Raw genomic sequence first — 56,665 nt, 5'->3', positions numbered from 1 at the left:
ACTCCCCGGCACCGTCACCTCCGTCACCCCCGGTGAGGTGATGGCGACGGTGAAGGTCCGGCTCGACGCCGGACAGGAGATCACCGCGGCCGTCACCCTGGAGGCCGTACGGGAACTCGGCCTGACGCCGGGCTCCGCCGTGCGGGCCCTGATCAAGTCCACCGAGGTATCCCTCGCGACCGGCCCGGTGGACGGGCTGAGCATCCGCAACCAGCTGCCGGGCACGGTCACCGACGTCGTCTCCGGCGGCGCCATGGCCCGCGTCAAGGTCCGGATCGCGGGCGGCGAGCTGACCTCGGCGATCACCGGGGACGCGGTCTCCGACCTGGGCCTCGCGGCCGGCTCCGAGGTCGTCGCGCTCATCAAGTCCACCGAGGTGTCCCTGGCCGGCGCCTGACGCGCCCAGCCCGCTCTTACTGGCCTCACACCGGACTCTTCACGTCCCGTCGCACCTCGCTCACCTGCGACAACTAGCTTATGGCGTCGTGTACTCGGCAGAAATCACGCCGGCGCCCGTCCGCCGGCAGGCCCCCTCGAAGGTCTCGCCCGGCGAGGCGGTCGCGCGATGGAACCCGGACGAGGCGCCCGCGCAGTGGCACCGCGTCCTGACCCTCCTGGCCGACATCAGCCTGTTCATCGGCACGCGCCCGCTGTGGGCGCAGGCCGCGAGCCACCGGCTCCTCGTGGCCGCGATCGTCTCGCTCTGCTACGCCTCGATCCTGGCGACCGGCGTACTGGCCCTCGTCGTGCGCCGGGGCCGCTCGCTGGCGCGGCTCGACCTCGTCGTCCTGGTGACCGCGGTGACGCTCGTCGTGTGCGGACTGGTCATGAACCACCGGGGCAGCGACGAGTCGGTCCTCACCGCCCGGGCCGCCCACGAGTTCCTCGCCGGCCGCCAGGTGTACGGCCGCCCCTGGCCCTGGCTCTTCGGCCACGGCGTCGCCCTCACCGCGACGATGAACGGCGGTTACGACTTCACGTACGGCTATCCGCCGCTCGCCCCGATGCTCACCGCGCCGTTGCTGTGGGTGGGCCACGGTTCGGCCGCCGCCACGCTGGTCGGCACCGGGGCCGTGATCGCGGGCGCGGTCGTCATGTGGCTGATGCTGCCGGTGCCGTGGCGGTCCGCCGCGACCCTGGCCTGTCTCGGTTTCGGTCTGCTGCCGACGTACGCGCGGCTCGGCTACCCGGCGATCCTCGCCTGCGCCCTGCTCATCCCGGTGGTGGTGGGCTGGACACGGACGGACGGCGGCGGACGCGGCGACCTCGCGCGGGCGGCCTGCCTCGGGGCGGCCTGCGCGGCGCAGCAACTCCCCTGGTTCCTCACGCCGTTCCTGCTGGCCGGGGTGTACGCGCTGCGCCGTGGCGACCTGGGCGCGCGGGCGGCGGCGATCGCGGTGGGCCGGATCGCCGGCACCGCCGCCACCACCTGGCTGCTGATCAACTCGTACTTCATCGTCAGCGAGCCGCGCGCCTGGCTCTCCGGGATCGCCCTGCCCCTCACCCAGGACGCGGACATCCACGGACAGGGCCTGGTCGGCATCTCGCTGTACCTCACCGACGGCAGCGACCGCCTCGCCTGGTACGCGCACGCGAGCCTGCTGCTGGCGGCGGGTCTGCTGGCGCTGTTCGTGCTGTTCGTACGGCGGCTGGGGCCGGCGGCGACGGTTCTGCCCTGGTGCGCGTTCTACGCGGCCACCCGCTCGCAGGACGGCTACTACCTGCTGATGACGCCGCTGTGGGTGGCCGCCGCGATCACCGCGCCCTGGCAGTCCTTCCGGACCGCGTGGCAGCCCCGCCCCGCCTTCCTGCGCGGTCCGCACCGGCGCGGGGCCCGGGTGGCCGCGGTCGCCCTGCTGCTGGCCCCGTCGGCGGCGGCGGTGAGCCTGGCGGCCACCGGGTCACCGCCGCTGCGCATGCGGGTCACCGAGGCGCACCGTGCCGCCCGTACCCTGACCGGACTCACGGTCGGCGTCACCAACCTCGGCGCCGCGGCGCTGAGTCCGCATTTCACGCTGACCACGGGCCAGGGCATGAGCCGCTACTGGTCGGTGACCTCCGGCCCCTCCACCCTGGCCGGCCACGCCTTCGGCCGCTACGAACTCCGTCCGCCCGGAGGGAAGTTCACGCTTCCGCGAGCCGGCGTACGCGTGCGTCTGCGAGCCGTCTCGGCAGCGCCGATGACCCTGTCGAGCACGGACCTCCACCTGTCGGCGACCCGCCCCTGAGCACTCCGTCCTGTTCCCTCCCTCTTCTTCCCTCCCTCGCCCCGTCCGCCTTCTGGTGCCGACGACGCGGACGTGCTGGAATGGCCCGTCCCCCGCCTCCCCTGGGACGGTGACACCCATGCCGGAACCGTCGGATCCCTCACACCGCGCGGATCGCTCACACCGAACCGACTTCTCGCACCGGGCGGACTTCTCGCACCGGAAAGGCGTCGCGTTCGTCACGGGCGGCACCGGAGGCATCGGCGCGGAGGTCGTGCGGATCCTCGCCGAGCGAGGCAGTGACGTGGTGTTCACGTATCGCTCCAGCCGGACCGCCGCCGACGCGCTCGCCGCGGAGATCGCGCGGGAGTTCGTGGAGCCGGACCGCCGAGTACGAGCCCTGCGGCTCGACTTGGGCGAGGAGCGGGCCGTGGCCGCCGCCGTCTCCGGGACGGCCGCGGAGCTCGGCGGCCTGCACACCCTCGTCCACGCGGCGGGCCCGCATGTGCCGATGGTGCATCTGAGCAAGGTCACGCCGAGCGAGTTCCGAAGCCAACTCGACGCGGACGCGGGCGCGTTCTTCAACCTGGTGCATCCCGCGCTGCCCCTGCTCAGGGAGAGCCGGGGCAGCGTCGTCGCCGTCACCACGGTGGCCACGCGCCGGTTCCCGGTGCGCGACGGACTCTCCTCGGGGCCGAAAGGAGCGGTCGAGGCGGTCGCCCGCGCCTTGGCCGCCGAGGAAGGGCGCTACGGCGTCCGGGTGAACTGCGTCGGCCCCGGCATGCTGACCGACGGCAACGCGGCCCGTCTCATCGGTTCCGGCGAACTCGACGACACGGCACTGGAGATCACGCGCCGCAACACCCCGCTGCGCCGCTTCGGCACCGCGCGGGACGTCGCCGAGGCCGTCGCGTTCCTGGCCTCGGACCGCGCGGGCTTCATCACCGGGCAGGCGCTGGGGGTGGACGGGGGATACAGCGTCTGAGCACCTGAGGAGGACGTCAGAAACACTCCCCCTGGCCCTGTCCGGTCGATCACGGCGAGGACGCGGGGCCACCGGGCGGCCTCGGCACCAGGGCTCACCCGGCGCCGTCGGCATCGGGACCCGCCAGGTGCCGTCGACGCCGGGCCCCACCAGGAGCCGTCGGTAGTCTCCACCGCGCTCGACCGGACAGGTCCTAGCCGATCTCGACCACGCGGGCCCAGGCCGGCGGCTCGTCCGGTACGTAGTCGGGATCGTCCTCGTCCCAGGAGCCGTCCCCGCGCGGGAAAAGGCCCACGACCGTCCGGCACGGGGGCCGCGATTCCGGCCAGGGAGTCTGTCCGTCGGTCAGGACCACCACGACGTCGGGGCGTGGCCGTGCCTTGAGCGCCGCGGTGAATCCCGAGCGCAGATCCGTACCGCCGCCGCCCAGCAGCGGAATGCCCTCGGCCCGGCACAGGGGTCGCGCGACCCCGGCCGCCGCGTCGCACGAGACCACGGTGACCAGGTCGCGGCGGCCGCCGACGGCACGGGAGATCGCGGAGACCTCCAGAAGGGCGCTGCCCAGTTCCGCGTCGCTGACCGACCCGGAGGTGTCGATGACCACCGAGACCCTCGGCGGCCGGCGGCGCAGGCTCGGCACGACGACACCGGGTACGCAGGCCGAGCGCCGCGACGGCCGGCCGTAGGTGTAGTCCTCGCCCGCGCCGGGCCCCGAGGCCGCGGAGCGGACCGCGGCCCCCAGCAACTCCCGCCACGGCTGCGGCGGATGGAAGGCGTCCTCGGCCCACCGTTCCCATCCCGCCGGGCTCCTCCCGGGGCGGGCCTTGATGCCCTGCGCGACCCGGAACCGGACGGCGTCGCGTTCCTGCGCGCTGAGGCCGTGCGCGCCGTCCGGTCCGAGGTCCCACTCCCGCTCACGTCCGTCGGCGCCGCTGCCGCAGTCCAGCCAGGCCATGGCCGCCGTACGCGGCCCGAGCCGGAACCGGCGCAGATAGTCCTCCATGAGCTGGCCCGACGGCAGGTCCAGGTGCTGCGGCATGACGGCGCCCTCGGGCCGGGCGAGCCCCGTCCCGAACGCGTCGTCGTTGATCTCGCAGTCGGCGGCGATGTTCATCCGCAGCCGCTCCGCGGGGCCGGTGAGTCCGTGTTCGCGGGCGAACCGCTCGCTGCGGCCGTGGTGGTCGCGCAGCAGGTGCGACACCTCGTGCACCCAGACACCGGCCAGGTCCTCCACGGGTGTGCGGTCCACGAACCCGGGCGAGACGTAACACCGCCAGTGCCGGTCGACGGCCATCGTCGGCACCCACCGCGACTCGACGGTGTGCAGGGCGAACAGTGCCGTCGCGAGGTAGGGCCGGGCCCGCGCCGCGTGCAGCCGGGCGGCGTAGAGCTTCTCCCGGTCCAGAGCCCCTGGCGCGGTCGCCGTCATCGTCGCGCCCCGGCGGCGACGGCGACGCGGGCCGCCGCGTCGTCCGCGCGCCGGGATATGGCCACCGCTCCGGCCAGCCGCTCGATGGACTCCGGGACGTCCCAGTCCTCCTGGCGCAGCGTCGCGAGGGTGGTCGCGGGAACGACCACCAGGTCCGGGGCTCCGGTGTCCAGAGCCCGCACGAGCAGTGCCCAGGCGGCGTCCCAGCGCGCCCTGTCGGGCCGCTTGCGGACCGCGGCCACCACGCCGTCGAGGACGGCCTGGCGCAGATCCCCCCGCTCGGGCAGGACGGCGCCCGCCGGGTCGGCGAGCAGGGTCTCGGGGTCGGGCAGGTCCATGCGGTCCACGCTCGCCAGCAGTTCCAGTCCCGGACCGTCGCCCACGGCGCCTCTGACCAGCAGGGAGAGCACTTCCCGCGAGGAACCGGCCGCGTGCGCGAAGGCGACGAGCCGCACGGTCGTCTCCCAGCTCCGGGGCGAGGGCCAGGCGCCGCCCCGGCGGGTCTCGCTACTGGGCAGCCGGTGGACCAGTCCGGGGCGGGCGGCGAGGAGTCCGCACACCGCGCGGCGGGCGAAGTCCACGGCGTCCGGGAGCCGGTGCGGGTCGAGCCGTGGCAGGGTCGCGCGGGGCCAGGTGCCACCGAGCCCGCGTACGACGACGTCGTGGTCGTGGGCCCACTGGAGATGGACGAACCGGTTGGCGAGCGGCGGGCTCAGTTCCCAGCCGTCGGCCGCCGAGGAGCGCGGGTTCGCCGCGGCCACGATCCTTACTCCGGACGGCAGTTGAAGGGATCCGATGCGCCGCTCCAGGACGAGACGGAGCAGGGCGGCCTGAACCGCCGGGGGCGCGGTGGACAGTTCGTCCAGGAACAACAGGCCGCGGCCGGCGCGTACGAGGCGCACCGCCCAGTCCGGCGGGGCCATGGGCACGCCCTGCTCGGCGGGGTCGTCGCCGAGGACGGGCAGCCCCGAGAAGTCCGAGGGCTCGTGGACGCTGGCGATCACCGTGGTCAGGGGCAGGTCCAGGGTCTCGGCGAGCCGGGTCAGGGCCGCGGTCTTGCCGATCCCCGGTTCGCCCCACAGGAGTACGGGCAGGTCGGCGGCGACGGCGAGGGTCAGTGCCTCCAGCTGGCTGTCGGGACGCGGCTCGGTACCGGTGTCGCGGAGCAGGGCCGACAGGGCGTCGGCCACGTCGAGTTGGGTGGCACCGGAAGGATCGACGCGGGCGTCGGGCACGGCGGGTTCGGTGCCGCCGGACGCGTCGACGCGGGCGTCGGGCACGTCGAGGCGGGCGGTGCGGGCCGGGTCGGCGGCGGTGGAGGCTTCGGCGGGGGTGCTGCTCGTGGGCATGTCTGATCACCTTTGGGTTCGAGAACGGGCCGCCTGTGCGCGGGGGTTGTCCCCCGGGGCGGTCAACTGGCTTTGGACGGACGGTCGGCGAGCGGCCGGCGAACGGTCAGCGACCGGGAACGGTCAGCGGCCGGCCGTTTCACGCGGGTGGGAGCGGTGCCAGCGGGGCCGGGCGGGCCCCGGGACGAGGCGTTCGGGTCCGGGACCGGTCAGTCCCGCCCTGAACAGCCCGTAGGTGAGACGCCGCAGCGCGGCGGCCCGGAGTTCGTCGCGCAGGGCGCCACCACGCAGCACCGCCTCGGGGCCCAGCAGCCCCTCGACCACGGCGAGCGCACCGGCGGTGTCGCCGTGGCGCAGCCGTTCGCGGACATCGGAGAGGTCCTGCGGCTGCCGGTGCGTGTCGTCGATGGCCCGGAGGCAGGGAAGGGGTGTGCCGGTCAGGGCGACCAGCAGCTCTTCCCGGCGGATCTCGGCCGGATCGTGGTCGAGCGGCACGAGGACGCCGTCGACCAGGCCGATCCGGTGCCGGGCTCCCCGGCATTCCACCAGGCGTGGCGCTCCCGCCGGGTCCGCGTTCCCACGGGACCCGGCGGGCGTGTGGCCCGGTACGAGCGCCGAGGCGACCAGCGGATGCAGCCGCTCGGGCCCGACGACCCCGGCGCGGATCAGTGCCAGGTCGGGCAGCACCCAGGTCGCGGCGTCGGGCAGGGCCGGCACCGCGAGGTCGACGCCGCCCCCGTCGGCGGGCACGGCGGTGAGCCGCAATGAGGACGGACCGACGCGTGCCGGTTCCGCGGCCAAGTCCAGGAGCAGCCGCCGGCGGGCCCCGAGCCACACGGTGACCGTGCCGGTCGCGCGCCCCTCGTCGCGCAGCAGGATCGCCGCCTCGTCCGCCCACCGGCCGACGGCGCAGCCGGGGTCCCCGGGCACCGGCCCCGGTGGATCCGCGCTTGCCCGACGGGCGTCGTCCGTCGGCAGGTCGGCCCCGGAACGGACCCGCAGCTCATCGGTCCTGCGGGCGTCCCACAGGTGGCGGTGCAGATCCAGGCGGTACCGGCGGCTGGGGCGGGGGTGCGGATGGCGGCGGGCACCGGTGTCGAAGGAGAAGCGGTCGCGGGAACCGCCGGCAGCTCCGTCCCACAGCGCGAGACTGATCCGCTGGCCGCCGTCCGCCCAGGCCGGCGGAGTACGGACCACGAGGTGCACAGGCCGTACGGGATGCACCCCATCACGCGCGGCACGGTCGTACCGGGCCAGCGTGATGGTCAGGCCGGGGCGCAGCAGCCCGTCGGGGGCGACTCTCGGCATGTGCCAGCGCAGCAGGTCGGGAGCCAGATGGCGTAGATCGCGGCGGATCCGGGACGCCAGTTCGCTGCCGTGCGTACGTGCCAGCGAACGCAGATCGAAGTCGATGTCGACGCCGGCGGCGGCGCAGGCCCCCGCCCAGTCCCCGTGGCGGCGGCGGGCGGTCGCGGTCTCGATCATGGTGGGCGGCACGGCGAAGTCACGCACGCGCGGCCAGAAGGAGAGGAGGGAGTCCTCGTACGCGGTCGAAGTGAGCATCAGCACTCACCTTGCGCGGACGGGGCCCCCCATCTGATTGCGGAGGAAGTCATCATCGCGGGGAGCGTAACCCGGCCCCGACGAGCTGTCAGGTGCTTTTCGGCCGCGGCCACCCGGCGCCCGGCACCCCGCCGCCGGACGCCGGACCGGACCCGGGCGCCGGTGGACTCCGCACCGGCCGCAGACGCCGCCGGACGCCCGGACCGGCCATGGGCACGGGCGGACGCCGGCGAACACCGGTGGGTCAGGCCGGGCTCTTGGCCGCGGGTCCCGCCGCGGGCCCGCCGCCGGCGTCGATCAGGTGCGGGGCGCCGTCGTCGTCGAGGAACTCGACCACCGCCAGGGCCAGCAGGGCCAGCACCGCGATCCAGACGGTGACGACGGCCGTGGGGTAGTTCCAGATCAGCAGGACGACGACGGCGACCGCGACCACGGTCCAGTTGAGCCACGACTTGACCCGGTGCACCCACGCGCCGACCGCGCCGAGTTCGACCCCGGTCGCCGTCCGCACGGCACCGATACCGCCGGTCCAGGCGGCGTTGACCCGCTTGGCCGCCCGGCCGCCGCCGGTCAGCCAGGCCGCCAGCGCCACGATGATGCCGAGGGTGATGATCAGGCGTACCGACGTCCGCAGGTAGCGCACCAGGGTGTCGAAGACCGACCCGGCGGCGGGCTGGGAGACCGCCGCCGGGAGACTGTCGAGATAGACCGCCCGGAAGATCCACAGCGCGATGCCGAGGACCGCCGCCCCGCCCGCCACCAGGAGCGCCGCCGTGACGAGGGCACGACGTCTGCGTACGGCGAGCAGCACACCACCGGCCGCCAGCAGCAGGGCCAGGACCGGCAGCCAGAACCCGACGAGCTGGAGCAGTCGGTAGATCTTCTTGGCCTTGCCGATGGAGTCGGAGGTCATCACGGTGAAGTTCGTGTGCACCTGGGGGATCTTCGCGGCGATGGCGAGCCCCTGGTCGACGAGCGCCTGCTTGACCTGGTCGATGACGGGGGCGAGGTCGATGACCACGGCGTCGTCGGTGAGTTTCACCGCTCCGCCGCCGCTTCCGGTCAGCGCCTTGTCCACGGCGGCGTGCGCTCTCCGGTTCAGCTCGGTCCAGAGGGTGGCGAACGCGTCGCTGCTGACGAACCTCAGCGCCACGGTGTGCACGAAGTCGGTGAGGCCGCTGGTGATCGGACCGCTCAGCGGGCCGATCGCCTTGGTCAGTGCGGGCCGGTCGGCGGGGGCGACGGATTCGAGCAGCGACTGGACGTCGACGTGCTGCATCACCGCGTCGGTCACCCGTTTGGCGACGGCGTCCTGGATGTCCGGGTCGGAGGCGAGCGGCTTCATGGTGGACACGTACCGGTCGGTGTTGCCGATCAGATCGCTCGACCAGGCGGCCACGGCACTCAGGGGGGTGAGCAGGGCGGCGAGGAGGACCAGCACGACAGCGAAGGTCGACCGGACGCGGTGGTGCTCGCGTCTCGGCCCGCTCCGCTCCAGTTCGGCGACCCGGGCCCGCAGTTCGGCGATCTCCCGCCCGTGCGCGCCACCGTCGCCGGCACCGCTCGCGCCGCCGCTCACGTCGTCTCCGGTGCTCACGTCGCCTCCGGATCGTCGACGGTGCCCGCGGCGCCGCGAGCGGGCACGCCCGCTCGCGTCCGGTCGATCACGTCGTCCATGGCGTGTCTCGTTCCGCTCGGTCCGGTTCGTGGGTTCGACGGCACTGGGACAGCCCCTTCTCGGCGGCGTTCGCCCGGCGGCGGGCCGGAGAAGAGCGCGTCAGCGCGGGCGGTCTGGCCGGTACGTGGCCAGCGCCCAGATGATGAAGACGTCGATGGCCAGCAGGATGACCGACCAGATCGGCGCGTACGGCAGGAACATGAACTGGAAGAGCATGCTCAGCGAGGCCAGCACGATGCCGGTGATCCGGGCCCACCCGGCGTCCTTGAGGATCCCCCAGCCGGTGACGACGGCGATCGCGCCGAGGATCAGCAGGATCCAGCCCCAGCCGGTGAGATTGATGCGGTAGACGTAGTCGTTCACGCGCGTGTAGACATCGTCCTTGGCGATCGCGGAGATGCCCTGGAGGATGTTGAGGCCGCCGTTCACCAGCAGGAGGACGCCCGCGAAGGTGACTCCACCCGCCGCCCAGCCACTGCTGCCCGAGGGCGGGGGCCCCATGCCTCCCGCGGCGGGAGCGGCTCCGGACCACTGGTCTCCCCACAGCGGCATGTCGCCGCCGCTGGGCTGGGATCCCGTGCCTCCACCGGGCGGGGGGCCCTGAGGTCTCGAAGAATCCTGGCTCATGCTCGACCACCTCGCTGCGCTGTCGACCGCCGGCCGTCCCCGTGCCGGAAGCATCGGGGAGTTCGAGCGTCCGCCCGCCGCTCCCCCGCCGCCACGGGGGCTCCGCCGATCGGGTGACGGTCTCGACGGCCGTCGGGGCCGCGCGGCGCACGACGGCCGGGCCTCGGCCTCGGCGCCGGCCGACCCTGCGCCGAGGCCGAGACAAAGACAGAGGCAGCGGCAGCGGCAGCGGCAGCGGCAGCGGCAGCGGCAGCGGCAGCGAAACTACTGGGCGATCACCGCGTTCTCCTCCGCCACGAGGGCCAGCGCGCGCCCCAGCGTCGTGAGCCGCTGGTCCAGGGTTTCGCCCGCGGGGTAGAGGCGGACGGTGTCGACGCCCGCCGCGCGCCAGACGCGGAGCCGTTCGCGGACCATGTCCTCGGTGCCGATCAGGGTGGTTCCGAGGACCATCTCGTCGGTCACGAGCCCGGCGGCGCCGTCCCGGTCCCCGGCCTGCCAGCGCTCATGGATCTCGGCGGCGATCTCCGCCCAGCCCTGCCTGCTGTAGGCGGCGTTGTAGAAGTTGGTGGTGGCGGAGCCCATGCCGCCCAGGCTGAAGGCGAGTTCCTTCTTCCGGCCCGCGACCATGGCACGCAGCGCGTCCTCGTCCTCCGCGAAGGCGACTTCCGCGCCCTGGCAGATGTCGAGGTCGGCGCGGCCCCGGCCCGCCGCCGCGAGGCCCGCGTCCAAGTGGTCGAAGTACGCCTCCTTGGCACCCTCGGGCACGAAACTGGTGCCCAGCCAGCCGTCGGCGATCTCGCCCGTCAGGTGCAGCATCTTCGGCGAGAGCGTGGCGAGATAGACGGGCAGCTCGTGTTCGGCCTGCACGGACATCCGCATGGGCCGCGCCTCCCCGCCCGGCAGCGGAATGGTGAACTCCCTTCCCTCGTACGAGAGTTTCTCCCCGGCGACCGCCTGCCGGACGATCTCCACGGTTTCCCGCATCCGGGACAGCGGACGCGCGAACGGCACGCCGTGCAGCCCCTCGATCACCTGGGGGCCGGACGGTCCGAGACCGAGGAGGAAGCGTCCGTCGGAGATGTTGGAGAGCGTGATCGCGGCGCGGGCGATGGCCGCCGGGGTGCGGGTCCCGAGCTGGATGATCCCGGAACCGAGCAGCAACCGGTCGGTCCGTGCCGCCAAGTAGCCCAGCGGAGAAGGTGCTTCGGAGCCCCAGGCCTCCGCGACCCAGCAGATGTCCATCCCGAGCTTCTCGGCCTCGACCACGAAGTCGACGGTCTCCCGCCAGTCGCCCGCCGACGCTTCGATCGTCGTGGAGGTACGCATCACGCACCCGCCCCTTCCGCGCTCTCGGCCAGCTTCCTGATCGCCTCGACGGTGTCCGTCATGCTCCGCTCGAACTCCCGCAGCCGTACGAACACGATCTTCTGTTCCTTCTCCGGCATCCGGTCGATCGCGAAGGACAGCCCCGAACGGCCCGGCCCCATCCGCATCCACTGGGTCAGCTCCGTGCCGCCGTCCGCCCCCTCCAGTCCGAACCGCCATACGGCGCTGGGGTGTTCGGGGTCCGCCACGGCCCAGGCGAAGGCCCGGAACGGCTCGCACTCGACCACGTACGAGGTGGTCTCCCACTCCCCCAGCGACTCATGCCTGCTGCGCCCCACGAAGCGGGCGCCGACGCGCGGCTCCGTCACGTCGTCGAGCCACGCGACCGACTGGAGCTCCACGCTCAGGTCCGGCATCAGCCGGATGTCGGAGACGAGGTCCCACACCCGCCGCGGTGGAGCCTCGATCCGTGTCCGCACCTCGACGGTCGGCTGGTCCGCGTAGCGGGCGCCCGTCCACTCCATGAGTCTCCGGCCTTCCTCTCGTCCCCCAGGAAGCTCACCCCTAGGGCTCTGACCTTGAGAGTTGCGTAGATAGACTGTCATGTCAAGGAAAACCCCGCCCGACACAGGGCCCGAAGGGGGCGCGGAAGCGGGCGGGGAATCGGGCGCGGAAGCCGTCGTGCGCTCAGACGGTGAAGCGTCTTTGGATGTCCGGGCGTTCGGCGAGGTGGGGCGGGTAGCCGGGGCCGAGCCGCGGACGGGTGTCCTCGGCCGTCATCGGCTCACCGCAGTCGGCGCACACGACCGCGGCCTCGCTCTCGTGCCCGCAGCGGTCGTGGTGGAAGACGACAGGGGGCCCCTGCTCACCGCTGAGCCAGCGGTTGCCCCAGCTGTTCATGGCGGCCAGCACCCCGAAGAAGTCCCGGCCCATCTCGGTCAGCACGTAGTCGTACCGCACCGGGTCCGTCTGGTAGGCCCGCTTCTCCATGAGCCCCTCGTCGACCAGCCGACGGAGCCGGTCGGTCAGCGTGTTGCGCGCGATGCCGAGCTCCTGCTGGAACGCGTCGAACCGCTTGATCCCGTAGAACGCCTCCCGCAGCACCAGAGGCGTCCACCAGTCGCCGAGCAGGTCCATCGTTCGCGCGATGGAACAGGGCCAGTTCGCAAAAGAAGTCCGCCTCACACGCCCAGCATACGAGGGTCTCGGAAATGAACTCGGCAGCTCGGAACGGAGCGGATTCCGTGGATCGACCGCGGCACCGCGACACTCGAACTCTTCCCCCGCGGGGACTTCGACCGTGATCACCCCCTGCTCTGGTGCCACGTACGGGACGCCGGCCCGCCCGCCGACGGCCTCCCGAGGCCGCGCTACCGCGTCGAGCTCACCACCATGACCAACGTGACCACGGACGTCGAAGAGGCATGCTCCCGCCGGGTTCCGCCGGGTCTCTGGCACGGCAACAAGTGGAACACCGTTTCGGGCGACGGCACTTCATCGAGCTGACCGCGTCGTTCACCGCACCGCCGCGATCCACCGTCCTGCCGGAACGGACCGAAGGTCAGGGCGTCACGCCATGACCGCGTCCCCCTGCAGCCCCAAGCCCGGAGGTTTCGGACTCAGGCGTCCTTCTTCACCGGCTCCAGGATCGCCACGCACTCCACGTGATGCGTCATCGGGAAAAGATCGAACGCCCGCAGCGTCCGCACCTTGTAGCCGCCGTCGCGGAAGTACGCCAGGTCGCGGGCCAGCGCCGCCGGGTCGCAGGCCACGTAGGCGATCTTCCGCGCGCCCAGCGAGGACAGGTGCTCGACCGTCTTCTTGCCGGCGCCCGCGCGGGGCGGGTCCAGGACGATGAGGTCGACCTCGGAGATGCCGGTGCGCGGGAGGATCGCCTCGACCTTGCCCTGTTCGATGCGGACGCGGTCGAAGTTCGCGAGGTTGTGCCGGGCGTCCTCCACCGCGCGCTTGCCGGACTCGATGCCGAGGACCGCGCCCTGGTCGCCGAGGCGGTCGGCGAGGGCGCCGGCGAAGAGGCCGACACCGCAGTAGAGGTCCAGGGCCATGTCGCCCTTGCGCGGCAGCAGGCCCTGCATGACGGCCTTGACCAGCGTGTCGGCGGCCATCGGGTGGACCTGCCAGAAGCCGCCGCTGCCGACCCGGTGGGTACGGCCGTCGGCGCGCTCGCGCACGAACGCGCGGCCGTGGACGCGGTGGATGCCACCGTCCTGTTCGGCGACCCGCATCACGGAGACCGGCTTGTCGAGTTCGACGAGGGGCAGACGGGCGCCGGGCCGGGGCTCCAGGATCACCATGCGGTCCTGGGAGCCCGTCGCGGCGATCGCCTCGACGGCCTCCATGCCGGACCAGTCGCGCTCCTCGATGCCGAGTTCGGTGACACCCGGGGCGGCGATCATGCAGCGCTCGATCGGCTCGACCTCGTGCGAGCGGTGGCGGCGCAGTCCGGCGTTGCCGTCCGGGTCGACGGCGTACTGCACGCGCGTGCGCCACTGCGGCACCTCGCCCGCGGGCAGCTTGTCGCCCTCGGCGGGCATCACCGTGCCGTCCCAGCCGGCCTCCTCGGGCGTGAGGCCCGCGAGGCGCTGCAACTGCTCGGCGATGACCTCGCCCTTGAGACGGCGCTGCGCTCCGGGCTTGGCGTGCTGCCAGTCGCAGCCGCCGCAGCGGCCGGGGCCCGCGTACGGACAGGGCGCCTCGACGCGGTCCTTGGAGGCGTCGATGATCCGCACGGCGTCGGCGCGCAGGAACCGCGCGCCCTCCTCGCCCTCGGTCACCCGGGCGACGACCCGCTCACCGGGCAGCGCGTGCCGGACGAAGAGGACCTGGCCCTCGTCCGTCCGGGCGATGCAGTGCCCGCCGTGTGCCACGGGGCCGATCTCGACCTCGTACTCGTCCCCCACCAGCGAATTCTTCGGTTCTGCCTGCATGGTGGGGTGACTCCAGATGAGAGGGGGGAAACGGTCGGACAACAGCCGTCCAGTCTACGTGCTCACGGCACCGCCCCGCCCCGTCCGCGAGCCCGCGACGCGCTTCCCGCCCCCGTCAGTCCTTCTGGGTGGGCTCCTTGGGCCGCACCTGGGCCGGACCGCGGCGCACCGCGCCCGGAGCGTTCCAGTCCTGCCGCTTGCGGGCGCGCAGCTTCGCGGCCTCGGACGACTCCAGCTGGTAGGGGACGGAGGTCACCATGACGCCCGGGGTGAACAGCAGGCGGCCCTTGAGACGCAGGGCGCTCTGGTTGTGCAGCAGGTGCTCGTACCAGTGGCCGACCACGTACTCGGGGATGATCACGGAGACCGCGTCGCGCGGCGACTCCTTGCGCAGGCCCTTCACGTACTCGATGACGGGACGGGTGATCTCGCGGTAGGGCGAGTCGAGGACCTTCAGCGGTACGTCGATGCCGCGCCGCTCCCACTCGTCGCGCAGGGTCTTGGTCTCGGCCGGGTCCACGTTGACGCTGAGCGCTTCGAGGGTGTCGGAGCGCAGCAGCTTGGCGTAGGCGAGGGCGCGCAGTGCCGGCCGGTGGATCTTGGACACGAGGACGACGGAGTGGACGCGGGAGGGGCGGACGCTGTCGTCGGACGGCCCCTCGGGGGCGGCCAGCTCCTCCGCGACCCGGTCGTAGTGCTTACGGATCGCGGTCATCGTCGCGTAGAAGATCACCATGCCGAGCAGGGCGACCCAGGCGCCGTGCGTGAACTTGGTGACGAGGACGACGACCAGGACCAGCCCGGTGAAGAAGGCGCCGAAGGCGTTGATCGCGCGGGAGCGGATCATGTGGGTGCGCTTGGCCTGGTCGGTCTCACTGGCCAGATGGCGGTTCCAGTGGCGGACCATGCCGGTCTGGCTGAGAGTGAAGGAGACGAAGACGCCGACGATGTAGAGCTGGATCAGGCGCGTCGAGTCGGCCCCGTAGATGACGACGAGCATGCTCGCGGCGCCGGCCAGCAGCACGATGCCGTTCGAGAAGGCCAGGCGGTCGCCGCGGGTGTGGAGCTGACGCGGCAGGTAGCGGTCCTGGGCGAGGATCGAGCCGAGCAGCGGGAAGCCGTTGTACGCGGTGTTCGCGGCCAGGAACAGGACGAGGGCGGTCGCGGCGGCCAGCAGGATGAACAGGAAGCTGTCCTTGCCGAACACGGCCTCGGCGACCTGGGAGATCACCGGGTTCTGGACGTAGTCGGCACCGACCGCGACACCGTTGTGGATCAGGTCCGTGGCGGGGTTCTCGGCCATGCGCACGTTGGTGGCCATGGCCAGGGCGATGATGCCGCAGAACATGGTGACGGCGAGCAGACCCATCGCCGCGAGCGTGCTCGCGGCGTTCTTCGACTTCGGCTTGCGGAACGCGGGGACACCGTTGGAGATCGCCTCGACGCCGGTGAGCGCCGCGCAGCCGGACGAGAAGGCGCGCAGGAGCAGGAAGACGAGGGCGAAGCCCGCGAGCCCCTGGTGCTCGGCCTTGATGTGGTACTCGGCGGTCGGCGCCTGCATGGTGTCGCCGAGCACGAGCCCGCGGAAGGCACCCCAGGCGATCATGATGAAGACACCGGCGACGAAGACGTACGTCGGAATGGCGAAGAGCTTTCCGGACTCCTTGACTCCGCGCAGGTTCATCAGCGTGAGCAGCACGATGACGGCGACCGCGCAGAAGACCTTGTGCTCCACCACGAACGGCACCGCGGAGCCGAGGTTCTCGATGCCGGAGGCGATGGAGACGGCGACGGTGAGGACGTAGTCGACGAGCAGCGCGCTGGCGACGGTGAGACCGGCCCGCGGACCCAGGTTGGTGGTGGCGACCTCGTAGTCGCCGCCGCCGCTCGGGTAGGCGTGCACGTTCTGGCGGTAGGAGGCGACCACCGTGAACATCAGCACGACGACCGCGACCGCGATCCACGGGCTGAAGTGGTAGGCCGACACGCCCGCGATGGAGAGGACCAGCAGCACTTCCCCGGGCGCGTACGCCACGGAGGAGAGCGGGTCGGATGCGAAGACGGGGAGGGCGATGCGCTTCGGCAGAAGCGTTTCCCCCAGTCGGTCGCTGCGCAGTGCGCGCCCGATGAGGATCCGCTTGGGCACGTCGGTCAGTTTGGACACAACAGGGAATCGTAAAGGTTCGAACTGGCTGTCGCCCACCCGCCATCCCAATTCGCCACACCATCTGCTCTCCGGGTGAAAACGGGGCGGGCTCCGGCTGCGGATTCCGCAGCGCCGGAGATCCACGTGCCTATATGACAAAACGCCACTGCCGACCGTCCTGGAGGACCCATGCACCTGACCGCTGAGCTCGTCGGCGCGGCCGTCGCACTGGCCGGCCTCGGAATCCTCACCCTCGCGAGTGTTCGCAGCATCACACGGCGCTGAACTCGCCGCTCCCCGCCGTTCCCCGAACGTTCCGCGAAAAAGGCACAGGCGAACCGCGCAACGATGCCCCCGGCCGACCGTGCGTGTGTAGCTTGGGCGGCGGTCTGAGACCCTGTTTAGCCTGAGCCGTAACCATTCACGCGGAAGGACGGTCGTGCACATCGTCATCATGGGCTGCGGAAGAGTAGGTTCCGCGCTTGCCCAGAACCTGGAGCAACAGGGGCACACGGTCGCCGTGATCGACCAGGACCCCACCGCCTTTAGGCGGCTGGGCTCCGGGTTCGGCGGCCGTCGTGTCACCGGAGTCGGCTTCGACCAGGACACCCTGCGCGAGGCGGGCATCGAGGAGGCCGGCGCCTTCGCGGCGGTCTCCAGCGGTGACAACTCGAACATCATCGCCGCCCGGGTGGCCCGCGAGATGTTCGGCATCGAGAACGTCGCCGCCCGCATCTACGACCCGCGCCGCGCCGAGGTCTACCAGCGCCTCGGCATTCCGACCGTCGCCACCGTCCGCTGGACGGCCGACCAGATGCTCCGCCGGCTGCTGCCCTCGGGTGCCGAGCCGCTGTGGCGCGACCCCACGGGCGGTGTGCAGCTCGCCGAGGTGCACACCTCCGTCGCGTGGGTGGGCCACAAGATCAGCCGTCTCCAGGACGAGACGGGCGTACGCGTCGCTTTCCTCACCCGGCTGGGCGAGGCGGTCCTGCCCAGCTCGCAGACGGTGCTGCAGGAGGGCGACCTGGTGCACGTGATGATGCGCACCGACGAGGTGGACAAGGTCGAGGCGGCGTTCGCCAAGGGCCCTGAAGGGGAGGCGGGGCACTGATGAGAGTCGCCATTGCCGGTGCCGGTGCCGTGGGCCGCTCGATCGCGGGCGAACTGCTGGAGAACGGCCACGAGATCCTGCTGATCGACAAGGCGCCGACCGCCATCTCGGTCGAGCGCGTCCCGCAGGCGGAGTGGCTTCTCGCCGACGCCTGCGAGATCACCTCCCTGGACGAGGCGGCGCTGCAGCGCTGCAACGTGGTCATCGCGGCCACCGGGGACGACAAGGTCAACCTCGTGGTCTCGCTGCTCGCGAAGACCGAGTACGGCGTCCCGCGCGTCGTCGCCCGCGTGAACAACCCCAAGAACGAGTGGCTGTTCAACGAGTCCTGGGGCGTGGACGTCGCCGTCTCCACCCCGCGTCTGATGTCGGCGCTCGTGGAGGAGGCGGTGAGCGTCGGCGACCTCGTACGGCTGCTGCGCTTCAGCCACGGCGACGCCAACCTCGTCGAGCTGACCCTGCCGCCGGAGTCCGCCCTGGCCGGCACGACCGTCGGCGACGTCGCGTGGCCGGAGGACACCTCGCTGGTGACCATCATCCGCGGCACCCGCGTCCTGACCCCCTCCCGGGAGGACTCCCTGGAGGCGGGCGACGAACTGCTCTTCGTGGCCGCCCAGGCCCGCGAGGAACAGCTCGAGGACCTGCTGTCGGTCCGCCGCGACACGAGCACGACGAAGTAGCCGTTCCCCTCCGTCGGCGGTACGGCGATGCGGCCGTCCGCCGACGGGAGGGGTTTCGCGCCGTGGTACGACGATGGGGGCGCCCGGAGATTCTCCGGGCGCCCCCATCGTCGTACCACGGTCAGTCGCCCGGAGGCGTCCGCACGAGCACCCGGCTCACGCCTCGCGGCGGTGGCGGGCCGGAGCCGGGGCGTCGCCGCGCTCCTTGGCGAGGGCGGCCTTGCGCTCCTTCTCCGCCTGCTCCTCGGCCTCCATCTCCGCGAACACGTCGATGGGCGGCGGCGCCTTGGCGAGGAAGACCCAGGTGAGCCAGACGGCGAGCAGGAACGGCGGGATCTTCAGGGCGATCAGGACCCAGCCGAACTGGGCGGTGTCGGCCCACCAGTAGAGCGGGAAGAGCACCGCGCACTTGGCGAGCAGGATCAGGCCCCAGGCCCAACTGGCCTTCGCGTACGCCTTCTTGCGGCCGGGGTTGCGGGTGCGCCAGGAGAGGTTCTCCTTGAAGACCGGGCCGAGGATCAGGCCGATCAGGGGAACGCCCGCGAGGGTGGTCACGATGTAGGCGATGGCGAGACCGAGCGTGTAGATCATGCCCGGCAGGTAGAAGTCCTTCGCGTTGCCCGTCATCATCGCGAAGACCACGCCGAAGGCGACGCCGAAGACACCGCTGAAGGCGTGCTTCACGGTGTCGCGCCGCACCAGGCGGACCACGACGAGCAGCAGGGACACGGCGAGGGCGGCGATCGCCGCCCAGTGCAGGTCCTTGTTGATCGTGAAGATGGTGACGAAGAGCAGGCCCGGCGCCACGGTCTCAACCATGCCGCGCACGCCGCCGAACGCCTCGAAGAGTGCGGCCTCGGTCACCGCCCGTGCATCCTGCTGGGCGTCCTGGGCGTCTTCGGTCGGCTTGTCGAGCGACGTCACCGGCTACTCCCGTCCGAGGGGTCTGAGTTCGTACTTCGGATTGAACAACACCCTACGGCCCCGGCTCATCGCGATACGGCCCGAGGCGATCAGCTTGCGTCCGGGCTCGATGCCGACGATGGAGCGACGACCGAGCCAGACCACGTCCAGGGCTGCCGAGCCGTCGAACAGCTCGGCCTCCAGAGCCGGGACGCCGGCTCTCGGCCGCAGAGTGACCGTGCGCAAGGTACCAGTAACCGTGACGATCTGCCGGTCGTGGCAGTCACCGATACGGGTACAGCCCGCGGTCGCCGTGTCCTCCCGCAGCTCCTCGGACTCCAGGTCCTGCTGGGACGAGGAGAGCCGGTCCATCATGCGCCGGAAGCGGCCCGCCGGCTTTTCGGAACGAGGAACAGCACTCATACCGAAAGCGTACCGGGGGGTGCCGACAGCTTCGTACCCGCGGCGCCGCTCCCCGAACCGGCCGCGGGCTCCGCTCGATCGGGCGACCGGCGCGGCTCGCACGGACGGTCCGCGGGGCGTGATCGCGTCACCGTTCGAACCTGTATCCCATGCCCGGCTCGGTGATGAAGTGCTTCGGGTGCGAGGGGTCCACCTCCAGCTTGCGGCGCAGCTGGGCCATGTAGACCCGCAGATAGTTCGTCTCCGTCCCGTAGGACGGGCCCCAGACCTCCTGGAGCAGCTGTTTCTGGCTGACGAGCCGGCCGGTGTTGCGGACCAGTACGTCCAGCAGATGCCATTCCGTGGGGGTGAGCCGGACGTCCCGCCCGTCGCGGTGCACCTTCTTCGCCGCCAGGTCGACGGTGAACCCCGCGGTCTCCACGATCACGTCGTCCTCACCGCCCCCGGTGGGCTCGGCGCGGCGGACGGCGGCGCGCAGCCGGGCGAGCAGTTCGTCCATGCCGAAGGGCTTGGTGACGTAGTCGTCGGCGCCCGCGTCGAGTGCCTCGACCTTCTCGTCCGAGGAGTGCCGGGCGGACAGCACCAGGATCGGCACCCGGGTCCAGCCGCGCAGCCCCTTGATCACCTCGACGCCGTCCATGTCGGGCAGGCCCAGGTCGAGCACGACGACATCGGGGTGACGCGCGGCGGCGAGCTGGAGCGCGGTGGCTCCGTCGGGGGCCGCGTCGACCTCGTACTTGCGCGCCTTCAGGTTGATGACGAGGGCTCGGGTGATCTGCGGCTCGTCGTCGACCACGAGGACCCGGGTCATGAAGCCTGCCTTTCTGTGACTGCTGATCGGGCGGCCAGGTCGGGCCGGCGGTCCACCGCCCGTACCGTGAGCACCATGGTGAGTCCGCCGCCCGGGGTGTCCTCGGCGTTGAGGGTGCCGCCCATCGCCTCGGCGAAGCCTCGGGCGACCGCTAGGCCCAGACCCACTCCGGTGCCGCGCGGGGCGTCTCCGTAGCGCTGGAAGGGCGCGAATATCCGGTCCTTGGCATCGTCCGGGACACCGGGGCCGCGGTCCACCACGCGGACCTCCACGCGGTCGGCCATGGCGCTCGCGGCGACCAGGACGCGTTCGTCGAGGGGGCTGTACTTGACGGCGTTCTCGACGAGGTTGGCGACGGCACGCTCCAGCAGTCCGGCGTCGACGGCGACCATCGGCAGGCTCTCCGGGATCTCCAGGTCCACGCTGTCCTCGGGGACACCGCCCAGCGCCATCGGGACGACCTCGTCCAGGTCGATCTCCCGGATCAGCGGAGCGACCGTGCCGGTCTGGAGCCGGGACATGTCCAGCAGGTTGCCCACCAGGTGGTCGAGGCGGTCGGCGCCGTCCTCGATGCCCGCGAGGAGCTCGGCCCGGTCCTCCTCGGACCAGGCCACGTCGTCGGAGCGCAGGGACGACACCGCCGCCTTGATCCCGGCGAGCGGGGTGCGCAGGTCGTGGCTCACGGCGGCCAGCAGGGCGGTACGGATGCGGTTGCCCTCGGCCAGCACCTTGGCCTGGTCCGCCTCGTGCTGGAGGCGCTGACGGTCCAGGACCACCACGGCCTGCGCGGCGAAGGCGGCCAGCACCCGGCGGTCGGAGGCGGGCAGCACCCGTCCGGACAGGGCGAGCGCCATGTGGTCGCCGACCGGCATGTCGACGTCGGCGTCCTCGGGGCGGGTCGCGGGCGCCGGTCCGGCGCTGCCCGCGCACGTCCACGGGTCGACGTCACCGGCGCGCTCCAGCAAGGCGACCGATTCCATCCCGAAGGTCTCCCGGACGCGCTCCAGGAGCGCTTCCAGGCTGGTCTCGCCGCGCAGCACGCTGCCCGCCAGGAAGGAGAGGATCTCCGACTCGGCCCGGAGCCGCGCCGCCTGGTGCGTACGGCGGGCCGCCAGGTCCACCACCGACGCCACGGAGACGGCGACGCCCACGAAGATCACGATGGCCACGATGTTCTTCGGGTCGGCGATGGTCAGCCGGTGCAGGGGCGGTGTGTAGAAGTAGTTCAGGAGCAGCGAGCCGAAGGCGGCCGAGGCGAGGGCCGGGAGCAGTCCGCCGAGCAGGGCGGCCGCGACCGTCACCGCCAGGAACAGCAGCATGTCGTTGGCGAGGCCGAGGTCGATGGTGTTCAGCAGCAGGGCCATGACGACGGGGCCGCCGATGCCGATCGCCCAGCCCCAGATGATCCGGGAGCGCCCGAGCCGTGCTCCGCGGGCCACCGGCAGACCGCGCCCCTTGGCGACCTCTTCGTGGGTGACGATGTGGACGTCCAGGTCGGGGCCGGACTCCCGGGCGACCGTGGCGCCGACGCCCGGACCGAAGACGTACTGCCAGGTCTTGCGCCGGGAGGAGCCGAGCACGATCTGGGTGGCGTTGACCCCGCGCGCGAAGTCCAGCAGGGAGGCGGGGATGTCGTCGCCGACCACGTGGTGGAAGGTGCCGCCGAGGTCCTCGACCAGGGTGCGCTGGACGGCCAGCTCCTTCGGCGAGGCGGAGGTGAGGCCGTCGCTGCGGGCGATGTAGACGGCCATGACCTCGCCGCCCGCCCCCTTCTCGGCCAGCCGCGCGGCACGCCGGATCAGCGTCCGGCCCTCCGGACCGCCGGTCAGCCCGACGACGATCCGCTCCCGGGAGCCCCAGATCTTGGAGACCCGGTGTTCGCTGCGGTACTCGGTCAGGTATTCGTCGGCCCGGTCGGCCACCCACAGCAGCGCGAGCTCGCGCAGGGCCGTGAGATTGCCCGGCCGGAAGTAGTTGGACAGGGCCGCGTCGACCTTGTCGGGCTTGTAGATGTTGCCGTGCGCCATCCGGCGGCGCAGCGCGGGCGGCGACATGTCGACCAGCTCGATCTGGTCCGCCCGCCGCACCACCTCGTCCGGCACGGTCTCGCGCTGCCGCACACCCGTTATCGACTCGACGACGTCGCCCAGCGACTCCAGGTGCTGGATGTTGACGGTGGAGACGACGTCGATGCCGGCGGCGAGCAGTTCCTCCACGTCCTGCCAGCGCTTGGCGTTGCGGGAGCCGGGCACGTTCGTGTGCGCCAGTTCGTCCACCAGGGCGACGGCCGGGGCGCGGCGGAGCACGGCGTCGACGTCCATCTCCGTGAAGACGCCGCCCCGGTACTCCAGCTCCTTGCGTGGCACCTGCTCCAGGCCGTGCAGCATCACCTCGGTGCGGGGCCGGTGATGGTGCTCGACGAACGCCACCACGCAGTCCGTCCCGCGTTCGATGCGGCGATGCGCCTCGGACAGCATCGCGTAGGTCTTGCCCACGCCCGGAGCCGCACCGAGGTAGATCCGAAGCTTGCCGCGTCCCATGAGCCTATTGTCTTCCTGTCACCGCTGTGTACGCAGCGTCGACCTTACGGCCAGGATTCCCGGCGAACAGGACGATCGCCCCGCCGGGGAACGTCCTTGACGCAACTCTGATGCCCCGCGCGCGATGGCGGTGGTGACGGTGGTGGTGCCGGTCTCGGTCTGGCTCATGTTCTCTCCCCGTGATCCCCGGTGGACCGGGCGCCGGTGTCCCGGCCGGACGCCCGGTCCCTCATCGCTTCATCGGACGAGACCCCGGATCCGGTTCACGCGGGATTGTCGCCGTGCGTCAGCGTCTCCCACGCGACGAAGAGGTTGTTGCTGCCGGCCGGACGGTTCTGCTGGGTGAGTGCCTGGGTGTTGGTCATCGCGATGCCCAGGCGGTTGTGCAGGGCGTTGTAGCCGACCTCGGTGACCGGGCCGAGCCCGAGGTTCAGCGAGCCGCCGCACAGCCAGCTCGGCACGGCCGTACCCAGCTGGTACTTCGACTGGAAGCCGAGCGCCTGGCGCAGCCGCTCGCCGACGTCGGTGCCGTAGAGGTCCTGCCCCTGGATGCGGCTCGTCTCGGCGATGTGGGAGATGGCCGAGACGCCGTAGCCGGTGTGGGTGAGGTCGCGGCAGGTCTCCTGTGTGAGCCCGGTGACGAACGTGGACTGCCCCTGCCAGTAGCTGACGATCTTCGCGGTGGTGTCGAGGTTCTGGCTCGGCACGGTCCTGGGCACGGCGCCGTCGGTCGAGAGGTAGACGTACGCCGCGGTGCGCGTCCGGAACTTCGCCATGGCCTTGTCGTACGACGTCTTGTCCTCCAGGAAGACGGAGATGCCCACCGCCGCCTCCATCATCGACAGCTCCCAGTTCCCGTTGGAGTTGGAACCGTTGATGATCTGGGGCAGGTAGACGTCGCGCAGCATGCCCGCGAAGCGGCCGGAGTTGGCCCAGGAGCCGGTGTACGTGTACTTGATGATCTCTGCGGCCTTGGGCCAGGAGGAGCCCGCCCAGCCGGTCTGGAGGGGTGCGTTGCTGTTCGTGTGGGACTTGATCACCGCGGACCAGGCGTCCATCAGCTCGATGGCCTTCTTGGCGTACCGGTCGTCGCGCGTGATGTACCAGGCGAGGGCGTCGGTGTACGCGGCGATCGCGTCCTCGCGCTCGTCCGTGCAGCCGTAATTGGGGTTGGAGTACGAGCCGCACTCGACGGTCGCGCGGGGCGTGGGGGTGCGCGTGAGCGAGGCGTACTTGCTCGCCATCATCTGGTCGTAGGCGCCCTTCCAGGGCTGGGCGCCGGCCAGGACCTCGGTGCGGGCGAAGTCCAGCTGTCCCCTGGAGACGGTGACTCCCGGGTGGACGAAGGCGGCGGGTGCCGCCTCGGCCCGATGCGCTCCGGGCCAGGACAGGAGGGTGCCGACGAGTGCGGCGGTCGCGGCGGCGACGGTGACGAGGAAGGCCGGGCGCCGGCTGCGGCGATGCCGAGTGGGGGTGTCGGACATGCAGAGCCATCCATTCTTGTATGTGAACTACACACGGGATGCTGAACATGAGGTGCTGGCCGGTGACCATAGGTACGGACCAGACTTCCGTCAAGACTTGAGGAAAGAGCCCCTGCTCAGCCGTCGTTCACGTACAGGAATGCGGCGAGGCGTGCGCCCCGGAGGGGCCGCGCACGGGAAAGGGCCGCATCCCTGGGGATGCGGCCCTCCTGTCGCCCGGCTCTTCGTCCGTCCCTGATCCGTCTAGCGGACCTCGGTGATCTCCGGTCCGCGCTGGAGCTGTCCCATGCCGCCGGAGAAGCGGGAACCGCTCTGGTCCTCCTGCTGAACACCCTCGGGGACCATCTGCGCGTCGTTCGGCAGCTTCAGGACGATCGGGTCGCGCGGGGCCATCGGCCCCTCACCGCGGACGACGACCGTGTCCCGGAAGATCTGCTCCAGCAGACCCGCGGCCTGCGGCTGCACCGCGCCCTGCCCGGAGATCACTCCGCGCAGGAACCAGCGGGGGCCGTCCACGCCGACGAACCGCACGACCTGGAAACCGCCCGTGCCGTCCGGCAGCTGGACCGGTACCTGCGCCCGCAGCTCCCAGCCGAGCGGGCCCTCGACCTCGTCGATGACACCGCCCTGCTGGGTGATCCCGGAGGCGATCTCCTCGCGCACCTCGCCCCAGATGCCCTCGCGCTTGGGAGCGGCGAAGGCCTGGAGCTGCACGGCGCTGTCGTTGACGACGACGGTCGCCGCGACGATCGCGTCGCCCGCGACCTCGACCCGCAGCTCCATGCCGTCGACTCCGGGCACGAACAGACCTCCGAGGTCCACCCGGCCCTCGGCCGGCTCACGGACCTCCGTGCTGTCCCAGGGCCCGTCGGGGCGCGGCTCGGGTTCGAGCCTCACGCGCTCGCGCTCCGCGTCCTCGTCCGCCTCAGTGTCGACGCCGTCGACGACCTGCTCGGCCTCGCCCGCCGCGTCCTCGGCGGCACTGCCCTTCTTGCGACGTCCGAACACGTCACTGTCCTTCCCGGTCGGATACGACCGAAGCGTATCGATTCCCACCCGTCGTGCTGTCCACGGCGGCATGACCGCCCGTGGACCCGAAGCCCCCTGCGGCCCGCGCAGAATCGGGAAGTTCCGCGACCTCCTGGAAGCGAACCTTCTCGACCTGCTGGACGACCAGTTGAGCAATCCGGTCGAAGCGCTCGAACCGCACCGACTCGCGCGGATCGAGATTCACCACGATCACCTTGATCTCCCCACGGTACCCGGCATCAACCGTCCCCGGGGCATTCACGAGGGCGACGCCGCAGCGGGCGGCCAGGCCGGAGCGCGGGTGCACGAAGGCCGCGTACCCCTCGGGCAGAGCGATGGACACTCCCGTCGGCAGCACGGCCCGTTCACCGGGCTCGAGCTCGCGGCTCTCGGTGGTGCGCAGATCGGCTCCCGCGTCACCGGGGTGCGCGTACTCGGGAAGCGGGACGTCGGGATCGACGCGCCTGATCATCACGGCGACTTCCGGACGGGGCTCACCGGCCCCGGGGCCACGGGTCACGGGTTCACCTCGAAGGCACGGGCTCGCCGGATCTGGTCCGGGTCGCTCATCGCCGCCCGGATCTCCTCCGGGCGGCCGTTGTCGATGAAGTGGTCGACCTTCACCTCGACGAAGAGGGCGTCGGCGCGGACGGCGACGGGCCCGTCGGGGCCGCCGATGCGCCCCGTGGCGGTGCAGTAGATCTTCCGGCCGGCCACCGCGGTGACCTCGGCCTCCAGATACAGCACGGTGTCGACGGGTACGGGGCGGCGGAAGTCGGTCTCCAGGCGTCCTGTCACGGCGATCGTCCGCAGCAGCCAGTTCAGCGAGCCGAGCGTCTCGTCGAGCGCGGTGGCGAGAACACCGCCGTGCGCGAGTCCCGGGGCTCCCTGGTGGACGGGGCGCACGGTGAACTCCGCCGTGATCTTGACACCCTCGCCCGCGCGGGCCTCCAGATGGAGTCCGTGGGGCTGCGCTCCACCGCACCCGAAACAGTGTTCGTAGTGTGCTCCGAGGAGCTCTCCGGGGGCGGGCGCGTCAGGGTGCCGCACCGGCGCGACGGCGTCGGCGGGAGGCGTCAGAGCTGCGGAAGTACCACTCACAGCCGCAGACCTTACCCGCGCGTCCACCGAGTCTTCGCACCGTGCCAAGCTTGACGTCATGCAGCTCTCCGCCTCCCCGTACGAAGAACGCCTCACCGCACCCCGCTCGTGGTGGGTGATCAGCTTTCTGGTCGGGCTCGCGCTGGCCCTGGTGTTCCTCCCGTTCGGCACTCTGCCGATGCTCGGAGCCCTCGTCGGCGGCACCGCGGTCGCGGCGGTGGCGGCCAGCGCGTACGGCTCGATCCGCATCCGCGTGGTCGGTGACGCGCTGATCGCCGGCGACGCCAGGATCCCGGTCTCGGCCCTCGGCGACACGGAGATCATGGACCCGGAGGAAGCGCGCGCCTGGCGCACCTACAAGGCCGACACCCGCGCCTTCATGCTCCTGCGCTCGTACATCCCCACGGCGCTGCGCGTCCAGGTCACGGACCCGGCGGACCCGACCCCCTACCTGTACCTGTCGACACGGGAGCCGGAGCGCCTGGCCGCCGCCCTGGAGACGGCACGGGAGTCGGTCCGTCCCGCGGAGAGCTGAGACAGCCGCGGCCGGCGCCCGGGGCGGCGCGCCGGCGACGGGCGCGGTCCGCCGAACGCGGGTGAACGGTCGCGGTCGGCGTGCGAGAGGTCTTCAGTCCCCCAGGTCCGTGGGAATCTCCCCGATCCGCACCGGATCCGTCGGCTTCTCCAGCGGTGGCAGTTGCGGGAGCGCGTCCCACGGCACCTGCATCCTGCGCAGGTCCTTGCGGATGTGGCCCGCCACACGCTTGGTGTCGCGGCGGTTCATCACCGCGCCCACGGCCGCTCCGACCATGAACGGCATCAGGTTGGGCAGGTCCCGGACCGTTCGCTTCATGATCTGCTGGCGCAGCTCGCGCTTCATCTGGCCGCCCAGCGCGGCGTTGATCGTCATGGGCTTGGCCACGTCGATACCGCGCTCGCCCGACCAGGAGTGCAGATAGGCCGTGCTGCGCTGCTTGAGGTTGCCCTGCGGACGCAGGCCGTAGACCTCGTGGAGTTCGGCGATCAGCTTCAGCTCGACCGCGGCGACGGCGGTGATCTCGGCGGCCAGCTCCGTGGGCATGGCGGGCGGTACCGGCAGCATCGCGGCGGCGCCGATGCCGGCGCCGACGGTGGACGTCGCGGCGGCGGCGCCCGCGACGAGCTTGTCCGCGAGCTCCTCGGGGCCGAGGCCCGGGAACTGTCTGCGGAGGGTGGCCAGGTCCCGTACGGGAACCCGCGGGGCGATGTCGATGATGCGGTCGGTGACGAACGCGAGGCCCGCCCTGGCCCGGACGCCGCTCCTCGTGACGCCTCTCTTGACGCCGTCCCGGACAGCCTCCACGCGACGCCTCGCGACAGGCGAGGGAGTGTCCGTGGGGGCCGTCAGGCCGTCTGTGGCGCCCGCTCGGTCGAGCGAGGCTGATCCCTGTTCGGAAGAGCCCCGCTCGTCGTCACGCACACCTTCAGGGCCCTTGGCGGGCCCTTCGTCCGCCGCCCTGGAGGGGAGGCGGCGCTTCCAAGGTGGGGTCGAGCCGGTCACGGCCGACCCTGCCTCAGTCGCAGTCGCGGCAGATCGGCTGACCGTTCTTCTCGCGGGCCAGCTGGCTGCGGTGGTGCACCAGGAAGCAGCTCATGCAGGTGAACTCGTCCTGCTGCTTGGGCAGCACCCGGACGGCCAGCTCTTCGTTCGAGAGGTCCGCACCGGGCAGCTCCAGGCCTTCCGCGGCCTCGAACTCATCTACGTCGACGGACGAGGTCGACTTGTCGTTCCGGCGAGCCTTCAGTTCTTCAAGGCTGTCCGAGTCGACGTCGTCGTCGGTCTTGCGCGGGGTGTCGTAATCCGTTGCCATTGTCGCTCTCCCCCTCTGGGTGTCTTCGGTGTCTCCAGCGCACGTAACGCGTGAGAGGCCGGACTTGTGCCCGACCCGAGGCGGAGATTTTGCCTCACATCAAGGTCTGTTACTCAATCGACACCCAACCGGACTCATCAAGAGTGATCGGCTTGGATGGCGATGCGGACCGTACACGGTCCTGAGGTCACACTTCAAAGGCGCCCCACCGTGTACTTCCCGTGATCAGGACCCCCGAAAACCCGGATTTTCCCGGCTTTCCGGCAGTTCGCATGATCACGGAGAGTAGATGGACAGAAAATCGCCCTTGTGATCGATCACACACGGGTCACTCGGGTGGGTGACCCGAAAATTCCGCGCAAAGCGAACATCGCCGCGTGTCCGCGACATGGTCTCAGACGGGAAGGGTGACGCGCATCACGAGCCCACCCCCTTCTCGGGGCCGGGCGACGATGTGGCCCCCGTGCGCGCGGGCCACCGACCGGACGATCGACAGGCCAAGGCCCACGCCCTTGTCGCTGCCCGTGCGCTCCGTGCGCAGCCGCCGGAAGGGTTCGAAAAGATTGTCGACCTCGTACGCGGGAACGACCGGTCCCGTGTTCGACACTTCCAGGACCGCCCGGCCGTGCTCGGTGTCGGTCGTGACCTCCACCCAGCCGTCCTGCGGCACGTTGTACCGAACGGCGTTCTGGACGAGGTTCAGGGCGATCCGCTCCAGGAGGACGCCGTTGCCCTGGACGACCACCGGAGCGCGCAGCCCGCGGATCTCCACGCCCTTGGCCTCCGCCTCGGCGTGCACCTGGTCGACGGCCTGCGAGGCGACCTCGGCGAGGTCCACCGGCTTGCGCTCGATGATCTGGTTGTCGCTGCGGGCGAGCAGCAGCAGGCCCTCGACGAGCTGTTCGCTGCGTTCGTTGGTGGCGAGCAGCGTCTTGCCGAGCTGCTGCATCTCCGTCGGCACCCCGGGGCCGGAGAGGTGCACCTCCAGGAGCGTGCGGTTGATCGCGAGGGGTGTGCGCAGTTCGTGGGAGGCGTTGCCGACGAACCGCTGCTGGGCGGTGAAGGCCCGCTGAAGCCGCTCCAGCATGTCGTCGAAGGTGTCCGCGAGCTCCTTCAGCTCGTCGTCGGGGCCGTCCAGCTCGATCCGCCGGGACAGGTCGGAGCCGGCCACCGCGCGCGCGGTGCGGGTGATGTGGCCGAGCGGCGACAGGACGCGGCCCGCCATCGCGTAGCCGAACGCGAAGGCGATGACCGCGAGGCCGAGCAGGGCCAGCAGGGAGCGGCTGAGCAGGTCGTCCAGGGCGTGCTGGCGCTGCCGGTTCACACAGTCGGCCATCGCGCTGTTGAGCTCGTCCGCCGAGGGTGCCGACGGGAGGTTGCAGGTGCTGCTGCCGACCTGCCCGGAAATGATCTTGAAGGGGAGTTCGCTGCCGACGTTCAGCGCCTGCGCCGCGAGCAGGTAGATGATCGACAGCAGCATGATGCCGGCGATCAGGAACATGCCGCCGTACAGCAGCGTGAGCCGTATGCGGATCGTGGGGCGCAGCCAGGGGAAGGGCGGTTCCGCTCTTCTCGGGTCCCAGGTGGGCTTCGGAGGCGCCGCGGGCGGCGCGGGGGTGGTGGCCACGGTGGATCAGATCCTGTACCCGGAGCCGGGCACGGTGACGATCACGGCGGGCTCGCCGAGCTTGCGCCGCAGCGTCATGACGGTCACGCGCACCACGTTGGTGAACGGGTCCGTGTTCTCGTCCCAGGCCTTCTCCAGGAGCTGTTCCGCGGAGACGACGGCGCCCTCGCTGCGCAGCAGTACCTCCAGGACGGCGAACTCCTTGGGGGCGAGCTGGACCTCCTTGCCGTCGCGGAAGACCTCGCGGCGGTTGGGGTCGAGCTTGATCCCGGCACGCTCCAGGACCGGCGGCAGCGGCAGGCTCGTACGACGTCCGAGGGCACGCACGCGTGCGGTCAGCTCGCTGAACGCGAACGGCTTGGGGAGGTAGTCGTCGGCGCCGATCTCCAGGCCCTCGACACGGTCGCTGACGTCGCCGGACGCGGTCAGCATCAGCACGCGCGTGGGCATGCCGAGCTCGACGATCTTCCGGCAGACGTCGTCGCCGTGCACGAGCGGGAGGTCTCGGTCGAGGACGACGACGTCGTAGTCGTTGACCCCGATGCGCTCCAGCGCGGCCGCACCGTCGTACACGACGTCGACGGCCATGGCCTCCCGGCGCAGTCCGGTGGCCACCGCATCGGCGAGCAGCTGCTCGTCCTCGACGACGAGTACGCGCACGTCGCTTGTCCTTCCTCTGTCGCCCGCGGGCGCGTTTCAGCGCACCACGCGGGCGGGTCCGTCACGGATGAGAGCTCCATCCTGCCCGTTTCGGCCATAAACCGGCTGTAAGGCGGGGGAGGCGCCAGGGAAGCGCGTCCCGGGGGCCGGGAATGCGAGATTTTCTCGTCGGGTTGAGGTTTCCGTGGAAGAGAGCGGGGGGAGGACGGCTTTACACCCCGCGATCACGCTCTGCATGTGGCAAACCACATTGTGGTACGTCCAACCGCTTCCGCAGAGCGGGCGTGGGTGTCCGGCACCGTCGCCGCCCAGAGCGGGCAGCGCTGGGCACCCCATTCGGAGACGTGATCGCCCCTTTCCATCGGCACACCCCCGTGCCACCCGACCCACGACCCACGACCCAGGACGAGGGGGCGCAGCATGGACGCATTCACCACAGGACTTCTGCAGCGCATAAGGACGACCGAGTCCGACCTGACGCGGGCTCGCGAGACAGGCGACGACTTCCTCGCGGAGGTCGAGCAGGCCGAGCTCGACGACCTGCACCGCCTTGCCGCCGAGCACGGTGTGGAGGTCGGCGCCACACGCGTCTGATCGGCACGTACGAGAGCGGGGCCCCGGTATCGATCCAGTACCGGGGCCCCGCTCTCGTTCGCGCGTCGCGCCGTCCCTCGTCGGCGGCCGACGAGCACTGACGGGCGTGCCGTCGGGGGTGCGTCAGTCGTGCCAGGCCCCGAAGTCCTCCAGGAGCCGCTGGAGGGGCTCGAAGACGCCCGGGGAGGCGGCCACCGCGAGATCGCCCGTGGGGCCCTCTCCGGGGCGTCCACCGGTCACCGCGCCCGCTTCCCTGGCGATCAGGTCCCCCGCCGCCAGATCCCAGGGGTGCAGACCGCGTTCGTAGTAGCCGTCGAGGCGGCCGGCCGCGACGTCGCACAGGTCGACCGCCGCCGAGCCGGAACGCCGGATGTCGCGCACCAGCGGGATCAGCCGCTGGGCCACGTCTGCCTGATGGACCTTGACCTCGGTCACGTAGTTGAAGCCCGTCGAGACGAGGGCCTGGTCGAGCGGCGGGGACGGGCGGCAGGCGAGCCGGCGTTCGCCGACCCACGCCCCGGAGGCCCGGGCACCCCGGCCGCGGACCGCGTGGTACGTCTCGCCGCGCATGGGTGCCGCCACGACGCCGACGACGGTCTCGCCGTCCTGCTGGGCCGCGATGGACACCGCCCAGGTCGGCAGCCCGTACAGGTAGTTGACCGTGCCGTCGAGCGGGTCGACGATCCAGCGGACGCCGCTGGTGCCCTCGGTGGCGGAGCCCTCCTCGCCGAGGAAGCCGTCGCGGGGCCGGTGTTCGGCGATCAGCGAGGTGATCAGCTTCTCGGCGGCGATGTCCATCTCGGTGACGACGTCGATCGGGCTGGACTTCGTGGCGGCGACCGTGAGGTCCGCCGGGCGGCCGTCGCGCAGCAGCTCACCCGCGCGGCGGGCGGCCTCGTGCGCGAGCTGGAGGAGTTCGGTGTGCAGCGGGTCGGTCACGTGGCTCCTCATGCGTAAGGGCTGTCGGCGCCCGCGACGGCGGGCTTGGGCGAACGGGCCGGACAGCAGCCCACCGGGCACAGGTCGTGACTCGCGCCCAGCGCGCCCAGGGCACACCGTGTCACCTGTCGGCCGCTCTCGGCCGCGGCACGCTCCAGCACCAGGTCACGGACCGCAGCGGCGAACCGGGGATCGGAGCCCACCGTGGCCGAACGGCTCACCGGCAGCCCCAGCTCCCGCGCCTTCGCCCGTGCCTCCGTGTCCAGGTCGTACAGGACCTCCATGTGGTCCGACACGAAGCCGATCGGCACCATCACCGCCGCCGGGGCTCCCGCCCCGTGCAGCTCCTCCAGGTGGTCGCAGACGTCCGGCTCCAGCCAGGGGATGTGCGGGGCCCCGGAGCGCGACTGGTACACGAGCTTCCACGGCCGGTCGGTCCCGGTCTCCTCGCGCACCGTTTCCGCGATCAGCCGGGCCACGTCCAGGTGCTGCCGGACATAGGCGCCGCCGTCGCCGTGTCCATCGGCCGGGCCGGAGGTGTCCGCCGCGGCGACCGGGATCGAATGCGTGGTGAACACCAGGTGCGCGCCCGGCCGGACCTCCTCGGGCAGCTCGGCGAGCGACCTCAGGACGCCCTCGGTCATCGGCTCGACGAACCCGGGATGGTTGAAGTAGTGCCGCAGCTTGTCGACCTTCGGCGGCTCCAGCCCCTCCGCCTCCAGGACGGCCAGGGACCCCGCCAGATCCTCGCGGTACTGCCGGCAGCCCGAGTACGAGGCGTACGCGCTGGTGGCCAGCACCAGGATCCTGCGCCGCCCGTCGGCGGCCATCTCGCGCAGCGTGTCGGTCAGGTAGGGCGCCCAGTTGCGATTGCCCCAGTAGACCGGCAGATCCAGACCGTGCTCGGCGAAGTCCTTGCGCAGCGCGTCGAGCAGGGCTCGGTTCTGGTCGTTGATGGGGCTGATTCCGTCGAACAGGAAGTAGTGCTGCCCGACCTCCTTGAGGCGTTCCTTGGGGATGCCCCTGCCCCGCGTCACGTTCTCCAGGAACGGGACCACGTCGTCCGGGCCCTCCGGACCGCCGAACGAGAGCAGGAGCAGGGCGTCGTAGGGGGTGGCATCGAGCACTTCTGGCATGGATCCGATCCTGCCACCCGTCACCGACGGGTGATAACCGGCGGGGTGACGAGCGGACGACGACGGCGGGGCGCGCGGCTGGAGCATGCCCGGACGGGCGCCGCCCGGACAGACGGCCGGAAGGGCACGAGGGGCCGCGTCGCCGGACGGGCACCCTGGACCGCGCGTCGGACGGACGGGACGGGCAGCCTCGTGGGGCAGGCACGAGAGGCTGCGTTAGGGTTACCTAACCAGTAAGCTGTATCGACCACCTTCACGCCTTACCAGGTTCGGGCCGCCCGCGTGACGGGGCCGAACGGAGCCGACGGAGACCCTCGTGACCAGCCCGTACCGCGCCCTGTTCGCCGCCCCCGGCTCCAAGAGCTTCTCCGCCGCCGGCCTGCTCGGCCGGATGCCGCTGTCCATGATGGGCATCGGCGTCGTCACGATGATCTCCCAGCTGACCGGGCGCTACGGCCTCGCGGGCGCCTTGTCGGCGACCATGGCGCTGGCGGCCGCGGCGATGGGCCCGCAGGTCTCGCGTCTGGTGGACCGGCACGGTCAGCGGCGGATCCTGCGACCGGTGACGGCCTTCGCGCTCGCGGCGGCCGGGGGGCTGCTGGTCGCCGCGCACTACGGGTGGCCGGACTGGGTCCTGTTCGTGTGCGCGGCCGGCATCGGCTGCGTCCCCAGCATCGGCGCGATGGTCCGGGCCCGCTGGGCGGCGCTCTACGGAGGTACCCCGCAACTGCACACCGCGTACTCCCTGGAGTCCGTGGTGGACGAGATCTGCTTCATCTTCGGACCGATCATCTCCATCGGCCTGTCCACGGTGTGGTTCCCGGAGGCCGGACCGCTGCTCGCCGCCTGTTTCCTGACGGCCGGGGTCTTCTGGCTGACCTCCCAGCGCGCCACCGAGCCCCGGCCTCATCCGCGCGGACAGCACGGCGGAGGCTCGGCGCTCCGCTCGGCGGGACTCCAGGTTCTGGTGGCCACGTTCGTGGCGACGGGGGCGATCTTCGGAGCCGTCGACGTGGTCACCGTGGCCTTCGCCGAGGAGCAGGGTCACAAGGGCGCCGCGAGCATCGTTCTGGCCCTCTACGCGGCGGGCTCCTGCCTCGCGGGAGCGGTCTTCGGACTGCTGCGCTTCAAGGGGGCGGCGGAAGGCAGGTGGCTGCTGGGCATATGCGCGATGGCCGTGAGTATGATCCCCCTCCTACTGGTCGGAAACTTGCCGTTCCTGGCCGTGGCGCTGTTCGTTGCGGGCCTGTCCATCGCTCCCACGATGATCACGACGATGTCCCTCATCGAGCAGCACGTACCTCGCGCGAAACTGACCGAAGGCATGACCTGGGTGAGTACAGGGCTCGCCGTCGGGGTCGCGCTCGGTTCCTCCGTGGCCGGCTGGGTGATCGATTCCGCCGGCGCGAAGGCCGGGTACGGGGTTCCGGCGGTGTCCGGGGCCGTCGCGGTCGCGGTCGGTTTCCTCGGCTACCGCCGGCTCAGCAGGCCGGTTCTGCAGCGGGGAGGGTCTCATGAGCACCGCAGTGAGCGAGAAGAGCGGCACGTGGCGTAACTGGGCGGGCAACGTCACCGCCCTTCCCGTACGGGAGGTCACCCCTGCCTCGGTGGACGAACTCTCCGCCGCCGTACGGAAGGCGGCCGAGGACGGTCTGACGGTGAAGGCCGTCGGCACCGGGCACTCCTTCACGGCCGCCGCCGCGACCGACGGCGTATTGATCCGTCCTCAACTGTTGACCGGGATCCGCAAGATCGACCGCGCGGCCATGACGGTCACCGTCGAGGCCGGCACCCCGCTCAAGAGGCTCAACATGGCCCTGGCCCGCGAGGGCCTGTCGCTCACGAACATGGGCGACATCATGGAGCAGACGGTCTCGGGGGCGACCAGCACCGGAACCCACGGCACCGGGCGTGACTCGGCCTCGATCGCCGCCCAGATCAAGGGCCTTGAACTCGTGACGGCCGACGGCTCGGTGCTCACCTGTTCCGAGAGCGAGAACCCGGAGGTCTTCGCGTCGGCCCGCATAGGCATCGGCGCCCTGGGAATCGTCACCGCGATCACCTTCTCCGTGGAGCCCGTCTTCCTGCTCACGGCCCGCGAGGAACCGATGACCTTCGACAAGGTCACCGCCGACTTCGAGGAGCTCTTCACCGAGAACGAGCACTTCGAGTTCTACTGGTTCCCGCACACCGGCAACTGCAACACCAAGCGCAACAACCGCAGCGCGGGCCCCGAGAACCCGGTCGGCCCCGTCCGCGGCTGGATCGAGGACGAGTTCCTCTCCAACGGCGCCTTCCAGGTGGCCAACCTGCTCGGCCGGGCCGTTCCCTCGGCCATCCCGTCGATCGCCGCGTTCTCCAGCCGTGTGCTGTCCGCGCGGACCTACACCGACATCCCGTACAAGGTCTTCACCTCTCCGCGCCGCGTGCGGTTCGTGGAGATGGAGTACGCCGTGCCGCGCGAGGCCCTGGTCGAGACGCTGCGCGAGCTGAAGGCGATGGTCGACAGCTCGGCCCTGCGGGTGAGCTTCCCCGTGGAGGTGCGGACGGCGCCCGCCGACGACATCACCCTCTCCACGGCGTCCGGGCGGGACAGCGCGTACATCGCCGTCCACATGTTCCGGGGCACCCCTTATCAGGCGTACTTCACCGCGGCCGAGCGGATCTTCACCGCACACGAGGGCCGGCCTCACTGGGGCAAGGTGCACACCCGCGACGCGGAGTACTTCTCCCGGGCCTATCCGCGCTTCGGCGAGTTCACCGCGCTGCGGGACCGTCTCGATCCGGACCGGCGCTTTGCGAATGACTACTTGCGGAGGGTTCTGGGGTCGTAGCGGTCGCGCTGGGTTCGGGAGCCGGGGTGCCGTCCCCGGCTTCCGGCTCCGATGCCGTGCCGTCCCCCGGGGCCGGTGCGGTGGCCGTGCCGTCACCGTCCGTGTCACCCGGGCCGGCGGTGCCACCGGAAGGCGTCGGAGCCTCCTGAGAGGCCGTCGGCGAGGACGGCGAGGACCCGTTAGACGGTGCCGTGTCCGGCTCCCGGTTCCCCGAGCCGGCGTCGTTCCCCTTGAAGGCGTCGCCGACCGTCGTACTGGTGCCGTCGCCGCTGAAACTCTGCCCCGAGACCGCTTCGTACGTGGTGATTCCGGCCATCGTGACGCCGAAGACGAGAGCGGTCGCGACCAGCGGCCTCTTCCAGCTCCTGACCCGCGCGCGGTACACGGTCCCTTCGCCGAACTCCCCGGGCGCACCGGACAGCTGCCGGGGCTTCGGTCTCGGCTGGACCGTCACGTCACGGAACTGTTCACCGGTACGCCTGAAGAAGTGCTGGAACAGCGTTCCTCCGCAGGTCGCGACGACGCTGACCAGCCCGGCGCCCAGGATCGTCCCGTAGACGCCGAAGTACGACGCCAGTTTCGCCGCGACCACCGCGGCGACCGCGCTCCCCGCCACCTGGGGGACGCTCAGGTCCAGCCGCCTCTTCCTCGGTTTCGCGTCGGCACCCGGCTGTTCGCCGCCGACTTCCGGCTTCTCGCGCATTCCCGGACCTTGCCTGCCTTTCCCGTACTTGATCGACCGACCGCACGAGAAAGGGACGTACAGGCGAAACGATAAGTTCCATTTCTGCCGATTGCGTGAACTGTGCCACAGCGCCCGGCCGCCGAAAGTGCGTCCGGATCGGCCAACTAGCACCCCCCGCTAGAAGTTGGGCGGCGTGCCGATCCACGCATGTGGCCCGAATGGAGTACTGTTGCGAGCCCTGGGTCCGGACTCCCGCCAGGGTGTCCGGGGCCTTGCAGGACCGCCGGGAGGGGGCTCGTTGCACAGGGTGATGGAGTTCGTCACTTAGCGTTGCGAATAGGTAACCGTGCCATAACGGCGACCCCGGGCCCGTGCCCGACACGCCGGGCAACTCGGCAAGGTTGTGGCAGGCTGCACCCGGGCAGGCCACACTCGACTAGCGGAAGCAGCGACGCACGTGACGTCGGCAGGCACCACCCGGGAGGTCCCCATGCCCGAACTGCGTGTCGTGGCCGTCTCTAACGACGGCACACGGCTGGTGCTGAAGGCTGCGGACAGTACGGAATACACGCTTCCGATTGACGAGCGGCTGCGCGCCGCCGTACGCGGCGACCGTCCCCGCCTCGGCCAGATCGAGATCGAGGTGGAGAGCCATCTCCGCCCCCGCGACATCCAGGCGCGTATACGCGCCGGTGCCTCCGCGGAGGAAGTCGCCCAGCTCGCCGGCATCCCCGTCGATCGCGTACGCCGTTTCGAGGGACCCGTGCTGGCCGAGCGCGCCTTCATGGCCGAGCGCGCCAGGAAGACTCCCGTCCGCCGCCCCGGCGAGAACGCCGGTCCCCAGCTCGGTGAGGCCGTCCAGGAACGGCTGCTGATCCGGGGCGCCGAGAAGGACACCGTCCAGTGGGACTCGTGGCGCCGCGACGACGGCACCTGGGAAGTCATGCTGGTCTACCGGGTCGCGGGCGAACCGCACGCGGCGAGCTGGACCTACGACCCGCCCCGGCGGCTCGTCCAGGCCGTCGACGACGAGGCGCGCTCGCTGATCGGCGAGTCCGACGACCTCGCCGCGCCCGAGCCGAGCTTCCCGTTCGTACCGCGGATCGCCCGGCTGCCCCGTGACCGTCCGCTGGACCGTGCCCTGGACCGCCAGGCGGAGCGGCCGAGTCTGCCCCCGGCGTCCCCGGAATCCTCCGAAGAGGCGGAGGACCGGGACTCGCTGACCAGCCTTCTGGAGGCGGTGCCCAGCTTCCGGGGCGACATGGTGGTGCCCGAGCGGCCCGCCCCCGCCGAGCGCCCCGCGGCCGAGGAGCCCGTCCCCGAGCCCGAGGAGGAGGAGCCCCCGGCTCCCGCCGCCTCGGCGGGTGCCGGTTCCGCGTACGCGGACGTGCTCATGCCCCGCTCGGTGGGCAGCCATCGCGACCGGCTGGTCGGCGCGACCGACCGCCAGGCCGAGGCCGACGGCGTCCGTCCGGGCCGCAGAGCGGCGGTCCCGAGCTGGGACGAGATCGTCTTCGGCACACGCCGTAAGAAGCAGGACTAGCCAGAAGAAGCGGGATTCGCCGGTTCCATGACGACGGGGACCGCACCGATGCGGTGCGGTCCCCGTCGTCATGCGCGTGTTCCCGTGGGCGTCCCCGCAGCGTTCCTACGGGTGGTCCTCCCCCGGCGTCCCCGAGCTCGCCACCGCGGGGGTCACTACGAGTGTCACTGCGGGTCGGGGCCCACCGCGACGGGGCGGTCCGTGTCCTGGGACCACTCCGACCACGAACCCACGTACAGCGCCGCGGGAATGCCGGCCACGGCGAGGGCCAGCACCTCATGGGCGCCCGAGACGCCGGAACCGCAGTAGACGCCGACCTCGGACGCCGGTGTCACCCCGAGTGACTTGAAGCGGTCGGCGAGTTCGTCCGCCGGCAGGAACCGTCCGTCCTCCGTGACGTTCTCGGTGGTCGGCGCGGACACGGCACCCGGGATGTGACCGCCGACCGGATCGATCGGCTCGACCTCGCCCCGGTACCGCTCCCCCGCGCGGGCGTCCAGCAGCAGCCCGGTGCGGGCGAGCGCGGCCGCCCCGTCCGCGTCGAGCGACGGCCGGGCGCCGGCCGTCGGTGCGAACGTTCCGGGCGCCGGCGAGGGGACCTCCGAGGAGACCGGCCCGCTCCAGGCGGCGAACCCGCCGTCAAGCACGCGTACCGACGGATGACCCGAATGGCCCAGCAGCCACCAGGCGCGCGCGGCCGCCCAGCCCTGCCCGCCGTCGTACACGACGACATCGCGGTTCCGGGACACTCCCGCGGCCCTCATCGCCGCGCCGAAGACCTCGGGGTCGGGGAGCGGATGCCGGCCCGCCGCACCGGCCGGACCAGCGAGTTCGGAATCCAGATCGACGAAGACGGCACCGGGGATGTGCGCGTTCTCGTACTCGGAGCGCAGGTTGGGACCGCCCAACCGCCAGCGGACGTCGAGGAGGACCGGCGGGGTCGGCCCCGCCAGGTCACTGGCGAGTTCGGGTGCCGTGATGATGGCGTTCATGGCCCCATCCTTGCGCACGGGGTGGCCGCTTCGTCCATGTCCGGCTACTCTGCTCCGCCGGGCAGGTCCGATCACCAGGCGTACGGGATCGGGCACATGCTGTACAACCGATGGGCACCGCACGGCAATCGCTCCGCGACGGACGAGAGGCGGCGGATCGGACGTCGTCCGTTCCCGCACCGCTCGACCGCGGCGCGGGAGGGACCTCCGGCACGACCGGTGGTGCGAGCATCGGTACGGGCGCGCACGCACGCGACTGAGTACGCGTGTTCGCAAGCGGAAGGTGACCGGCCACCGCGAGGGGCCGAGAAGAGAGTGACGATGACCGAGGCACGGGAATCGGCCGGCCCGAACGGCACCACGCACGCTCGGCACACGCCCGGGACACCCTGCTGGGTGAGCCTGATGGCGCATGACACGGCCGCGACCCAGGAGTTCTACGGAGCGCTGTTCGGCTGGGAGTTCCAGCCCGGCCCCCCGCAGCTCGGCCCCTACGCCCGGGCGCTGCTCGACGGCCGCGAGGTGGCCGGCATCGGCCAGTTGCCGCCCGACCGGCATCTGCCGATCGCCTGGACGCCCTACTTCGCGTCGACGGACGTGGACCGGACCGCCGAGAAGGTGCGGTACAGCGGGGGAACCGTGGGCGTGGGACCGCTGGACGCCGCCGAGGCCGGCCGCCTGGCGATCGCCTCCGACACGTCGGGCGCGGTCTTCGGGATCTGGCAGAGGGTGGCCCACCTGGGCACGGAGCTCACCGGCGTGCCGGGCACCCCGGCGTGGAACGAGCTCGTGACGCGCGACACGGAGAGCGTCGTCAAGTTCTACCAGGCGGTCTTCGGCTACGACCTGGAACCGGCCGTCTCGCCCGGCTTCGACTACGTGACCCTGCACATCGACGGACGGCCGGTGGCCGGCGTCCACGGCGTCGGGAACACCCTGCCGCGCGACCGGGGCCCGCACTGGCTGACGTACTTCGAGGCCGCCGAACCGGACGACACCGTCCGCCTCGTCACGGAGCTCGGCGGACGCCTCCTCCGGGCGCCCCACGACTCCCCGTACGGCCGCGTGGCGACGGTGGCGGATCCGGAGGGCGCCGTCTTCTCCCTGATCCACGCCGTCCCGTGACCCGGCGGCTCTCCTGACCCTGCGGATCTCAGGGACGGCAGCTTTCCGGAGACGGAGTTCCGGGACGGCCTCAGACCGAAGCGATCGGCAGGACGTCGGGGGACAGGGCGCTCGCGCGGGCCGTGGCGGCTGTCATACGGCGCCGGTGGTGCCGGCGGCACAGGACCTCGTAGCCGATGCTCTCGTGCTGGTTGACGTCACCGACGACCACCTGGGCGCCTTCGACGACCATCTCACCGCCCACGGTGCGGGCGTTGTGCGTGGCGCGGGCGCCGCACCAGCACAGGGCCTCGACCTGGAGCACCTCGACCCGGTCGGCGAGTTCGACGAGGCGCTGGGAGCCGGGGAAGAGCTTGGACCGGAAGTCGGTGGTGATCCCGAAGGCGAAGACGTCGACGTCCAGGTCGTCCACCACACGGGCCAGCTGGTCGATCTGCGCGGGGGCCAGGAACTGCGCCTCGTCCGCGATCACGTAGTCGGCCCGGCCGCCCTGCGAGAGGTGGTCCACCAGATGGGCATACAGGTCCTGGTCGTCTCCGACCTCGACCGCGTCGGTGACCAGGCCGAGGCGCGAGGAGAGTTTGCCCTCGCCCGCGCGGTCGTCACGCGTGAAGATCATGCCCTGCAGCCCCCGCGCCGAGCGGTTGTGCTCGATCTGGAGAGCCAGCGTGGACTTCCCGCAGTCCATCGTTCCGGAGAAGAACACCAGCTCGGGCATGGGAAGTTGAGCACCTTTCGGCAACAGGGAAGGGGGAGGACGTCAGGAGCGTACTTGGAGGAGGGGCACCAACTGCTCGACCGGGGTCATCGAGCCGTGGTTGCCGACCATCACCGACTCCTTCGGCTCCCGTTCCGACGCGGTGATCAGGACGTCGTCCCGGGCGGCGGCGATGACGTCACCCAGCCGGGCGTAGACCCGCTCGTCGACCCGCGGACCGAACCAGCCCGCATCGATCGCCTCGTCACGGGAGGCGACCCAGAACTGCTCGCCCAGCACTTCGCGCCAGCAGGTCAGCACGTCCGCCTCGGCGCCCGGGACCGCGTACACATGACGGGCACGGCCCTCTCCGCCCAGCAGGGCGACACCGGCGCGCAGCTCCCAGTCCTCGTCGAAGTCGATGCGGTGCTGTTCGTCGAACGGGATGTCGATCATGCCGTGGTCGGCGGTGACATACAGGGCCGTGCGCGGCGGCAACTGCTCCGCGAGGCGCTGGACCAGCCGGTCGACGTACATGAGCTGGCCGCGCCAGGGGTCGGAGTCGACGCCGAAGCGATGGCCCTTGCCGTCCACCTCCGCGTAGTACGTGTAGACCAACGAGCGGTCACCGGCGGACAGTTGCTCGGCGGCGAAGTCCATGCGCTCCTCGCCGGACAGGCGGCCGTGGAACGTCCCGCCGCTCAGCGCGACCTTCGTCAGCGGAGTGTTCTGGAAGGTCGGCGAGGAGACCTGGGCGGTGTGCACACCGGCCGCGTCGGCCAGCTGGAAGATCGTGGGATAGGGCTGCCAGGCGCGCGGCTCGGTCCACGGGTTCCAGCGGAGCTGGTTCATCAGCTCGCCGGTGGCGGGGTTGCGCGCGGTGTAGCCGGGCAGGCCGTGGGCGCCCGGGGGCAGGCCGGTGCCCACAGAGGCGAGGGAGGTCGCGGTGGTGGCCGGGTAGCCGGCGGTGATCGGGCGTCCCGTACCGCCGCGCGAGGACGCCAGCAGCGACGTCATGAAGGGGGCCTCGTCCGGGTGAGCCTTGAGCTGCTCCCAGCCGAGACCGTCGATCAGGAACACGCAGTTCCGGTCGGCCGCGGTCAGCTCGGATATGGCGGCGGTCGTGCCGGGCACGGACATGCCGGCGGCGAGCGTGGGGAGCAGATCGGCCAGCGAACCGGCGCCGTACTCCGGGACGGGCGCGGAGTCGACGGCGAGCGGTTCCGGGTGATCCCAGGTGTGCAGGGCCATCAGCGGGCGACGTCCGCGGTCGCTTCGGAGAGGGACTGCGCGAAGGCGAGGGCCTGGCGGACGGTCTCCGGACCGTCGCCCGCCTCGCTGACCCGCAGGCTCAGGTCGTCCGCCGTCGAGTTGCCGGTGTAGCCGTGATCGGCCTCGCAGTTGGGGTCACCGCAGGCGGCCGGCTCCAGGTCGAGGCGGGAGACGGCGCCCCAGCCGATGGTCAGGACCACTTCACGGGGCAGGGTGCCGGGCGTGTACGACTCCGGGTTCGCGACGACGCGGCTGACGACGACCGAGGAGATCCGGCCGAGCTTGACCGATTCCGTCGAGGTCGTGGCGTACGGGGTCGGGGAGGTGGTGTCCGCGTTCTGCTCGTCCGTGTGGCTCACGATGAAACGGTTGCCGGTGAGGACCAGCACGGTGACGTGCCGCCGTACCTCGTTCGCGTCGAACGTCGTCTCCTGGTGGACCAGGTACGACCGGATGGTCTCGCCGCCGATCGCGGCCTCCACCGCCTCGGCCACGAGGGCCGGGTAGTAGCCGCTGCGCTCGATCGCCGCTCGCAGCCCCTGGGTCGTCGTACTGGTCTTGGCCATGCCGTCCATCCTACGGGGGCCCACTGACTGCGAGGCACCGCTCGCTCGGGTCTGTCGTGGACGGATCAGACCGAATCGCGCAGGGTGACCGGTGCGACGCGGGCACGGCAGGCGTCCGGTCGGGGTGCCCGCCGTCACAGTGCCACCCTCTTCCGGCGCCCCGCACGACTCGGACGGCCCGGACGGCTCAGGCGGATCGGACTGCTCAGACGGCTCAGACGACAGGCAGTGTCCGGGGGCCGAGGTCGTCCCGGAGCGGGGCGCGGGCCAGCCGTACCGTGGCGCTGAGGACGCTCAGACCGGCCGGGGCGACCACCACCGGCTCCAGCGAGACCGCGACGACCTCCGGGTGGTCGTCGACCAGCCGGGAGATGCGCAGCATCAGCTCTTCGAGGGCCGCCGTGTCGACCGGCGCGGAGCCCCGCCAGCCGAACAGGAGCGGTGCCGTCCTGATCGACCGGACCAGCGAGGCCGCGTCCCGGTCGGTGACCGGGATCAGCCGGTGGGCGGTGTCCCCGAGCAGTTCGGAGGCGGCTCCGGAGAGCCCGAAGGAGAGGACCGCCCCGGCCGCCGGGTCGATCACCGCGCGGACGACCGTGTCGACACCGCGCGGCGCCATCGCCTGCACGACCGGGCGCAGCACCGTGGGTGGCCCGAACAGCTCGGTCAGCTCCGCGTACGCCCGGCGCAGCTGCTCCTCGTCCGCCACGTCCAGGCGTACGCCGCCGAGGTCCGCGCGGTGCCGGAGGTGCGGGGCGGTGGTCTTGAGGGCCACGGGGTATCCGATGGAGTGCGCGGCCGCCACCGCGTCGTCCGGAGTGGGGGCGGGCAGGGCACTGTGCACGTCGATGCCGTACAGCCCGAGCAGCACCGCCGTCTGCTCGCCTCCCAGGGTCAGACCCTCCCCGCGCGCGAGGAGGTCGTCGATCAGCCGGGCGGCGCCCTTCTCGTCGATGTCCTCGTACTCGGGCACCTTGCCGGGCTCGCCGGCGTCCGTGCGCCACTGGGCGTACTTGACGGCCTCGGCGAGGGCACGGACGGCACGTTCGGCGGCGGGGTAGGCGGGGATGAGCCGGGAGTCCGGCGCGGGCTCGGCACGGACCGCGGCGGGCGACCGGTCCGAGGGGTGGAAGCGGGCACCGGGCGCCGCGCCGGGTGCCGTCGCGGGGGCCTGCGGGGCGGTACTCGCGGCGGCGGACAGGGCTTCGGCGAGTCCGCCCAGTTCGACGTGCACCACGAGCACGGGTTTCGCCGGAGCCGCCAGGGCGGAGGAGCGGAGCGCCTCGGCGAGTGCCGCGTCGGCGGCCGGGGTCTCCCCCACCGTCGGTATGGCCGTCACGACGACGGCGTCGCAGCCGTCGTCGGCGAGCGCCTGGGACAGCGCCCGGTGGAAGTCCTCCGCCGAGGCCGCCGTGGTCAGGTCCCGGGGCGGCAGCGGCCTGAGTCCCTCGGCGAGACACGCGTCGTACGTCAGCAGCCCCAGGGACTCGGAGTTCCCGAGGATCGCCACGCGGGGGCCCCGGGGAAGCGGCTGACGGGCCAGGAGCAGGCCCGCGTCGACGAGTTCGGTGATCGTGTCCACCCGGATCACTCCGGCCTGGCGCAGCAGCGCGGACACGGTGGCGTGCGGCAGCCGTGTGGCCCGCACCGCGTGCCCCTGGGGAGCGGCCCCGCCGTGCCGTGCCCCCTGGACCACGACCAGCGGCTTCGCGGCCGCCGTCCGCCGCGCGAGCCGGGTGAACTTGCGCGGGTTGCCGATGGATTCGAGGTACATCAGGGCGACGTCGGTGTCCGGGTCGTCGTACCAGTACTGCAGTACGTCGTTGCCGGAGACGTCCGCGCGGTTCCCGGAGGAGACGAAGGTCGACACGCCGGTCACACCCGTGACGCCTCCACCGCGCCGGTGCAGCCGGGACAGCAGGGCGATGCCGATGGCTCCGGACTGCGCGAACAGGCCGATGCGTCCGGGGCGGGGCATCTGGGGGGCGAGCGAGGCGTTCAGGCGCACGTCGGGCGACGTGTTGATGACACCGAAGGCGTTGGGCCCGATGATGCGCATCCCGTACGTGCGCGCGTGCCGCACGAGCTCGCGCTGGCGCTCGCGTCCCTCGGGGCCGCTCTCGGCGTAGCCGGCGGAGACCACCACCAGTCCCTGCACGCCGTGTTCGCCGCATTCCGTCACGACCCCGGGGACGTGTTCGGCGGGCACGGCGACGACGGCGAGGTCGACGGGTTCGGCGATGTCCCTGATGGAGCGGTGGGCCGGGACTCCGTCGAGTTCCTTCTCCTGGAGGGCCGCGTTCACGGCGTACAGGCGTCCGGTGAACCCGGCTTCCCGGAGGTTGTCGAGGACGCTGCGGCCGACCCCGCCGGGTGTGCGCCCGGCGCCGATGACGGCGACGGAGCCGGGGGCGAGCAGCCGCTGCACGGAGCGGGCCTCGGCGCGCTGTTCCCGCGCACGCTGCACGGCCAGGGACCGGTCGGTGGGTTCGAGGTCGAACTCCAGGCGTACGACACCGTCCTCGAAGCTGCGCTTCTGGGTGTATCCGGCGTCCGTGAACACCTTGATCATCTTGTTGTTGGCGGGCAGCACCTCGGCGGCGAAGCGGCGGATGCCGCGCTCGCGGGCCACCGCGGCGATGTGCTCGAGCATCGCGGAGGCGACACCGCGGCCCTGGTGGGCGTCCTGCACGAGGAAGGCGACCTCGGCCTCGTCGGCGGGCGCGGAGGCGGGCATGCCGTCGGCGTTGATCCGGTCGTAGCGCACGGTGGCGATGAACTCACCGCCCACCGTGGCCGCGAGACCCACGCGGTCCACGAAGTCGTGGTGGGTGAAGCGGTGGACGTCCTTGGCGGACAGCCGCGGATAGGGCGCGAAGAAGCGGTAGTACTTCGACTCGTCCGACACCTGCTCGTAGAAGCTGACCAGACGTTCGGCGTCGTCGACGGTGATGGGCCTGATGCGTGCGGTGCCGCCGTCGCGCAGCACCACGTCGGCCTCCCAGTGGGCTGGGTACTCGTGCCGGTCCGCCGAGGTCTGCATGGGCCCCAGAGTACGGCTCGCGTACGACAACGGCGCGAGGCAGTCTGAGGGTGACGGGCGTCGGAACGGGTCCTCGGCCGACACCGCGGCGGGCGAGGTCCGGGACAGTCCGGGCACGCCTCGCGATATGAAAGAATGGTCTAGACAACCCTGAACACCCGAAGGGCAGCATCACATGGCTGAGCGCCGCGTCAACGTCGGCTGGACCGAGGGCCTCCACGCCCGCCCCGCCTCCATCTTCGTCCGGGCCGCCACGGCTTCCGGCATCCCCGTGACGATCGCCAAGGCCGACGGGGACCCCGTCAACGCGGCCTCCATGCTCGCGGTCCTCGGCCTGGGCGCCCAGGGCGGCGAGGAGATCGTCCTCACATCGGACTCCGAGGGCGCGGATGCCGCTCTCGACCGTCTGGCGAAGCTGGTCGCCGAGGGGCTCGACGAGCTCCCCGAGACCGTCTGAGCCGCCCACGAGGCACCCGGACACACGGCCGAGCCGCGCCCCCCTTCACCGGATGGCGCGGCTCGGCCGTTTTTCCGTACCCTCGCCCGGAATTCCCCGCATGGCACGTACGACCTCGCGCCATGGCCGCGGGAATGGCGTGCGCCGAAATTCCGGACACACGCGTAAAAGGGCATCAGAATGAGCCCCTGCCGAATATCCCTCTTTGTATACGGCGCCCGTGTTAATGACGCGGGCCCGTCATGTTTACGGGATGTTGCGAACTTCTCACACGGTCCGGCCGGTCGCCGCCGGGAAATCGGAGCCGGTGCGCGGCCGTGGCGCGCTCGGTGTGCAGGGCCGTGATCGCGCGGGCCCGCTCACTGTCCCCGCGGGCGACCGCGTCCACGATGCCGCCGTGCTCGGCCCAGGACTCCGCGGGGTCGGCCGGCGCCTCCACCGAGTACATCCAGGCGATCTTGTGGCGCAGCTGGGCGAGCGTCGAGGTGAGCGCGGGGCTGCCGGACGCCTGCGCGAGCGTCTCGTGGAACCAGCCGCCCAACGAGCGCAGATCCTCGCTGTGGCCTCGCCTGGAGCGCTCCTGCCCCAGCCTGACCAGACCTCGCAGCACCTTCAGGTGGGCCTCCGTGCGCCGCTGCGCGGCCCTCGCGGCACCCAGCGGTTCCAGCAGCATGCGCATCTCCAGGAGGTCCGCGGCCTCCAGTTCGGAGGGCTCCGCGACACACGCGCCCGCGTGCCGGCGGGTGACCACGAACCCCTCGGCCTCCAGCGTGCGCAGGGCCTCGCGCACGGGGACGCGCGAGACGCCGTATCGGCGCGCGAGCAGTTCCTCGGTGAGGCGGCCGCCGCGCTCGTAGACACCCGCGACGATGTCGTCACGGATCGCCGTGCACACCGAGTGCGCCGGAATACGCATGACCGACCTCCGCTTTAATCCCCGTGAAACGCCGTCGATTGACGCTTGTTCAGTGACTCTATTGCAGGAAGCCTGAATTTCCGATGGCAGGTCTGAATCCATGGATATTTTTTGGACAGACGGCGTCCGGAAACGACGATGCCCCGGCTCGGTGAGCCAGGGCATCGAAAGCGGCGAAGAAGCCGCGAAGCGGTCGTCAGAGGTTGACGCCGTGCGAGCGCAGGTACGCGACCGGGTTCATGTCCGATCCGTACTCGGCGGTCGTACGGGCCTCGAAGTGAAGGTGCGGACCGGTGGTGTTGCCGGTGTCCCCCGAGAGGGCTATCTGCTGCCCCGGAGTGACCGTCTGACCCACGGACACACCGATGGACGAGAGGTGGCCGTACATGGTGTACGTGCCGTCGTGCATCTTGATCACGACTTGATTGCCGTACGCGCCGCCGTCTCCGGCCGTGACGACCGTGCCGGCACCGACGGAGTGGACCGGCGTGCCGGTCGCGGCGTGGAAGTCGACTCCGGTGTGGCTGCCGGACGACCAGAGGCTGCTGCTGGCCTGGTAGCCGGTGGAGACGTACGAACCGGTGATCGGCATGACGAACGTGTTCAGGCGCTTGCGCTCGGCCTCGCGGGCGGCGCGCTCCTTGGTCTCGCGCAGCTTCTGGGCCTGCTCCGCGGCCTGCTTGCGCGCGGTCTGCTCGGCCTGCTTGCGCGCGGCGGCCTCGTCGGCTGCGCGCAGCTGCGCGAAGGCCTGGGCGTCGATCTGGTCGGCGACCGTGTCGTTGAGGGTGACGGTCTGGGTCAGTCCGGTCTGCTCGACGGAGGCTTCCGCGGCGAACGCGGGGGCGGCCAGGGTTCCGATGACACCGGTGGTGGTGAGCGCCGCGACCCCGACGGCGGTCGTGGTGGTCGTGCTGTGCACGCGGCTCGTACGACGGTGTTTGCCGGTGCCACAGGTGAACGCCATGTAGGGGCTGATCCTTTCCTTCCCTCTCGCCTACCGGGTTAGCTGACGGGTTCGGAGCAGGAAGGTCTCCTACGGGCCCCCTCCGGAGAGGGCGTCCGATTCACCCCAGGGACTACGTGTGGGTCCCCGGCTCCCCTGACTCGCGTCATGGGGGACTCGGCGATGACTGCCCGGTGCCGCGGGCGCGGCGCACTGCGTGACGAACAGCCGCACTGACGCTAAGCGGGGCAACTTTCGAACAACAAACGGATCACGATTTTTGTAACGCATCCCACAGGGCAGAAGGGTGACCGTCATACGAATACGGACATCTTGGGAACGGCTTCCGGAAAAAAGAAGGGCCCTGACGGCTCTTCAGCCGTCAGGGCCCTCCCTCGTCGCACGGTTCTACTCGGCGGCCACCACGGTGACTTCACCGATTCCGAGGGCCCTGACCGGCTCCGCGATCTGCGCCGCGTCGCCCACCAGGACGGTCACCAGACGGTCCGTCGGGAAGGCGCTCACGGCCGCCGCGGTGGCCTCCACGGTGCCGGTGGCGGCCAGCTGCCGGTAGAGCGTCGCCTGGTAGTCGTCCGGCAGGTGCTGCTCGACCTGGTCCGCGAGCGTGCTCGCGACCGCCGCGGCCGTCTCGAACTTGAGGGGCGCGACGCCCACCAGGTTCTGCACGGCGACGTCGCGCTCCGCGTCGGTCAGGCCCTCGGCCGCGAGGGTGCGCAGCACCGTCCACAGGTCGTCGAGCGCGGGACCGGTGTTGGGGGTGTCGACCGAGCCGCTGATGGCGAGCATCGCGGCACCCGTGCCGTCCGGCGCGGAGCGCAGGACCTGTCCGAACGCCCGCACGCCGTAGGTGTAGCCCTTCTCCTCGCGCAGGACGCGGTCCAGGCGCGAGGTGAGGGTGCCGCCGAGGCAGTAGGTGCCGAGGACCTGCGCGGGCCACACGCGGTCGTGCCGGTCGGCGCCGACCCGGCCGATGAGCAGCTGCGTCTGGACGGCGCCGGGACGGTCGACGATGATCACGCGGCCGGTGTCGTCGGCGCTCACCGGCGGCACGGGGCGCGGCTGGGCGGCCGAGCCGGTCCAGGAGCCGAGCGTGTCGGTGAGGAGTTCGTCGAGATCGACACCGGTCAGGTCACCGACGACGACCGCGGTGGCCGTGGCGGGGCGCACGTGCTTCTCGTAGAAGGCACGAACGGCCGACGCGTCGATGTTCTGGACCGTCTCCTCGGTGCCCTGGCGGGGGCGCGACATGCGCGCGCCCGCCGGGAACAGCTCCTTGGAGAGCTCCTTGGCGGCACGACGGGCGGGATTGGCCGTCTCGTGCGGGATCTCGTCCAGCCGGTTGGTCACCAGCCGCTCGACCTCGCTGTCCGCGAACGCGGGGGCCCTCAGGGCGTCCGCGAGCAGGCCGAGGGCCTTGGCCAGGCGCGAGACCGGCACTTCGAGGGACAGGCGCACACCGGGGTGGTCGGCGTGCGCGTCGAGCGTGGCACCGCAGCGCTCCAGTTCGGCGGCGAAGTCCTCGGCCGAGTGCTTGTCGGTGCCCTCGGAGAAGGCGCGCGCCATGATCGTGGCGATGCCGTCCAGGCCCGCCGGCTCGGCGTCCAGCGGCGCGTCGAGGTTCACCTCGACGGCCACGACCTGCTGGCCGGGGCGATGGCAGCGCAGCACGGTCAGACCGTTGTCCAGGGTGCCCCGCTCGGGGGCGGGGAACGCCCACGGCTTCGGCTGGCCGGCCTGGGGCTGCGGGTGGAAGTCCATGGTGGCGAGCTCGGTCACTTCGCCGCCTCCTCGTCGGTCTCGTCGGCGGAGTCAGCCGCGTCGGCTGCTTCGGCGGTGGTCGGCTCGTAGACGAGCACCGCGCGGTTGTCGGGGCGCAGGCGGGCCTTGGCGGCCTCCCGGACCTCCTCCGCCGTGACGTCGAGGACGCGCTGCACGGCGGTCAGGGCGAGCTGCGGGTCGCCGAACAGGACGGCGTAACGGCACAGTTCGTCGGCGCGGCCCGCCACGGTGCCGAGCCGGTCGAGCCATTCGCGCTCCAACTGGGCCTGGGCGCGCTCCATCTCACCGGCCGTGGGGCCCTCCTCGGCGAACCGGGCGAGCTCCTCGTCGACGGCGGCCTCGATGACCGGGACCTCGACGTCGCCGGACGTCTTCACGTCCAGCCACCCCAGGGAGGGCGCTCCGGCGAGCCGCAGCAGGCCGAACCCGGCCGCGACGGCGGTGCGGTCACGGCGTACGAGCCGGTTGTAGAGCCGGGAGGACTCGCCGCCGCCGAGGACGGTGAGCGCCAGGTCGGCCGCGTCGCACGCGCGCGTGCCGTCCTCCGGGAGCCGGTAGGCGGCCATCAGGGCGCGCGCCGGCACGTCTTCCTCGACGACCTCGCGCACCTGCTCGCCGATGATGTCGGGAAGCGAGCCGTCCCGCGGGGCGGGCTTGCCGTCGTGCCCGGGGATGGAGCCGAAGTACTTCTCGACCCAGGCGAGCGTCTGCTCCGGGTCGATGTCGCCGACGACCGACAGGACCGCGTTGTTGGGCGCGTAGTTGGTGCGGAAGAACGCGCGGGCGTCCTCCAGGGTGGCCGCGTCCAGGTCCGCCATCGACCCGATCGGGGTGTGGTGGTACGGGTGGCCCTCGGGGTACGAGAGCGCGGTGAGCTTCTCGAAGGCGGTGCCGTACGGCACGTTGTCGTAACGCTGCCGGCGCTCGTTCTTCACGACGTCGCGCTGGTTCTCCATGGACTCGTCGTCCAGTGCCTCGAGCAGCGACCCCATGCGGTCGGCCTCCAGCCAGAGGGCGAGCTCCAGCTGGTGGGTGGGCATGGTCTCGAAGTAGTTGGTGCGCTCGAAGCTCGTCGTGCCGTTGAGGGAGCCGCCGGCGCCCTGGACGAGTTCGAAGTGACCGTTGCCGTGGACCTGCTTGGAGCCCTGGAACATCAGGTGCTCGAAGAGGTGGGCGAGACCGGTCCGGCCCTTGACCTCGTGGCGCGAGCCGACGTCGTACCAGAGGCACACCGCGGCGACCGGGGTCAGATGGTCCTCGGAGAGCACCACGCGCAGGCCGTTGGCCAGGCGGTGCTCGGTCGCTGTCAGGCCGCCGGAGCCTGCCTCAGCTGTGGCCGTGTGACCCATGGGCATGTACGTCCCTTCGATCGCGGAACTACGTCATTCCTGTCGGTCCTGCCACTGTATGCAAGCGCGCGGACGGCTGGCGAAGTTCCCGCACCTCGTACGCCGAGAGCGAGACTTCCGCGTGTTGTCGGCACACCTGGGCAAGCCCACCGGGAACCGTCTCGAACGCGCTCGGGGCCGCCGGACACCGGGCCGGACGGCCGTCCGGGAGCGGTCCCCGGGAGGCCCGCGCAGCGCGCCGCAGGGGCGCTACAGACGGGTCGCGGTCGGCGTTGTCAGTGGGGCGGTCCACAATGGTGCGCGTCAGAACCCGTTCATGCCCCGGCAGAGACTGTGAAGGAGCCGCAGCAGCGATGGCCCGCCGCAGCACGAAGACCCCGCCGCCCGACGACTCGTACGAGGAGAAGATCCTCGACATCGACGTCGTGGACGAGATGCAGGGCTCCTTCCTCGAATACGCGTACTCGGTCATCTACTCGCGAGCCCTGCCGGACGCCCGCGACGGCCTGAAGCCGGTTCACCGTCGCATCGTCTACCAGATGAACGAGATGGGCCTGCGCCCCGACCGCGGCTATGTGAAGTGCGCCCGTGTCGTCGGCGAGGTCATGGGTAAACTGCACCCGCACGGCGACGCGTCGATCTACGACGCCCTGGTGCGTCTGGCGCAGCCCTTCTCCATGCGTCTGCCTCTGGTCGACGGCCACGGGAACTTCGGTTCGCTCGGCAACGACGACCCGCCGGCCGCGATGCGTTACACCGAGGCCCGGATGGCCGACGCCACGTCGTTGATGACCGAGTCGATCGACGAGGACACCGTCGACTTCTCGCCCAACTACGACGGCCAGGAGCGGGAGCCGGTGGCCCTTCCGGCCGCCTTCCCGAACCTGTTGGTCAACGGCGCGTCGGGTATCGCCGTCGGCATGGCCACGAACATGCCGCCGCACAACCTCGGCGAGGTCATCGCCGCCGCCCGGCACCTCATCCGCTACCCGGGTGCCGACCTCGAGACGCTGATGAAGCACGTCCCGGGCCCCGACCTGCCCACCGGCGGCCGGATCGTCGGTCTCTCCGGGATCAGGGACGCGTACGAGTCGGGCCGCGGCACCTTCAAGATCCGCGCCACGGTGTCGGTCGAGGACGTCACGGCACGCCGCAAGGGCCTCGTCGTCACGGAACTGCCCTTCACGGTCGGTCCGGAGAAGGTGATCTCCAAGATCAAGGACCTGGTCGGCTCGAAGAAGCTGCAGGGCATCGCCGACGTCAAGGACCTCACCGACCGCGCGCACGGCCTGCGCCTGGTCATCGAGATCAAGAACGGCTTCGTGCCGGAGGCGGTCCTCGAACAGCTCTACAAGCTGACGCCGATGGAGGAGTCCTTCGGCATCAACAACGTGGCACTGGTGGACGGTCAGCCGCTCACCCTGGGCCTCAAGGAACTGCTGGAGGTCTATCTCGACCACCGCTTCGACGTCGTACGCCGCCGCAGCGAGTTCCGCCGCACCAAGAAGCGGGACCGGCTGCACCTGGTCGAGGGCCTCCTCGTCGCTCTCCTGGACATCGACGAGGTCATCCGCCTCATCCGCTCCAGCGACAACTCGGCGCAGGCCAAGGAACGCCTGATCGAGCACTTCTCGCTCTCCGAGATCCAGACGCAGTACATCCTGGACACGCCGCTGCGCCGGCTCACCCGCTTCGACCGCATCGAGCTGGAGTCGGAGCGCGACCGCCTCAACGGCGAGATCGACGAGCTGACCGGCATCCTGGACTCGGACTCGGAGCTGCGCAAGCTGGTCTCCGGCGAACTGGCCGCGGTGGCCAAGAAGTTCGGCACCGACCGGCGCACGGTTCTCCTGGAGTCCGCGGGCACTCCCGCCGCGACCGTCTCGCTCCAGGTCGCCGACGCCCCGTGCCGCGTCCTGCTGTCCTCCACGGGGCTGCTGGCGCGTACGGCGACCGGTGACCCCTTCGGGGAGGACCCGGACGGCAAGCGCACCAAGCACGACGTGATCGTCTCCGCGGTGCCCGCGACGGCACGCGGCGAGATCGGCGTGGTCACGTCCCTGGGACGCCTTCTGCGCCTGAACGTGATCGACCTGCCGCAGCTGCCCGAGACGGCGTCGGCGCCCAATCTCTCCGGGGGCGCTCCGATCACGGAGTTCCTGCCCTCCCTCGATCCGGACGAGACGGTGATCTGTCTGACGACGCTCGACGAGACGTCGCCGGGTCTCGCGATCGGCACGGAGCAGGGTGTCGTCAAGCGTGTGGTGCCCGACTACCCCTCGAACAAGGAGGAGTTGGAGGTCATCACCCTCAAGGACGGCGACCGGATCGTCGGCGCCGTCGAGCTGCGCACCGGCGAGGAGGACCTGGTCTTCATCACGGACGACGCCCAGCTGCTGCGCTACCAGGCCTCGCAGGTACGCCCGCAGGGCCGTGCCGCGGGCGGCATGGCGGGCATCAAGCTGACGGACGGCGCGAAGGTGATCTCGTTCACCGCGGTCGACCCGGCGGTCGACGCGGTGGTCTTCACGGTGGCGGGTTCGCGCGGAACGCTGGACGACTCCGTCCAGACCACGGCGAAGCTGACTCCCTTCGACCAGTACCCGCGCAAGGGCCGTGCCACCGGTGGTGTGCGCTGCCAGCGGTTCCTGAAGGGCGAGGACTGCCTGTCGCTGGCCTGGGCCGGTCCGGTGCCGGGACGCGCGGCGCAGAAGACCGGTATGCCCGTCGACCTGCCGGACATCGACCCGCGCCGTGACGGCTCGGGCATCTCGCTCGGCAAGCCGGTGTCGGTGGTGGCGGGCCCGGTGTAGTACGCGGTCAGCCCTCCGGGCTGGGCTCCTGTACGTAGCGGAGGACGCCCCACATGCTGTGTTCGTCGGCATGCGGGGCGTCCTCTTTGCATGCCTCCAGCTCCTTGGCCAGCGCCACCGTGTCGATCCCGGAGCCGATGAGGACGAGCTGGGTGAGCCGCTCGTCCGCGTCGGTCCAGGGTTCCGGATAGAAGCGCAGGAACCGCCCGACGGCATGCACGGCGTACCGGTTGCGGATGTCCTGGACGCCGAAGTCGACGTACCCCTTGATCCGGTAGAGCCCCTCGGGCCGGCTGTCGAGGAAGGCCATCAACCGCCGTGGCCCCAGAGGCGCCGCGGAGCTGAAGGAGAGGGATTCGTAGGAGGAGTGGAGATGACCGAGGTGGCCGTGATCCTCATGACCGCCCTCTCCCGGACCGTCCGCCCGGCCGTCGCCCTCGTCGTGCCGGTGGAGATCGTCGAAGGACAGCTGTCCGATGCGCTCCTCGCTGGGCCTGCAGTCGAAGAGGAACTCCGGATCGACCCGGCCGTAGGTGGCGGGGACGACCGCGGCACGGTCGGCGAGCTCCCGGACGACACCCAGTACGCGTCCGGCGTCCTCGGCCCGGTCGGTCTTGTTGACGACGACGAGATCGGCGAGAGCGAGGTGCCGGTCGATCTCGGGATGCCTCTCGCGCGTGCCGTCGAACTCGGCGGCGTCGACGACCTCGACGAGCCCGCCGTACACGATCCCCGGGTGCTCGCTGGCGAGCACCATGCGTACGAGTTCCTGGGGCTCGGCGAGTCCGCTCGCCTCGATGACGATGACGTCGATCCGGGCGGAGGGCTGAGCAAGCCGGTCCAGATATTGATCGAGTTCACTGACGTCGACCGCACAGCACAGACACCCGTTGCCGAGCGAGACGGTGGAGTCACCGAGCGCTCCGGCCACGGCCATCGCGTCGATCTCGATCGCGCCGAAGTCGTTGACGACGGCTCCGATGCGACTGCCACCGCTGCGGTGCAGGAGATGGTTGAGCAGTGTGGTCTTGCCGGAACCCAGGAAGCCGGCGAGAACGACGACCGGGATCTGGCGGGTACTCGACCGACTCACCACGCGCCCTCTCTGAAGCTGTGCGTACACCGGCACGCGGGACCGGCGCTCACACGGGGAATGAATGCCGACCCAGCATACGAGTGGGGGGAATCGCCCCGAAGTGAACGATTGTTAGCGGCGCTCGCGGGGCACACGTTGGACATGGCGCCGGTGGATGAGACCCGCACATCCCTCCGTGCGCCTCCTCTCCGCCTCCCCGCCGATCAGAGCCGCTCGGCAACACTGGGAGACGGCAAGCGCGCCGCCCACCGCTCGCCGGTCCGCTCCCTGTCGCCCCACAACCGACGACCGGCGGACGGTCGCCTGATTCGGGGGTTGACATGGCCACACTGAAAGTCAAGGTTCGTGGGTTGCGCGCCGCCGCCGCGGCGGCGGTCGGCCTGTTGACGGGGGCCGCCGTCACCCTCGCCGCGCAGCGATCCACGCTTGACGCGCTGCACGCGCGGATCGAACTGCTGGAGCAGGCCGCCCAGACCCAGCGACAGGCCAATCTCGCGCACCAGCAGCGACTCCACTGGGAGCTGCTGAGCAAGGCCATGGACGATCCCGAGCTGGCGGAGGTCCTGGACGCGTACGAGGGGACCGTCTCCCCGAGAAAACAGCGCCAGTTCCTCTTCACCAACGCCCTGTACACCAACGCGCTCTGCTACTACCGCATGGGCAACATGACCCGGGACGACTTCTTCGGCTTTGCCCGCGGGATGCTGCAGAACCCGATCTTCAGGGAGTACTGGTACGCGACGCGTCCCCACAGGGCAACGCTCATCAGCACATCGGACGAGGCGCAAATCGGACTCATGGTCGAAGATCTCCTCGCACAACTGGAGGAAACAGACACGGACGAGTGGTGGGTGGTGGGTGAACCACCGAGCGAGTAGCGCTTTCCACCTGCTTCGCTCCGGCGCGGACTCCTCCACCTGCGCCACCCTTGCGGGCAGATCACACGGCTGGGCGATAACGAACCTGTAAACCGGCGCGTTTCCCCAGATGCCAACACGATTGACTACTGCGCAATCACGTATTGGGTCGACCCCCACCACACCGTAGCTCTCCGCCGCCCGGTCCGAGGTCGCAGCCCCACAGGGCCGCATCGCGCCGCGCAGCAAGCGCGCAGACGCAATCCAACCTCGAGATCAAAGGGAATCCAGAACAGTGAGCCACATCATCCGTCGGATTGGCACTCCTCCGAGCCTGCGAGGAAGTGTGACCGGTGCCAATTGCCCAGACATTTTCGAACTGTCCGACGGAACGTTCGCTGTGATCGGAACCGATGTGACCGAGAAACTGGACGCCGAACTTCCATCCGACGCATCCCGGGCAGACTACGAAAGAATCGTCGTGGTCTCCCGCCAAACCCTTATTCACGCCAAGGCGGATATTCCTGACGC

At 71.1% G+C, this 56,665-nt stretch carries 50 protein-coding genes and 1 riboswitch (2 of these 51 only partly in view); of the genes, 15 read left to right on the top strand and 35 right to left on the bottom strand.

Going from position 1 to position 56,665, the window contains the following annotated elements:
• The 3 genes from ACFYW9_RS15995 to ACFYW9_RS15985 form a co-directional block, all read left to right on the top strand.
• Nucleotides 1–397: the 3' portion of a molybdopterin-binding protein gene (locus ACFYW9_RS15995; RefSeq protein ID WP_389149944.1), read on the top strand. It extends 23 nt beyond the left edge of the window; only the last 397 of its 420 coding nucleotides appear in the window; the start codon falls outside the window, past its left edge; it ends in the stop codon at nt 395–397.
• Between the two features lie 88 nt (nt 398–485).
• Nucleotides 486–2,228 carry a hypothetical protein gene (locus tag ACFYW9_RS15990; protein ID WP_389149941.1) on the top strand — a complete coding sequence of 581 codons (1,743 nt, stop codon included), beginning with the start codon at nt 486–488 and terminating at the stop codon, nt 2,226–2,228.
• Between the two features lie 118 nt (nt 2,229–2,346).
• On the top strand, nt 2,347–3,192 hold the full coding sequence (locus ACFYW9_RS15985) for an SDR family NAD(P)-dependent oxidoreductase (protein ID WP_389149938.1): 846 nt from the start codon (nt 2,347–2,349) through the stop codon (nt 3,190–3,192).
• A gap of 193 nt (nt 3,193–3,385) precedes the next feature.
• Here the strand turns inward: ACFYW9_RS15985 and ACFYW9_RS15980 are convergent, their stop codons facing one another.
• The 10 genes from ACFYW9_RS15980 to ACFYW9_RS15935 all read right to left on the bottom strand — a co-directional run bounded on the left by ACFYW9_RS15980 (nt 3,386) and on the right by ACFYW9_RS15935 (nt 16,276).
• Nucleotides 3,386–4,621 (bottom strand): VWA-like domain-containing protein, encoded by a 1,236-nt coding sequence (locus tag ACFYW9_RS15980; protein ID WP_389149935.1) that lies wholly within the window; start codon nt 4,619–4,621, stop codon nt 3,386–3,388.
• On the bottom strand, nt 4,618–5,970 hold the full coding sequence (locus ACFYW9_RS15975) for an AAA family ATPase (RefSeq protein ID WP_389149932.1): 1,353 nt from the start codon (nt 5,968–5,970) through the stop codon (nt 4,618–4,620). The genes ACFYW9_RS15980 and ACFYW9_RS15975 overlap by 4 nt, the downstream gene beginning before the upstream one ends.
• 123 nt (nt 5,971–6,093) lie before the next feature.
• Nucleotides 6,094–7,533, bottom strand: coding sequence for a hypothetical protein (locus tag ACFYW9_RS15970; RefSeq protein ID WP_389149929.1), 1,440 nt, complete (start codon nt 7,531–7,533; stop codon nt 6,094–6,096).
• A 244-nt stretch (nt 7,534–7,777) separates the two neighbouring features.
• A complete protein-coding gene (locus ACFYW9_RS15965; protein ID WP_389149926.1) occupies nt 7,778–9,130 on the bottom strand; it encodes a hypothetical protein in 1,353 nt (450 codons plus the stop codon).
• A gap of 180 nt (nt 9,131–9,310) precedes the next feature.
• Nucleotides 9,311–9,763, bottom strand: a complete 453-nt coding sequence (locus ACFYW9_RS15960) for a hypothetical protein (protein WP_389149923.1) — start codon at nt 9,761–9,763, stop codon at nt 9,311–9,313.
• A 339-nt stretch (nt 9,764–10,102) separates the two neighbouring features.
• The gene (locus ACFYW9_RS15955; protein ID WP_389149920.1) at nt 10,103–11,164 is read right to left on the bottom strand and encodes an LLM class flavin-dependent oxidoreductase; all 1,062 of its coding nucleotides are present in this window, start codon (nt 11,162–11,164) and stop codon (nt 10,103–10,105) included.
• Nucleotides 11,164–11,688 carry an SRPBCC family protein gene (locus ACFYW9_RS15950; RefSeq protein ID WP_389149917.1) on the bottom strand — a complete coding sequence of 175 codons (525 nt, stop codon included), beginning with the start codon at nt 11,686–11,688 and terminating at the stop codon, nt 11,164–11,166. The genes ACFYW9_RS15955 and ACFYW9_RS15950 overlap by 1 nt, the downstream gene beginning before the upstream one ends.
• Nucleotides 11,689–11,851: 163 nt before the next feature.
• On the bottom strand, nt 11,852–12,349 hold the full coding sequence (locus ACFYW9_RS15945; RefSeq protein ID WP_351861569.1) for a helix-turn-helix domain-containing protein: 498 nt from the start codon (nt 12,347–12,349) through the stop codon (nt 11,852–11,854).
• Nucleotides 12,350–12,783: 434 nt separating this feature from the next.
• Nucleotides 12,784–14,112: a class I SAM-dependent RNA methyltransferase gene (locus ACFYW9_RS15940; RefSeq protein ID WP_351861571.1), complete on the bottom strand. Its 1,329-nt coding sequence runs from the start codon at nt 14,110–14,112 to the stop codon at nt 12,784–12,786.
• 115 nt (nt 14,113–14,227) lie between these two features.
• Entirely contained in the window at nt 14,228–16,276 is a 2,049-nt protein-coding gene (locus ACFYW9_RS15935; protein WP_351861573.1) for an APC family permease, read from the bottom strand.
• 421 nt (nt 16,277–16,697) lie between these two features.
• Here ACFYW9_RS15935 and ACFYW9_RS15930 point away from each other — a divergent pair, with 421 nt between their 5' ends.
• The gene (locus ACFYW9_RS15930) at nt 16,698–17,369 is read left to right on the top strand and encodes a TrkA family potassium uptake protein (RefSeq protein ID WP_037620031.1); all 672 of its coding nucleotides are present in this window, start codon (nt 16,698–16,700) and stop codon (nt 17,367–17,369) included.
• Nucleotides 17,369–18,049, top strand: coding sequence for a TrkA family potassium uptake protein (locus tag ACFYW9_RS15925; protein ID WP_326785033.1), 681 nt, complete (start codon nt 17,369–17,371; stop codon nt 18,047–18,049). The genes ACFYW9_RS15930 and ACFYW9_RS15925 overlap by 1 nt, the downstream gene beginning before the upstream one ends.
• 156 nt (nt 18,050–18,205) lie before the next feature.
• On the opposite strand, the gene ACFYW9_RS15920 is transcribed toward ACFYW9_RS15925, so the two are convergent.
• From ACFYW9_RS15920 to ACFYW9_RS15885, 8 genes are all read right to left on the bottom strand, one after another.
• Nucleotides 18,206–18,973 (bottom strand): DUF3159 domain-containing protein, encoded by a 768-nt coding sequence (locus ACFYW9_RS15920; protein ID WP_389149911.1) that lies wholly within the window; start codon nt 18,971–18,973, stop codon nt 18,206–18,208.
• A 3-nt stretch (nt 18,974–18,976) separates the two neighbouring features.
• The gene (locus ACFYW9_RS15915; protein ID WP_326785035.1) at nt 18,977–19,375 is read right to left on the bottom strand and encodes an OB-fold nucleic acid binding domain-containing protein; all 399 of its coding nucleotides are present in this window, start codon (nt 19,373–19,375) and stop codon (nt 18,977–18,979) included.
• A gap of 127 nt (nt 19,376–19,502) precedes the next feature.
• Entirely contained in the window at nt 19,503–20,186 is a 684-nt protein-coding gene (locus ACFYW9_RS15910) for a response regulator (RefSeq protein WP_329302052.1), read from the bottom strand.
• Nucleotides 20,183–22,726, bottom strand: a complete 2,544-nt coding sequence (locus ACFYW9_RS15905) for an ATP-binding protein (protein ID WP_389149906.1) — start codon at nt 22,724–22,726, stop codon at nt 20,183–20,185. The genes ACFYW9_RS15910 and ACFYW9_RS15905 overlap by 4 nt, the downstream gene beginning before the upstream one ends.
• A gap of 263 nt (nt 22,727–22,989) precedes the next feature.
• Complete coding sequence (locus tag ACFYW9_RS15900; protein WP_389149903.1) at nt 22,990–24,210, bottom strand: alginate lyase family protein; 1,221 nt, start codon at nt 24,208–24,210, stop codon at nt 22,990–22,992.
• Nucleotides 24,211–24,453: 243 nt separating this feature from the next.
• On the bottom strand, nt 24,454–25,218 hold the full coding sequence (locus ACFYW9_RS15895) for a DUF3710 domain-containing protein (protein WP_351868308.1): 765 nt from the start codon (nt 25,216–25,218) through the stop codon (nt 24,454–24,456).
• Between the two features lies 1 nt (nt 25,219).
• On the bottom strand, nt 25,220–25,711 hold the full coding sequence (gene dut, locus ACFYW9_RS15890; RefSeq protein WP_328458050.1) for a dUTP diphosphatase: 492 nt from the start codon (nt 25,709–25,711) through the stop codon (nt 25,220–25,222).
• Nucleotides 25,712–25,755: 44 nt separating this feature from the next.
• The gene (locus ACFYW9_RS15885; RefSeq protein WP_351868304.1) at nt 25,756–26,340 is read right to left on the bottom strand and encodes a PaaI family thioesterase; all 585 of its coding nucleotides are present in this window, start codon (nt 26,338–26,340) and stop codon (nt 25,756–25,758) included.
• A gap of 58 nt (nt 26,341–26,398) precedes the next feature.
• On the opposite strand from ACFYW9_RS15885, the gene ACFYW9_RS15880 reads away from it, so the two are divergent.
• Nucleotides 26,399–26,875, top strand: coding sequence for a DUF3093 domain-containing protein (locus ACFYW9_RS15880; RefSeq protein WP_351868301.1), 477 nt, complete (start codon nt 26,399–26,401; stop codon nt 26,873–26,875).
• Nucleotides 26,876–26,968: 93 nt separating this feature from the next.
• Here the strand turns inward: ACFYW9_RS15880 and ACFYW9_RS15875 are convergent, their stop codons facing one another.
• The 4 genes from ACFYW9_RS15875 to ACFYW9_RS15860 form a co-directional block, all read right to left on the bottom strand.
• Entirely contained in the window at nt 26,969–27,880 is a 912-nt protein-coding gene (locus ACFYW9_RS15875; RefSeq protein ID WP_351868298.1) for a hypothetical protein, read from the bottom strand.
• 13 nt (nt 27,881–27,893) lie between these two features.
• Nucleotides 27,894–28,190: a DUF4193 domain-containing protein gene (locus ACFYW9_RS15870; RefSeq protein WP_003997302.1), complete on the bottom strand. Its 297-nt coding sequence runs from the start codon at nt 28,188–28,190 to the stop codon at nt 27,894–27,896.
• A gap of 394 nt (nt 28,191–28,584) precedes the next feature.
• A complete protein-coding gene (locus ACFYW9_RS15865) occupies nt 28,585–29,817 on the bottom strand; it encodes a sensor histidine kinase (protein ID WP_389149897.1) in 1,233 nt (410 codons plus the stop codon).
• 6 nt (nt 29,818–29,823) lie between these two features.
• Entirely contained in the window at nt 29,824–30,477 is a 654-nt protein-coding gene (locus ACFYW9_RS15860) for a response regulator transcription factor (RefSeq protein WP_037745430.1), read from the bottom strand.
• A gap of 420 nt (nt 30,478–30,897) precedes the next feature.
• On the opposite strand from ACFYW9_RS15860, the gene ACFYW9_RS15855 reads away from it, so the two are divergent.
• Nucleotides 30,898–31,071 carry a hypothetical protein gene (locus ACFYW9_RS15855; RefSeq protein ID WP_167455614.1) on the top strand — a complete coding sequence of 58 codons (174 nt, stop codon included), beginning with the start codon at nt 30,898–30,900 and terminating at the stop codon, nt 31,069–31,071.
• 123 nt (nt 31,072–31,194) lie between these two features.
• Here the strand turns inward: ACFYW9_RS15855 and ACFYW9_RS15850 are convergent, their stop codons facing one another.
• Entirely contained in the window at nt 31,195–32,010 is an 816-nt protein-coding gene (locus tag ACFYW9_RS15850; RefSeq protein WP_328447161.1) for an inositol monophosphatase family protein, read from the bottom strand.
• Between the two features lie 8 nt (nt 32,011–32,018).
• Nucleotides 32,019–33,146, bottom strand: a complete 1,128-nt coding sequence (locus tag ACFYW9_RS15845; RefSeq protein ID WP_351868292.1) for a ferrochelatase — start codon at nt 33,144–33,146, stop codon at nt 32,019–32,021.
• Between the two features lie 316 nt (nt 33,147–33,462).
• Here ACFYW9_RS15845 and ACFYW9_RS15840 point away from each other — a divergent pair, with 316 nt between their 5' ends.
• A complete protein-coding gene (locus tag ACFYW9_RS15840) occupies nt 33,463–34,701 on the top strand; it encodes an MFS transporter (RefSeq protein WP_389149892.1) in 1,239 nt (412 codons plus the stop codon).
• The gene (locus ACFYW9_RS15835) at nt 34,661–35,980 is read left to right on the top strand and encodes a D-arabinono-1,4-lactone oxidase (protein ID WP_351868286.1); all 1,320 of its coding nucleotides are present in this window, start codon (nt 34,661–34,663) and stop codon (nt 35,978–35,980) included. The genes ACFYW9_RS15840 and ACFYW9_RS15835 overlap by 41 nt, the downstream gene beginning before the upstream one ends.
• Here ACFYW9_RS15835 and ACFYW9_RS15830 read toward each other — a convergent pair.
• Nucleotides 35,904–36,683 carry a hypothetical protein gene (locus tag ACFYW9_RS15830; protein WP_389149888.1) on the bottom strand — a complete coding sequence of 260 codons (780 nt, stop codon included), beginning with the start codon at nt 36,681–36,683 and terminating at the stop codon, nt 35,904–35,906. The genes ACFYW9_RS15835 and ACFYW9_RS15830 overlap by 77 nt on opposite strands.
• A 439-nt stretch (nt 36,684–37,122) precedes the next feature.
• On the opposite strand from ACFYW9_RS15830, the gene sepH reads away from it, so the two are divergent.
• Complete coding sequence (gene sepH, locus ACFYW9_RS15825) at nt 37,123–38,208, top strand: septation protein SepH (RefSeq protein WP_328447172.1); 1,086 nt, start codon at nt 37,123–37,125, stop codon at nt 38,206–38,208.
• A 164-nt stretch (nt 38,209–38,372) separates the two neighbouring features.
• On the opposite strand, the gene ACFYW9_RS15820 is transcribed toward sepH, so the two are convergent.
• The gene (locus ACFYW9_RS15820; protein ID WP_389149884.1) at nt 38,373–39,200 is read right to left on the bottom strand and encodes a sulfurtransferase; all 828 of its coding nucleotides are present in this window, start codon (nt 39,198–39,200) and stop codon (nt 38,373–38,375) included.
• A gap of 321 nt (nt 39,201–39,521) precedes the next feature.
• On the opposite strand from ACFYW9_RS15820, the gene ACFYW9_RS15815 reads away from it, so the two are divergent.
• Nucleotides 39,522–40,325, top strand: a complete 804-nt coding sequence (locus tag ACFYW9_RS15815; protein ID WP_351868278.1) for a VOC family protein — start codon at nt 39,522–39,524, stop codon at nt 40,323–40,325.
• 70 nt (nt 40,326–40,395) lie between these two features.
• Here the strand turns inward: ACFYW9_RS15815 and ACFYW9_RS15810 are convergent, their stop codons facing one another.
• The 4 genes from ACFYW9_RS15810 to ACFYW9_RS15795 form a co-directional block, all read right to left on the bottom strand.
• Nucleotides 40,396–41,043, bottom strand: coding sequence for a thymidine kinase (locus ACFYW9_RS15810; protein ID WP_351868275.1), 648 nt, complete (start codon nt 41,041–41,043; stop codon nt 40,396–40,398).
• Between the two features lie 42 nt (nt 41,044–41,085).
• Nucleotides 41,086–42,273 carry a nucleotide pyrophosphatase/phosphodiesterase family protein gene (locus ACFYW9_RS15805; RefSeq protein WP_351868272.1) on the bottom strand — a complete coding sequence of 396 codons (1,188 nt, stop codon included), beginning with the start codon at nt 42,271–42,273 and terminating at the stop codon, nt 41,086–41,088.
• On the bottom strand, nt 42,273–42,860 hold the full coding sequence (locus ACFYW9_RS15800) for a DUF5998 family protein (RefSeq protein WP_351868269.1): 588 nt from the start codon (nt 42,858–42,860) through the stop codon (nt 42,273–42,275). The genes ACFYW9_RS15805 and ACFYW9_RS15800 overlap by 1 nt, the downstream gene beginning before the upstream one ends.
• A 214-nt stretch (nt 42,861–43,074) precedes the next feature.
• Complete coding sequence (locus tag ACFYW9_RS15795) at nt 43,075–45,903, bottom strand: GNAT family N-acetyltransferase (protein ID WP_389149878.1); 2,829 nt, start codon at nt 45,901–45,903, stop codon at nt 43,075–43,077.
• Between the two features lie 175 nt (nt 45,904–46,078).
• On the opposite strand from ACFYW9_RS15795, the gene ACFYW9_RS15790 reads away from it, so the two are divergent.
• Nucleotides 46,079–46,360, top strand: a complete 282-nt coding sequence (locus tag ACFYW9_RS15790) for an HPr family phosphocarrier protein (RefSeq protein ID WP_387300857.1) — start codon at nt 46,079–46,081, stop codon at nt 46,358–46,360.
• A gap of 223 nt (nt 46,361–46,583) precedes the next feature.
• Here the strand turns inward: ACFYW9_RS15790 and ACFYW9_RS15785 are convergent, their stop codons facing one another.
• The 4 genes from ACFYW9_RS15785 to ACFYW9_RS15770 form a co-directional block, all read right to left on the bottom strand.
• Nucleotides 46,584–47,276 carry a GntR family transcriptional regulator gene (locus ACFYW9_RS15785; RefSeq protein WP_326785057.1) on the bottom strand — a complete coding sequence of 231 codons (693 nt, stop codon included), beginning with the start codon at nt 47,274–47,276 and terminating at the stop codon, nt 46,584–46,586.
• Nucleotides 47,277–47,472: 196 nt separating this feature from the next.
• The gene (locus ACFYW9_RS15780; protein ID WP_351868262.1) at nt 47,473–48,240 is read right to left on the bottom strand and encodes a peptidoglycan DD-metalloendopeptidase family protein; all 768 of its coding nucleotides are present in this window, start codon (nt 48,238–48,240) and stop codon (nt 47,473–47,475) included.
• Between the two features lie 12 nt (nt 48,241–48,252).
• Nucleotides 48,253–48,412: riboswitch (cyclic di-AMP (ydaO/yuaA leader) on the bottom strand.
• A 215-nt stretch (nt 48,413–48,627) separates the two neighbouring features.
• Nucleotides 48,628–50,016, bottom strand: a complete 1,389-nt coding sequence (locus ACFYW9_RS15775) for a pitrilysin family protein (RefSeq protein ID WP_351868259.1) — start codon at nt 50,014–50,016, stop codon at nt 48,628–48,630.
• A complete protein-coding gene (locus ACFYW9_RS15770; protein ID WP_389149871.1) occupies nt 50,013–51,374 on the bottom strand; it encodes a M16 family metallopeptidase in 1,362 nt (453 codons plus the stop codon). The genes ACFYW9_RS15775 and ACFYW9_RS15770 overlap by 4 nt, the downstream gene beginning before the upstream one ends.
• Nucleotides 51,375–51,721: 347 nt before the next feature.
• On the opposite strand from ACFYW9_RS15770, the gene ACFYW9_RS15765 reads away from it, so the two are divergent.
• Nucleotides 51,722–54,181, top strand: coding sequence for a DNA topoisomerase (ATP-hydrolyzing) subunit A (locus ACFYW9_RS15765; protein ID WP_389149868.1), 2,460 nt, complete (start codon nt 51,722–51,724; stop codon nt 54,179–54,181).
• A 7-nt stretch (nt 54,182–54,188) separates the two neighbouring features.
• Here the strand turns inward: ACFYW9_RS15765 and ACFYW9_RS15760 are convergent, their stop codons facing one another.
• On the bottom strand, nt 54,189–55,274 hold the full coding sequence (locus ACFYW9_RS15760; protein ID WP_389149865.1) for a CobW family GTP-binding protein: 1,086 nt from the start codon (nt 55,272–55,274) through the stop codon (nt 54,189–54,191).
• Between the two features lie 323 nt (nt 55,275–55,597).
• On the opposite strand from ACFYW9_RS15760, the gene ACFYW9_RS15755 reads away from it, so the two are divergent.
• Together ACFYW9_RS15755 and ACFYW9_RS15750 are read left to right on the top strand one after the other, a co-directional pair.
• A complete protein-coding gene (locus ACFYW9_RS15755; RefSeq protein ID WP_351868249.1) occupies nt 55,598–56,155 on the top strand; it encodes a DUF6082 family protein in 558 nt (185 codons plus the stop codon).
• A 274-nt stretch (nt 56,156–56,429) separates the two neighbouring features.
• Nucleotides 56,430–56,665 carry the 5' portion of a hypothetical protein gene (locus ACFYW9_RS15750; RefSeq protein ID WP_351868247.1) on the top strand. Its footprint extends 4 nt past the window's final position, so 236 of the gene's 240 nt are visible here — the first part of the coding sequence; its start codon is at nt 56,430–56,432; its stop codon lies beyond the right edge, outside the window.

It is taken from the genome of Streptomyces sp. NPDC002698, from assembly GCF_042888945.1.
Classification (GTDB): domain Bacteria; phylum Actinomycetota; class Actinomycetes; order Streptomycetales; family Streptomycetaceae; genus Streptomyces.
Note: the sequence above shows the minus strand (reverse complement) of the source record. Positions and strands in the feature narration are given on the sequence as shown.

Excerpts from the sequence above, each read along its gene's own strand:
- ACFYW9_RS15780 (WP_351868262.1), bottom strand. The coding sequence starts at position 48,240 with ATGGCGTTCACCTGTGGCACCGGCAAACACCGTCGTACGAGCCGCGTG.
- ACFYW9_RS15870 (WP_003997302.1), bottom strand. The coding sequence starts at position 28,190 with ATGGCAACGGATTACGACACCCCGCGCAAGACCGACGACGACGTCGAC.
- ACFYW9_RS15820 (WP_389149884.1), bottom strand. The coding sequence starts at position 39,200 with ATGAACGCCATCATCACGGCACCCGAACTCGCCAGTGACCTGGCGGGG.
- ACFYW9_RS15970 (WP_389149929.1), bottom strand. The coding sequence starts at position 7,533 with ATGCTCACTTCGACCGCGTACGAGGACTCCCTCCTCTCCTTCTGGCCG.
- ACFYW9_RS15975 (WP_389149932.1), bottom strand. The coding sequence starts at position 5,970 with ATGCCCACGAGCAGCACCCCCGCCGAAGCCTCCACCGCCGCCGACCCG.
- ACFYW9_RS15755 (WP_351868249.1), top strand. The coding sequence starts at position 55,598 with ATGGCCACACTGAAAGTCAAGGTTCGTGGGTTGCGCGCCGCCGCCGCG.
- ACFYW9_RS15785 (WP_326785057.1), bottom strand. The coding sequence starts at position 47,276 with ATGCGTATTCCGGCGCACTCGGTGTGCACGGCGATCCGTGACGACATC.
- ACFYW9_RS15770 (WP_389149871.1), bottom strand. The coding sequence starts at position 51,374 with ATGCCCATGGGTCACACGGCCACAGCTGAGGCAGGCTCCGGCGGCCTG.
- ACFYW9_RS15940 (WP_351861571.1), bottom strand. The coding sequence starts at position 14,112 with ATGCAGGCAGAACCGAAGAATTCGCTGGTGGGGGACGAGTACGAGGTC.
- ACFYW9_RS15915 (WP_326785035.1), bottom strand. The coding sequence starts at position 19,375 with ATGAGTGCTGTTCCTCGTTCCGAAAAGCCGGCGGGCCGCTTCCGGCGC.
- dut (WP_328458050.1), bottom strand. The coding sequence starts at position 25,711 with ATGATCAGGCGCGTCGATCCCGACGTCCCGCTTCCCGAGTACGCGCAC.
- ACFYW9_RS15950 (WP_389149917.1), bottom strand. The coding sequence starts at position 11,688 with ATGGAGTGGACGGGCGCCCGCTACGCGGACCAGCCGACCGTCGAGGTG.
- ACFYW9_RS15805 (WP_351868272.1), bottom strand. The coding sequence starts at position 42,273 with ATGGCCCTGCACACCTGGGATCACCCGGAACCGCTCGCCGTCGACTCC.
- ACFYW9_RS15925 (WP_326785033.1), top strand. The coding sequence starts at position 17,369 with ATGAGAGTCGCCATTGCCGGTGCCGGTGCCGTGGGCCGCTCGATCGCG.
- ACFYW9_RS15795 (WP_389149878.1), bottom strand. The coding sequence starts at position 45,903 with ATGCAGACCTCGGCGGACCGGCACGAGTACCCAGCCCACTGGGAGGCC.
- ACFYW9_RS15765 (WP_389149868.1), top strand. The coding sequence starts at position 51,722 with ATGGCCCGCCGCAGCACGAAGACCCCGCCGCCCGACGACTCGTACGAG.
- ACFYW9_RS15910 (WP_329302052.1), bottom strand. The coding sequence starts at position 20,186 with ATGACCCGGGTCCTCGTGGTCGACGACGAGCCGCAGATCACCCGAGCC.
- ACFYW9_RS15800 (WP_351868269.1), bottom strand. The coding sequence starts at position 42,860 with ATGGCCAAGACCAGTACGACGACCCAGGGGCTGCGAGCGGCGATCGAG.
- ACFYW9_RS15880 (WP_351868301.1), top strand. The coding sequence starts at position 26,399 with ATGCAGCTCTCCGCCTCCCCGTACGAAGAACGCCTCACCGCACCCCGC.
- ACFYW9_RS15985 (WP_389149938.1), top strand. The coding sequence starts at position 2,347 with ATGCCGGAACCGTCGGATCCCTCACACCGCGCGGATCGCTCACACCGA.
- ACFYW9_RS15855 (WP_167455614.1), top strand. The coding sequence starts at position 30,898 with ATGGACGCATTCACCACAGGACTTCTGCAGCGCATAAGGACGACCGAG.
- ACFYW9_RS15835 (WP_351868286.1), top strand. The coding sequence starts at position 34,661 with ATGAGCACCGCAGTGAGCGAGAAGAGCGGCACGTGGCGTAACTGGGCG.
- ACFYW9_RS15845 (WP_351868292.1), bottom strand. The coding sequence starts at position 33,146 with ATGCCAGAAGTGCTCGATGCCACCCCCTACGACGCCCTGCTCCTGCTC.
- ACFYW9_RS15900 (WP_389149903.1), bottom strand. The coding sequence starts at position 24,210 with ATGTCCGACACCCCCACTCGGCATCGCCGCAGCCGGCGCCCGGCCTTC.
- ACFYW9_RS15810 (WP_351868275.1), bottom strand. The coding sequence starts at position 41,043 with ATGCCCGAGCTGGTGTTCTTCTCCGGAACGATGGACTGCGGGAAGTCC.
- ACFYW9_RS15815 (WP_351868278.1), top strand. The coding sequence starts at position 39,522 with ATGACCGAGGCACGGGAATCGGCCGGCCCGAACGGCACCACGCACGCT.
- ACFYW9_RS15790 (WP_387300857.1), top strand. The coding sequence starts at position 46,079 with ATGGCTGAGCGCCGCGTCAACGTCGGCTGGACCGAGGGCCTCCACGCC.
- ACFYW9_RS15980 (WP_389149935.1), bottom strand. The coding sequence starts at position 4,621 with ATGACGGCGACCGCGCCAGGGGCTCTGGACCGGGAGAAGCTCTACGCC.
- ACFYW9_RS15905 (WP_389149906.1), bottom strand. The coding sequence starts at position 22,726 with ATGGGACGCGGCAAGCTTCGGATCTACCTCGGTGCGGCTCCGGGCGTG.
- ACFYW9_RS15960 (WP_389149923.1), bottom strand. The coding sequence starts at position 9,763 with ATGCCGCTGTGGGGAGACCAGTGGTCCGGAGCCGCTCCCGCCGCGGGA.
- ACFYW9_RS15955 (WP_389149920.1), bottom strand. The coding sequence starts at position 11,164 with ATGCGTACCTCCACGACGATCGAAGCGTCGGCGGGCGACTGGCGGGAG.
- ACFYW9_RS15830 (WP_389149888.1), bottom strand. The coding sequence starts at position 36,683 with ATGCGCGAGAAGCCGGAAGTCGGCGGCGAACAGCCGGGTGCCGACGCG.